This window comes from Nostoc sp. LEGE 12447 (assembly GCF_015206985.1).
In the GTDB taxonomy this organism is placed as follows: domain Bacteria; phylum Cyanobacteriota; class Cyanobacteriia; order Cyanobacteriales; family Nostocaceae; genus Nostoc.
In genome coordinates this window covers 173,015-230,685 of sequence record NZ_JADEXT010000002.1, presented here as the reverse complement: position 1 = coordinate 230,685, position 57,671 = coordinate 173,015, and the positions used below count along the sequence as shown (strand labels likewise).

Here is a 57,671-nt window from a genome sequence, read left to right as displayed (position 1 = left end):
AGTTCAAATCGCTATTTCTCTAGAAAATGCTCGTCTTTATCAAGGTTTAGAGAATAGCCAAGAACAGCTTAACCTGGCATTGAAATCTGGCAAAATTGGCGTTTGGAGTTGGGATATTACCAATGATTTGTTTGACTGGGATGAGCAGATTTATCAACTATTTGGGTTAACACCTGAAACTTTTGTTGCAACCTCTGAAGCCATTTTAGCTCGTCTGCATCCAGATGATAGCCCATTGCTGGCTCAATCGTTGAGTCGAGCGATTAACGAAGGCGTAGAGCATGATTTAGAATATCGAATTATTTGGGATGACAGCAGTATCCGCTACCTAGCCTGCCGGGGAAAAGCCTTTTTCAACGAAGTAGGTAAAGCCACACACATGAGTGGTGTTGTGCTTGATATCACAGATCGCAAACAAGCTGAAGCCGAATGTATCCAACTGATTCAAGAGCAAACCGCGCGACAGGAAGCAGAAGCCGATCAGCAACGAGCAGCATTTTTGGCTCAAGTCAGTGCAACCCTCGCTTCTTCTCTCGATTACGAAAGCACACTAGCAAGTGTGGCAAACTTAGTTGTGCCTTACTTCGCCGATTGGTGCAGCGTTGATTTGTTACAAGACAACCAATCAATTAATCGGGTAGCAGTTGCTCACCGAGATCCAGAGAAAGTTAAACTCGGTTGGCAACTTCATCAGCATTATCCGAGAAAGTTAAATGAACCAGTAGGCGTGCCTAAAGTACTGCGTACAGGAATTCCTGAAATGGTAACTGAAATCTCAGATGCACTATTAGCAAAAAGCATCCAAGATGCAGAACATCTAAGGATTATACGTGAAATTGGTTTAAAGTCCTGTATAATGTTGCCCTTGATGGCACGTGAAAGAATTTTTGGTGCAATTTCCTTTTTTACAGCAGAATCAGAACGTCGTTACAGCACGGCTGATTTGTCACTAGCTGAAGATATTGCCCATCGAGCAGCGATCGCCATTGATAATGCCCGCCTTTACCAAGATGCACAGCAAGCACAAAAAACCGCAGAGCAAGCCCTAGAGCGCATTGCCCGTCTCCAATCCATCACAGCTGCCCTTTCAGAATCGCTGACACCAGCCCAAGTCTCGGAAGTTATTGTAGAGCAAAGTATGGCTGCCTTAAGAGCCAGTTCAGCCCTCGTTGTCTTACTGAATGAAAACAAGACTGAACTAGAAATTGTGCGTGCGGTTGGCTATAACCAAGATTTGGTAGACGCTTGGCGGCATTTTCCTATTGATTCACCTTCTCCTTTAGCCGAAGCTGTGCGGACTGGACAACCTATTTGGGCGGAATCGAAGCAAGGTAGAATAGCTCGTTACCCTCATTTAGCTGAAGCTTACGCCCAATATGACATTGATGCCTGGATTTCTATTCCATTGATGGTAGAGGGTTCGGCAGTTGGAGGAATCACTTTAGGATTTATTCAACTTCAAGAACTTAGTGGAGAAGATCAAGCCTTTCTCTTGGCTGTTGCTCAACAATGCGCCCAAGCGATCGCTCGCGCCCACCTTTACGAAGCCGAACGAACGGCTCGAAACGCTGCGGAATCAGCAAACCGCATCAAAGATGAATTTTTAGCCGTGCTATCCCATGAACTGAGAACCCCGCTTAACCCCATTCTGGGTTGGACAAAGTTGATGCGGAGTCGCAAACTTGACCAAGCAACAAGCGATCGCGCCCTCGAAACCATTGAGCGCAACGCCAAGTTACAAACCCAATTGATTGAAGATTTGCTTGATGTTTCCCGCATCCTTCAGGGTAAACTTAACCTCAACTTCGGCCCCATTAATTTGGTATCAGTCATTGAAGCTGCGATCGAAACAGTACGTTTATCAGCACAGGCTAAATCCATTGAGATTCAGACAATTATTGAATCTGGTGTCGGGCCAGTTTTAGGTGATGGCAATCGATTACAACAAGTCATTTGGAATATTCTTTCCAATGCCATTAAGTTTACTCCTAGTGGAGGACAGGTAAAAATTAAATTAGCGCAGGTTGGCTCACAGGTACAAATCTGCGTAACTGACACAGGGAAAGGGATTGCACCTGAGTTCTTACCTTATGTCTTTGATTATTTCCGTCAAGCAGATGGGGCCACAACCCGGAAATTTGGCGGTTTAGGTTTAGGATTAGCGATCGTCCGGCATCTTGTAGAACTTCATGGGGGAACTGTGCAAGTAGAAAGCCTGGGTGAAGAAAAAGGAGCAACTTTCACCGTCCGACTTCCATGTTTACAGGATGAAAGTAAAGGAATCAAAGATAAAATAAATACCTCCTCACTACTGCCAGATCAGTCCTTACCTTTATCTGGCTTAAAGATTCTTGTGGTCGATGATGATGCAGATATGCGAGAATTTTTACCTTTCATGCTGGAGCAATATGGTGCAACGGTGACAGCTGTAGCTTCAGGCATTGCAGCTTTAACTGCACTGAGTCAATCTCAGCCAAATTTGATTATTAGCGATATTGGGATGCCAGAAATGGATGGTTACATGCTGATACGACAGATCAGGAGTCTGGAACCAGAGCAAGGTGGGACAATTCCCGCGATCGCTTTAACTGCCTATGCTGGAGAGATGGATTCTCAGCAAGCGATCGCTGTCGGATTTCAACAGCATATTTCCAAACCTGTAGATCCAGAAGAATTGGTAAAGGCGATCGGATCGTTAATTAAAAGTTTGTAGTCAGCGGCTCTAGTACAGTACGGCGTAAATAAACCACCTATTCTAAATCAATGAAACTCTTACGCTGTATTCATTTTGACTTTTGACTTCCGCCTTGCGGTACTAGCCCGACTTTGTTTGCGTAGCATCTCGGAGAGAGGTCTGGATCTGCTCACTAAAAGATACGGATAGCATTGTTTCATCGGTTAAATCAGAGGGGTCTGACCCTCTATTTATCATCTGTATCCGTCAGTGGGAAAGGGTTTTGGTCAAATATGGCTGTTAGTAATCAATTTCCACCCTTATTCACAGGATGACGCTAGCTAAACAAGCGATTAAACTATGGATAATATCAAGGCATTGTTGTTTTTAGCACAACTTACATAAATTTCATCTCATTCTTAAATCTAAAATCTCATCCTGCTATATAAAATACCAGTTATGTCAGTGTATCAAGGAAGTTATGGGGAAACCACCGATTTGATTATTGGTGTTCACAACCAAGAAAACCTCGAATTACAAACAAATTCTGCTCCTGTGGGCGCTCTTGCCACAAGGAAAGGAAATTTTTCTACGTTTCTTGCTCCCCTGACTCAAGATACTTTTAAGCAGGTCGTTCAGGATGTCGAGCAAAAATTACAGATTGTTCATCAAACCCTATCAATGCTGGATTCTCAGGGGTTTGAAACTCTTCTGCAAGAAATGTTGCATTCGATTACCTTAAAAACCGGGGAATTACTGGGGGCAGACCGGACAACGATATTTTTATTGGATGAAGAAAAACAAGAACTTTGGTCGATTTTAGCTGAGGGGGAAGGCGATCGCTCTTTAGAAATTCGTATCCCCGCCGATAAAGGAATTGCTGGAGAAGTTGCTACTTTCAAACAAGTTATCAATATTCCTTTTGATTTTTATAACGATCCGCGATCGCATTTTGCCCAAGAACAAGAAAAAAGAACTGGCTATCGCACCTACACCATGCTGGCTTTACCACTGTTAAATGAACATGGACAGTTAGTTGCGGTAGTACAATTACTGAATAAATTAAAATCAGGCAATAATCACGCCGCTCCCCTTGCAGAGCGCGTTGATACCAAAGGTTTTCTCTCTTGTGACGAACAATTATTTCAAGAATTTGCCCCTTCGATTCGCCTAATTTTAGAATCGTCGCGCTCTTTTTATGTCGCCACCCAAAAACAAAGAGCAGTGGCGGCGCTAATGAAGGCCATCAAGTCTCTCTCTCAAAGCAGCCTCGACTTAGAAGACACCCTGAAGCGGGTGATGGATGAAGCCAAGGAACTGATGAATGCCGATCGCAGTACACTATGGTTAATAGACCACGAACGTCATCAATTGTGGACGAAAATCACTCAGGATGATGGTTCAACTAAAGAATTGCGAGTCCCTGTAGGCAAAGGCTTTGCTGGTATAGTAGCGGCTTCTGGCAAGAAACTGAATATTGCCTTTGATTTATACTACGATCCTGATTCTGATACAGCCAAACAACTCGATCAGCAAAATGGCTATCGCACTTGTAGCTTACTTTGTATGCCAGTATTTAACGCCGATCAACAACTGATTGGCGTTACCCAACTCGTAAATAAAAAGAAAACTGGTGATTTTCCCGCTTATAATCCAGCTGATTGGCCCAAAGCTCCCGACTGCTTCCAAGCTAGCTTTGACCGCAACGATGAAGAATTCATGGAAGCTTTTAATATTCAAGCCGGAGTTGCGCTGCAAAATGCCCAGTTGTTTGCCACAGTTAAGCAACAAGAACAAATGCAACGAGATATTCTGCGTAGTCTTTCTAATGGAGTGGTTTCCACTGATAAAACTGGCTTAATTATCGCCGCTAATGAAAGCGCCCAACGGTTGCTAGGACTGGGAGTAGATGAACGTTTAGAAGGTAAATTAGTTAATGATGTCATTGGTATCAAAGAAGGTGACTTTAGCAAGTGGTACCAAGATGCTTTACATGCGGTTGACTTAAAAGGTCGCCAGCAGTATTACCCCGATCGCACACTCTTAACTACTGGTACAGAGCAGCACAGTATTAATTTATCCATTAACACAATTGCCGATGCCAGCGACAACGAGCAAGTCCGGGGGGCGCTGGTGGTGATGGAAGATATCAGTGATGAAAAGCGGCTCAAAAGTACCATGTACCGCTACATGACCCAGGAATTAGCGGAAGAACTGCTGAAATTAGATGATGCTAAACTAGGAGGCGATCGCAAAGAAGTTTCGATTTTATTTTCTGATATTCGCGGCTACACCACTTTAACGGAAAACTTGGAAGCAGAAGAAGTGGTAAGTATGCTCAATGAATATTTTGAATCAATGGTGGAGGCAGTCTTTAAACATAAAGGCACGCTTGACAAATACATCGGCGATGCGATTATGGCTGTGTTTGGTTCTCCTCTCGCATTAGAAGAACACGCTTGGATGGCAGTGCAAACATCCTTAGAAATGCGCGTTCGCCTGCACGAATTTAATCAACGTCGCTATGTAGATGATAAGCCCAGAATTAAAATCGGCATTGGTATCAACTCAGATACTGTGATTAGTGGGAATATTGGCTCTAGTAAACGGATGGAATTTACCGCCATTGGTGATGGCGTTAATCTTGGCTCTCGATTAGAAAGTGTTAGTAAACAGTATGGTTGCGACATTATTATTAGCCATAACACTTTTAAACCATGCCAAGATCATATTTGGGCTAGGGAACTAGATTACATTCGTGTCAAAGGCAGAAATGAGCCAGTAGCCATCTATGAATTACTCGGTTTGCGTTCCAACCCGATTGAAAGCGAAAAATTGCAAGTCATTGAGCATTATCATAAAGGACGCGAGTATTATCTCAAACGCGATTTTAACCGTGCTAGGGCTGAATTTGCCCTAGTTTTAGCAGCAGACAACCAAGATAAAGCTGCTATGTTACATCTTTTACGTTGTCAGCATTGGTTACAATCACCGCCAACAGAGTCAGATTGGGATGAAGGGGTCTGGACATTTCAAGAGAAATAAGTGACTTCGTTCAATTGAACCACTAATTATCATCTTTCTTAAGTTTCCAGTTTTTGGCTGAAAACTCAAGAAAAATTGAGTATTTATTAAAAAAAAATCTATTTAAATTATTTTTTAAAATATCTTAATATTTCTCAATTAAGTTTAAAAAATCTTGGGGTTGGATTAAGAATCAATTAAGATAAGTCGCTTTGTAAAGGTTAATTGATATTTCTTGTCAAATTGCTGGTGAAGTTAGAAACTAAGAAATACAACACACGCAATTATTTTATGACTGCTATTTCTAGCCTTGAATTCAAACGACCAATTTGGCAAACCGCTATAATATTGACTTTGGGCTTTTGGCTCAGTGCTAGTTTAGTTTTAGACTGGGTAATTATGCCTAGCCTTTATCTTTCTGGCATGATGAGTCAAGCTGGTTTTACAACAGCAGGCTATACGATTTTTTGGAACTTCAATCGGATGGAATTATTGTCTGCTGCTGTAGTACTGACAGGAGCATTAGCTTTGGGTAAAACCCAATATCACTGGCGCATTGGCAGTATTATTTTATCTGGACTGCTGCTAACTATAGCTGTGCTTGACACTTATTTCTTAACTCCGCAAATGTGCGCCATAGGAGTTCAGCTAAACCTATTTGAAGCAGCAGCAGCGATTCCATCAACCATGAATTTATTACACGGTAGTTATTGGGTACTGGAAGTAGTTAAGTTGGTGGCTGGTGGCACACTTTTAAGCTGGTACTGGCGCGAGCAAGTTTAAGTAGATGGAGAATTATAACGGTGAGAATATTTACTTATAAATCTCACACCAAAGACGCAAAGGAATTCTTTGCGTCTTTTTGCTACATATACTTTCTGGGTTAATGAATGCAATATTTACGACGGCTACACCTACGCAGGCAATTCTATATCTATATTAGTGACTTTTAAAGCTTGAGATTCTTCGGTTAAATTGCTATTATAAAATGATTCAATTATCTATTAAGTGTAATTAAATAAGCAAGCACAATTATCTTTGACTGTACATTTCTAGCTCTCCCGGATATTAGAGCAAAAAAATACTAAAAGATAATATTAATTAGTTTTCATGGTTACTTTACTGATTTATCATGAAGTTTAGATATTTCTTCTAACTTTTTTTGAAAATTATAGTAATCTAAATTTTAGTGAGTACGTTACTTGTTATCTACCATCTAGCTAGGAAATAGCTATTTTGCAGGTATGTACTACTAATTAAGAATTTCGCTGTAAGTTCTTGAATTTGTCACTTCAATTTGTGCCGGGTGAATATTTTGCCCCCAACATCATTAGAACCCGTTTCCAGTACTTATGAAGAGATTCCCTTCTGCTGGTTTGCTCGCCTGTGCATCTCACTACACACCATTATGGCGACAATTGCCAGCTAACTCATCCTTGGTCGGAGGTTTCCCATTCTTGTTGTGCAATTGGTAGTTTTGCCCAGTCCCAACACTAAGAGTTGCTCTACAAGCTCAAGACCTAAGTAAGACATTGGGCTTTTTGAATGCTTAGTTTTTAATAATACTCTTTCTCTTGATGAAGTTTCCCTCAAGAATAAACTTCTAGCAAAAGTACCAGACAACTTTAGTTATGGCGACCAAAATATTGCTCTTCATTGCTGAATTAATCCATAAAAGCCTTGATAGAAAGGCTTTTTCATCTACAGCACTGGAGATTTTGATTGCTCCAGACTTAACTATGAGGGGCAAAAAAGACTTTTCTAAGAGAACTAAAGTATCTGCAATTTTAGGCTACTAGATACGGATAACAATGATACTTTTGTGACTGATGGGCGAGAGCCAATAGTCTATCTGTTGCACTTGAGTTACTGTTAGATTGGCTAGATTAGCAAAAGATACACAAAACCAATCTAGTTTTTGAAATACTATATCCTGGCAACCAGTCGGGCCATTTTGCTATTGGGCAATAATATGGATTGGTTTAGTTGTAATTCGTGCTTTTTAGCTTAACAGAGATTGGTTAATTAAGAGTTGGGGGGTGTGGAATCTCTGTACTAACTCAAATGTGACCGCTATATTTATCTGATAGTGCTTCCAACAAAGTCGCAGTGAATTCCGAAAAGGTAATTCACTAATTTCGCCTGCAATGTTAATTTTATTCCAGAGCTATCCCAATGAAGACACTTCCGATTAATAGATACAGATTTTTTCAAAAGCTCCAGCCTTTATCTTTGTTGAAAAAAATCACTGGTAAGTCTGTTACTGGTTGTTTGCAGGTGTTTAGCAGATCAGGCTCTTGGTCAATATATGTAGATGAAGGTAAACTAATTTATGCCTGCTACTCAGAGAAAATGTTTGAGCCACTTTACAGAAATTTGCAACGTTTGAGTCAGCAAATTTCGACTCTCCCTCGTGAAATTCACGAACAGTTACGGGCGATATTTGAAACTGGGATTGAAAATCAGGCAATACCGAACCCAGATTATTTGGCTATTTGTTGGTTAGTTAATCAGAAATATATCAGTCCCTTTCAAGCGGCGATGCTGATAGAGCAGTTGGCGCTAGAAGTTCTGGAGTCATTTTTGAACTTAGAAGAGGGGAGTTATGAATTTATTCCTGAAAGCTTTCTAGATGACATGCCAAAGTTTTGCCATCTTAATCTCCGCTTACTGGTTGAACGATGTCAAACGCCCCAAAGCGTTGGCGTAGCCTCTCATAGAGAAGCTGCTGATTGTCAGACTTCGCCAACTTCTCAATCACACCCCTCAGAATTGTTCAAAATCAATGAGCTAAAATCTAAGAACAAAAGTAGATCAAACTCTTTTAGAACAAACGGCTATAGACCACCAGTCTACTCTATTAATACTAATGAACATAGGGGTCAGGGAACTACCGAACCTCCTGTAGACAAAAAAATTTATACCATCTTTTGTATTGATGACAGCCCTACGGTATTGAATACTATTCAAAGTTATTTAGATGAGCAAACCTTTTGTGTTGTGGGAGTTACCGATTCTTTAAAAGCTTTAATGCAGATTGTTCACACAAAACCCGACATCATTTTGTTGGATATTTTGATGCCTAATTTAGACGGATATGAACTCTGCTCTTTGCTGCGTAAACACTCACATTTTAAAAATACACCTGTAATTCTGGTGTCAGAAAAAGTAGGATTTATAGATAGAGCTAAAGCTAAGATGGTCAAAGCATCAGGCTATTTAACTAAACCTTTTACACAAGGAGATTTACTAAAAGTAATCTTTAAACATATTATTTAATTTTCTAATATAATAAATAACTCCACTTAATCAATATATTTTTTTGAGATTTAAGGTTAAGTATTATTTGGATGGCTAGTATTCAAATTGTAGAAGATTGTCTGATTTAATTTAAATTAATAATTATTTCAACTATAAGAGTTACCACTCTATTAAGATAATGAGTACTAAACAAGCTATATAAATTAGTTTTCATGAGTGGAAAATCACTCAATACGAATATTTTCTGGTAGGATTGACGACTTTAGTAGGTCTGAGTAATTGGTATCTGCCTTAGTATTTCTAAAAGTGATCGCTCCAAAACTTCGCTGACAACTTTATTACCTTGCAAATTGAGGTGAATGTGATCGTGATACAAATCTTGCGGGTTGTTCGTTGAATTGAATATCGGTAAAAAGTCTACATAGTTAATTTGCTGGGCTTTAGTAAAATCGCTCAAGCGTTGGCGGGCTTTAATTTCGTAATCGCGGGGGCCTGGTTCAGCAATTTCTCGCAGTAAGGGAGTCATAACTAGTAAAAATTGGCTGTTGCTTTGGCGAGTCAGGGCTTGAATTTTGCCGATCGCTTCCAAATTAATCCCGACGCGATCGCCTGCTTCATTTTGCACCGCTTTCATTTCAGGAATTGGCTTCTGCTTGACGATATAACGTTGCCACACTTCCGCTAATGCTAGGGGAGGTTTACTATCGGGATAGTTGCGATCGCGTCCTACCGGTAAAGAAGTGGGAGGAGTAGCAAACAAATCATCGGTATTAATTAATAACACTACTGCTTGCGCGTTGAAATTGCTAAATTTCTCTAAATAAGCTAACTCGTTCCTTGGCCCCCAAGAGTTAGCTGAAGCATTCAGTACTTCCACTTTCTGATAATTACGATGAGTGGATGATGCTAAAGAACGCATCATGATCGCCGATATTGTATTAGTCTGATCTGTCCACCAACCACCATTCGCAATAGAATCCCCTAACAGTAAAACTCGCAGCGTAGAAGGTGCGGGTGTTTTATTTATCGCACTACCTCGCATAGAATACTCATTAATTTCAATGCGATTACCAAAACGACGGGTACGCTGGTTAGGAGCCAATAAATAGCCAATCTGCTCATCACCAATGTAAATTAGGGGATTACCAAAGCCAAAGAGCGATCGCAGTCCGATCTCGACTATCATAAATAATCCCAGAACTACCGCCAAAATTACGATCAGCGCCACTTTCACCTACCCACACCCTTTAATACTGTGTTGCTTCTCAACGATACTAACTGACGCATTCGGCATTGGAAAGAGGTATAGGGGCAAGGTGTAGAAGGAAAAACTTTCTTTGTTCCCCTGATTTAATCCACTCTTCTAGCACCTGAATTAAGGTGATTAATATGTATTGGAATCTGTTTATAAGCTTTAAAAACAGCAATTACATGGCTATTAACTGTTTACCTAATATGTCTACTTTTGTGTAAGAGTATAGCAGTGTTTTCTAGTGATATAATTTTATATTACCAGTATTACTATGACTACAATTTTTATCATTTTATCAATTAATTAATTTTGCAAATTTTTTTTCGGGGGTAAGGTAGGATGATCAAAATAGCCACACGTAAATATTTAGGCAAACAAAATGTCTATGACATTGGAGTTGAGCGTGACCATAATTTTGCACTCAAAAATGGCTTTATAGCTTCTAATTGTTTCAATAAATCCCATTCGACCGCCTATGCTTATGTAACTTATCAAACAGCATATTTAAAAGCTAATTATCCATTGGAATATATGGCAGCCCTGTTAACGGCTAACAGTGGCGATACCGATAAGGTACAGAGATATATTACTAACTGTACAAACATGGGTATTTCCATAGATCCGCCAGATATTAATCGTTCTGGTGTTGATTTTACGCCGACATTGGGGAAGATTCTGTTTGGCTTTTCGGCGGTGCGTAATGTGGGACAGAATGCGATCGCCTGTATTTTAGAGGCAAGAAATGAGACAGGAGAGTTTAAATCTCTCGCTGATTTTTGCGATCGCGTGGATTTACGTGCTGTTAACCGTCGGACTCTAGAATCGCTGATTTACTGTGGAGCCTTTGACAAAATTGAATCCAACCGCCAACAGTTAATTAATGACTCAGAATTAGTGTATGATTGGGCACAATCTCGCGCCAAAGACAGAGCCAGTGGACAAGGAAATCTCTTTGACTTATTAGGCGATGGATTTTCTTCTACTCAGAATAAAAGAGCAAATAATGCCTTTGAAACTGCTCCTAAATCTAAACCTGTGACAGATTTGCCCCCACAGAAAAAGTTGCAGATGGAGAAAGAATTATTAGGTTTTTATGTATCAGACCATCCACTGAAATCTTTACGGCAAATAGCACCACTTTTAACTCCAATTAACCTTTCGCAATTGGGAGAGCAAAGGGAAGACACAAGGCTTTGTGCAGTTGTGATGTTAAATAACGTCAAAAAAGTGGTGACAAAGAAAGGCGATCAGATGGCCATTTTGCAAATAGAAGACCTAACCACACAATCAGAAGCTGTAGTTTTTCCTAAAACTTATGAACGCATTAGTTCCTTACTTCAAGTTGATACAAGATTGATTATTTGGGGGAAAGTAGACCGACGCGACGAGCAAACTCAATTTATTGTTGAAGATGCAGAGCCAGTGGAAACAGTACAAATGGTAATGGTAGAGTTAAATCCCCAGCAAGCAGGTGATATGGAAAAACTACATCTCTTGAAAACAATTTTGCAAGAGCATTCAGTAGACAAAGAAAAGGCAAAAATGCCAGTTATTGGAATTATCCAAACTGAAAAGTCTCGGAAACTTGTTCGCTTGGGTTGGCAGTTTTCCGTACAAGATTCAAGAATAACCGTCCAAGCTTTGCAAAATGCTAGTTTTCCTGCTCATATCAAATCGCTCACTGGTAGCTAATACCAGAAGTGAAAAATCTACTAATACTCAAAAGCATCTGAAAAATTAGTTTTATGAACTGTCAACAGTAAATTACCTTAAGTATTCAGGGTTAAAAGCGTTTTTTTAGTTACTTATGCGGATGATAATTTCCTTGAGGGAGTGGTATCTTTTTATGCTAATACCCTTAAGGCTGCGACCGGGGGAAGGAGTTAAAACTTGATGAGCGTAAATGAGCTACATAAATTTGTTTCATACTGTAAAAGGATTCAACCCCAAACTCACGAGGACATTCAAAAGTTTTTTGAAGGAGTGATCTTATTTCCTTATGATAAGGAACTTCTACTGCAAGCTTATTTATTTTTGAATATTAAAGAGTTGTTTCCCTCGTGCGCTGAATTGCTGTTATTTGAAAAATCTCCAATTTCAGATTATACAGATTTAGGAAAGTGTGATTTTGTCTACCTAACTTTTAAAGGTAGCCTGTATTTAATTGAAACTAAGTTTATTGATACGGAAGCAACAGGAGCTACAGAAAGAAAAAGAAGAAATAAACACAGAAATAAGGTATTTGAGCAAGTTATTACTTTAAAAGGCCGATTTAGTGAATATTGGAATATGAGGATAGAACAATTAGAGTGTGGGGTTTTCACAACAGATCCAGAAGTTGCTTGGCGAGGAAATGGTGTGAACGTCACATCTAAATCAATATCTATAGATCAGCTCGAAAAATGGCGAAGAAGTTATCACACTAGTGAAAGATTTTTATCTCATCAAGATGCGCCAAAATTTGAGGGAAAGGTTAATTTGAAAAGTTAAGCCTTGACTGAAGAGGCAAGATGTAAAGCAAGAATCCCATAGGATTTTAGCCATGGAAATTTCAAATCGCCTAAGCTAAGTAGTCAGATAGAATTAATTCCCCAATGTCATTGCAAAGAGAAGCGAAGGCTCACAATGACTATAAATATTTCTGTCCGACTACTTATCGATTAAATTTGCCAGATAGTTAAGAGCAATTTCACCTTTGTCAAATCATCAGCAACCATAGCCCGGAAAACGTGTCAGATTACTTGAATAAGTACCAAAAGTCTGACAGGAAGATACTAATGAGAATTTGGGCTGCTACTGCTGTGCTAGCTTCCTCTTGGCTAATATCTGGGGTTATATGTTCTGAGCCAATCAACGCTACTTCTGTTGTGGTAGAAAATGCCATAGCATCCCCTGCGCCAACAAATACAAAACAGATTACTGTTAGCAAAGCTGAGTTTGGGCTGAAGAGAGTTGACTCCAAAGGTAACGTTACCATTTTCCAGACAACAAGAGTGCCACTTCAGCAGGGAAACGCCTACGGGTGGCGGATTAAACTCAAAGACTACCAAGGTGAAGTAAAATGGCGCGAAGTATTGCGTTTACCAAAACCTCCAGAAACTTGGGGTACAGATAGCGGTGAAGACTTCTCAATGTCACCAGACGGGATGACATCTGTGACACGGCGCACACAGTCGGCTCCAGAGGGTGTAATTGAGAATTTTTGGACAATTACTCCTGGCGATCCGGTTGGTAAGCATAGGATAGAAGTCTATATTGATGACCGTTTGATAAGTACTTTCGAGTTTGAAACTATCCCAGTTAAGTAAATGTAAGCTTTTCCACATTTAACTTGCATAAGTGGGGCGCTCATGTTGACCATCCCACAGAGTTTGATTTAATTCGATTATGTGAATTAAGTGTTTTTCAGCTAAAAAGAAGAGGCTTGCTCTGAGAGGATGTTTTAAAAATCCTCTTATCGGTATCAAAAGTTCTAGATCCCTCTAAATCCCCCTTAAAAAGCAATACAGTTCAGTTAAGCATTTCTTTCTTCTCTTTGCGTCCTACCCTGCGGGAAGCCACTTCTCTACGAGACGCTCCGCGAACGTGTCTATGCGTCCTTGGCGGTAGCCTGCGGCAAGCCGCTCCGCGTCTACGTTAAAAAAATTGACTTTGACAAAGAGCTTTAGCCTTAACTGAACCGTATTGCCTTAAAAAGAGGGACTTTGATTCCCGTTCTACCCTAACTCTAGGGCTGAAGCGCTGACTACAAACCTTTAAACCAATAATTGATATTTCTCTTGAGCTAGGTTGTAAAGAGGTCGCCAAACTAAACGATTGGTCAACACTACTAACAGAGACATGATCGCTGTCGAAGCTAATAATAGTGAGAAATTGCCTGTCGCGGTAGCGTGAGAAATCGTTGCCCCTAACCCAGAAGTACTAATTACTCGCCCTTGAAATGTAACGTACTCACTGACGATACTGGCATTCCAAGCGCCACCAACGGCGCTAATAATTCCTGTAATTAGGTAGGGGAAGATTGCAGGTAAAATTAAGGTTCGCCAACGTTGCAAACGTGAGAGTTTATACACCGAAGCTGCTTCGATCAGGTCTGAGGGAATCGACTGTGCCCCAGCAATGACATTAAACAGGATATACCACATTGTCCCTAGCATCATCAGAGCGATCGCACCAATCTGCAAACCGCCAGCGATGCGGGTTAAACCTAGCAGCAGCACCGGAAATAAGGCTGTTGCTGGCACAGAAGCGGCGATTTGTACCAATGGTTGCAATACTTGAGCCAACCGTCGATTGCGACCAATTGCTACTCCCACGGGTACAGTCCACAACAATGATAATATCAAAGCAATTATTACCCGCAACGCCGTTAACATAGCGCCTTTCATCACCTGTTGCCAATCATCCCAGCCTAGAGTCCGTAATAGTAGCACGGCTTCCCAAGTACCCCATAGGACAATTAAGCTGAAGCCACTAACAAATATCCAATTTAAAAAACTCGGCAAGTTGAGGTTGCCTTTGGCATTTATAGGTACTGAACGCACGGGAAACGACCGAATTAAACTGTCGTCTAAGGCTGTTTGTAATGGCTGAAAAACGCGATCGCTAATTGCGCGTAAAGTAGGCGATCGCCTGAAAGTATCCAATATCCACGATTGGGGTGCATTTTCAGTTTCAATCATCTCTAACTTAAATCTCTCTGCCCAAGCAATCAGTGGCCGCCACACAAAAAAATCAGTTGCCACAATGATCGCAATCAGTAACCCCAAGCCCCAAAATATCGCTTTAAAGTCTCCTTTGTTGGCTGCTGTGCCTAAAAAAGAGCCTAATCCTGGTAAACGAAAATCTTTATTCCCTAAAGTAAATGACTCAATGGCAATTAAAAAAAACCAACCTCCAGCCACCGACATTACACTATTCCATACCAAACCAATCACACCAGATGGTAACTCTAGTGTCCAAAAGCGTTGCCAAGGATTAAGCCGATAAACCCTTGATGCTTCTAGTAATTCTCGCGGAATACTTTGAAGAGATTGGTAAAAACTAAAAGTCATATTCCAGGTCATGCCAGTAAAAATTAGCAAAATGGCTGCTAGTTCTACACCAATTCTCTGACCCGGAAACAGGGAAATCAAAGCTAGTACCACACCTGGTAAAAAAGACAATACTGGAATCGATTGCAGAATATCCAACATCGGAATTAAAATCCGTTCTGCCATTCGAGAGCGATAAGCAGTATAAGCATACAAGAGGGTAAAAATTAGGGATAAAAAGTAAGCCAGTCCCATACGAATCAAGGTTTGGGCTGTATATCCTGGCAAAGCATTGATGTTTGTAGAAATTGTGAGTTCAGGTTCAAAAGTACCGGTAAATTTAGAAGCAGTTCTAATAATTGCCACAATGAAAGATAAAATTACCAGAATCAGCAATCCATCTTGCCAAGTCCAATTGCTACGTCCTAGAGTTTTATTAGCAGGAGTAAGAGGTCGAGTCATATAACTAGAGGGTAGGGGCAGATCAGAGGAGAATAACAAATGACAAATGACAAATGACTAATGACAAATGACAAATGACTAATGACTAATGACTAACAACAACTTGCTCTAAAAATATTTGTCCTGATGGCTCATCGTAGCCGTAGATTTCGGCATAACGACCCCAGTCAACGACGGTTTTTAATTGTCGTTCGGCTTCTTCTGGGCTAAAGTGACTTTCTAAGATATCTAAAACCAGTTCTTCTGGAATGCGTTGATTATTTTTCGCTTCGAGAAGACGGTAAATTTGCTGTACCAAGCGAATATTAGCTAAGAGTTGCGATCGCATGATTTGTTTGCGTTCATCAATATCACCATTGATAAATTCCTGACCGACTGGCTTCAAGCTTATATCACCTTCTGCAAGTTCTACAAAATCCATTAATTTTGCAGCTTCTACAATGGGTAAAATATCATCTACTTCTAATTGCAATTCTTGGGCCAGGCGATATAAGTCTTTTTCTTGACGATCTTCTAAAAGTTCCAAAAGACCAGCAATGGAACCAGTTCGCACAGATGGTAAAGACTGATATTTTGCTGGTGGGCTTGCAGGTTCTACAGAGGTAGTCGTTGGTAGCTCAATTTTTTCTAATTCGGGGTTGGTGATAATTGTATAAACCCGATCTACCAAGGCTTGAAAACTTGGATGTTTGCGATCGCGGTAATGGGGTAAAGTCACAGGTAAGTCAGCCCGAATTCTTCCCGGATTGCGTCCGAGAACAATAATTCGATCCGCCATAATTACCGCTTCTTCAATCCCGTGGGTGACAATGAGAATAGCTTGGGTGGGTATGCGACGTTCTAACCATAAATCTAATAATTCAAACCGCAAGTTTTCTGCCGTTAGCACATCTAATGCCGAAAATGGCTCATCCATACATAATAGTTCTGGTTCTACGGCCAAAGCCCTAGCAAATCCAACTCGCTGACGCATTCCCCCAGAAAGTTCTTTAGGATAGGCATTTTCAAACCCATCCAAACCAATAATATCAATCATTCGTAGCGCCTTTTGCCGTCGAGAATCTGGCGCTTCTCCTTTTGCTTTTAAACCTAGTTCCACATTCTCTAGTACAGTTAACCAAGGATAAAGGGCAAAACTTTGAAAAACAATTGCTACCCCAGGATTTAAACCAATTAAGGGACGGTTATGATATACGACTTCACCTTGACTAGGAGGAATTAACCCAGCAACTATCCGCATTAAAGTAGATTTCCCTGAACCGGAAGGCCCTAGCAGTGCAACGATCTCCCCTGGACGTAACTCAAGATTGATATTTTCTAGGATGACAATCTGTTGACCGTTGGGCTGCTGATAAGATTTGCTGACATTTTTTAGGACGATCAGCTGTTCGGTTGCTGTTTTAAATACCATAACTCTTTCTGTAAGAAAATAATTAAATATAATCTCATGTTGAGGTTATTTTACAGTTAAAGCAGACTAAAAATATTTGATTCTGACATTTGAACTGTACTCTAGCCTAACGAATCGTTTGCATAGTCATGAAATTAGCTACAAGATGGCTAAATGACCCGCTAATCCTAACAGGAGTCAGAAATCATAATTTCGAAAGTATTTAATATGATTGCTATATTGATTTTATGAAATTTTATCTTGATTGTTTGATGATTTTGGCTCAGAATTTATTACGATAAATCTATTAATTGCAGCAATATAATAATTGCATACCCAAATATTAAAAGGAAGAAATTACTATAACTGGTTCTATAAAACTCATATTTGATTTCTGAAAACATTCAGTACAACTGAAAGAAGCTTCTTGCTTATTGCCTCTTACCTCCTACGCAAATAATTATGGCTACGCTCCCGTGAGGGATACAGAAATAAAAGCGGATTGCCATATTAGATATGTGCATTTGAGTAAATTGGATGAATTGCAGATATTAAATAAACAACCTCTATTATGGCGGTTACAATAGAAGCACCTTATATATTAGAGATATAAATCTGATGCTTGTTGGGTGGCGATCGTGAATATAGAAGAATTAAAAAGGCGTTTTGCCGCAGGGGAAAGATATTTTCCAGCCGTCAACTTGAGTAGGAACAGGCTGATTGGAGTCTATTTGCCTGGAATAAATCTATGGGGATCTGACTTGAGTGGAGCTAACCTAGCTAAAGCTAAACTCTGGGGAGCAGATTTGAGTAGAGCTAACTTAGCTAAAGCGAATTTGACTAGAGCTAATTTGAGCGGTGTCAAACTGAATGAAGCCAATCTCCGGGGAGCCAAACTTAACTATGCCAAGTTATATGGAGCGAATCTGACTGGCGCTTACTACGATGAAAGCACTCGGTTTTCTAGAGGTTTTGACCCCATTAGTAGAAATATGCGGAAGGTGTGAGTTCCACCAACCTCTCCCTGCTTTGAACTTTCGTTCAAGTCTGTCCCTCTCTGAGTTGGCTACGGTGTACATACAAGTCTTTAAAAGCTTTTGATCTCCCCCACTCCCTTAAAAAAAAGGGGGCAAGAATCTCTCAAAGTCCTCCAATTTATCGGAGGATTTAGGAGGATCTACAACATTTTGGTTTTGTAGAGAGATGTGTGTACACCGTAGCTCCGAGCCGGAGAGGGACAGTTTTGTAAAGCAATTAGCATCTGAATGCTTAAAAACCGCAGAGACGCTGAGAACGCAGAGGGAAAGGAAAGAGGAATAATTCCGATACAAAAGGATTTGATATTACTAGATGAGCAGTGGAAATGATGTTATTTCAAATAAGTGATGTTGATATATGTTGATGTGAGCCATCTGACATAGATGAGATCAACATTTGTTCAAAGACTTTGGAAAGAGCAGTTTGAAAACGCTGACGATGCTTGAGTTTGAAAAAAGGTCGAACTATTTCTGCGTAGGTGTAGCCCGCACTTCGGCTGCGCTCACTGGCCCCCGTAGGCATCGCACCGTTACCGTCTCTATTATCAATGACTCGAATTGCTCGTAGAGTTCCCAGTTGTATTTCTTTTTTTACCATCAACTCAGAAATTCCGATCGCACCAACACCATCTTCGATCGCTGCTTTTGTCATCTCTCCACTGTTGAATACTAAAATTACATCCAGTTCACTGAGATTGATTTCCCAATTTTGTAAGGCTTCCTCAAACCTTTGCTGGGTTCCAGAACCTGGTTCGCGCATCACCCAAGGGGTTTTAGTCAATTGGCTTAAGTCAATTTCTCCCCACTCAAACCAAGGGTGTTTTTGGCCTACTACTATTTGTAAGCGATCGCTGCCCACTATTTCATACTCTAGAGTATTCTGGAGTGCTGGCTTCACATCTCCTTCTACCAAACCTAAATCAAACTGTCCTGTGGCTGTTCCTAGACAAATCTCTTCTGTATTGGCAAGGCTACAGTTAATCTGAATCCCGGGATACCGGCTCTTAAACTCACTAATCTTACTTGGTAGCCAGTAGTTACCAATTGTCAGACTTGATCCTAATTTCAATTCACCCCGTTGCAGATTGTTCAATTCTCGCAATCCCCGTTCAGTCAAGGAAACTTGATCGAGAATTTTCTGCGCTTCCACTTGCAGTAATTTACCCGCCTCAGCAATCTCGATATGGCGACCAATCCGATGGAACAGTTTCACACCATATTCTTGCTCTAAGTTGTGGATTGCTGCACTGACGGCAGGTTGTGTAATATAAAGCTCCTCTGCTGCGCGAGTAAAGTGTAAGTGCTGTGCCACAGCCAGAAAGATTTTTAGCTGCTCAAGCGTCATTCCTGCCATTTATGGTATCCCTACAACTTGGTGTCAAAAATTTAATCACTTTCATTTATCATTTTGACAAACAAAAGCATTTGATTCTATCGTTTAGTTTCACTAAAGTATAAATCAAAGCTTTTTACTTAGTCATTTGCCATTAGTCATTTGTCGTTTGTAAATGGCCAATGATTAATGCCCAATTGCCAAGCATCAAAATAAGGACTTCCAAAAATGAGCGGTTTAGTAACTGCAATTACCACAGGGATCACGGCATTCACTGCCACCAACATCGATGATATTGTGATTCTGACGTTGCTTTTTTCACAAATAAATAAAACGTTCCGCAGTCGTCACATCCTTGCTGGTCAGTATCTCGGCTTTGCTGCATTAATAGTTGCTAGCCTTCCTGGGTTTTTCGGTGGACTAATTATACCGCAGGACTGGATTAGACTACTTGGTTTAATGCCAATAATCATTGGTGTGAGTGGTTTACTAAAACGCGAAGAGGATTCACCAGAGGAAGGTGCAGAAGAAACCGAGCCATCTTGTCCCTCTATAGTTAGGAGCTTTTTCTCTCCCCAAACTTGCAACGTCGCTGCGATCGCCTTTGCCAATGGTAGTGATAATATCAGCGTCTACGTGCCTCTGTTTGCCAATTCGGAATTAGATAGTCTGCTAATTATACTCAGTGTATTCTTTTCGCTAGTGGGCGTATGGTGTTATACCGCTTATAAGTTGACCTACTTGCCTGCGATCGCAAATTTTTTAACTGAAAATGGCAACACTTTTGTACCTTGTATCTTGATTGGTTTGGGCGTGTTTATTGTCACAGAAAACGTAACCTGGACTCTTTTATCTGTAGTTTCTAGTTATATATTCTCATTAATCTTAGGTTTCAATACTCAATCTTCGAGTGAAGAACAAGAAAAGTTAAGTATCTAGAAAGATGTGCATCATGAATTTTCTTACCAAAATGAAATTAAAACTACAAAATATCTTCCCCATCAACAGGAATCAAAACATGAAAGTCTGGAAATCTCTGCTAATTGTCTTAATGATTTTCGCCAATCTAGCCTTCGCTCAACCTTCTTTTGCTGATAGACCAAAGTTTAGCAAAAACCCTGATTATATCGAAGTCACTAAAGCTCTTAACGAACTGTCTCAAACAAAAGATGCCCAAACTCAAGTTGAAGGTCTGACACCAGAAGAAATTCAAAAGAGAACCGAGGAATTAACATTGCAAAAATATGCTTTAGAGACGGGAATTAACTGGGGTAAATGCGAAAACCAAACAGGTAATACCATAGCAGTATACGGTAAAAGACCAAATGATGAAGACAATGAAGATGCCATATACGACAATGGTTTGTATTTTCTAGCTAATGGTCAGTCCACTAAAGATAACTGGGATTGTGATGGCATCTATCTACCGAATGATATCAAGGTAGCAAACTTTACTTCTAGTCCGAATGGGCAAGGTGAAGAATTGACAGGGCCTGCGGCTTTGAAGATCCTTGATGGAACTCAGTTGGTGATTAAGAGTAATCCAGATACTGGTGCGATTGAATTAAATGTTCCGACTGTGAAAGTTCTTAACAGCAATAAAGCTAACTGGTTTATCCCAGATATATCGCAGGCTATCATAGATACACGAGTTCCTAATGCACCTATTAAGAAGTCTTGAAATCTAACTGTATAGTCTACTTTTGAATGATTGTTCTCAACTTCAACAGAGTAACAGCCAAAATTAGAGAAAAAACCTGACTTACACTGGTGAAAAATCTCTCTAATTATTGGCTGTTTTTTATGACATCTTATTACTTATAACTGCTCTGTACCATCAATTACAAATTCTGAATTATTCAGTCAGGCTTGTTTTATTTCTATATCTGCATTAAAATATATTTTGAAAAAATATGTACAATCACAATAGGCATATTTCAGTAGCGCAACTATTGTGCTGGGTGCAAGTCATCTGGAAAGAGATTTCCTACTACCTCCGCATTTTTTTGAGAAGAGCCGCTTTGGGGATAAGGGTGTTATTGATGCAGTTAAAATTGAAATCTACAGAAGAAGATAAAGATCAAAAAAAGCCAGGACGACTCAATCCTTCTCGAATCCGAGATCACTTGGCAAATGAGCGTACCTACCTGGCTTGGATGCGGACAGGGATTGCTCTTTTAGGTTTTGGGGTGGTAATTGTGCGTTTGCGTGCCTTCCAAGTGCCTTTGATGCCGCGTCCTGGCAACGGCTGGAAGTTAGGTTTAGTCTTTTCGTTGGTGGGTTTGATTACGGTGTGGCTCTCAACTAGTCACTATTTCGCTGTCCGTCGTGATATCGAAGAAGATACTTATGAACCGACAGACAGATGGGTGTTGCTTTTCAGTCTCGCTGTGATGATTCTCGGAACTGGGGTAATCTATTTTGTTTTTACAACTTCTTTAGATCCATCAAGTCCACTTATCCCGGAATGATGACTAAGTAGATAGGCAGAATTAACGCCTAGCTACTTATTTTCAAAACCGCACTTTGTACATTTGGAATAATTCCCCTGGTTTTTGTGTGACTATTTTAGCGCCAGCAGCCTTAATAGCTTTTTCCCACTCAGCTACAGGCTCTAAAAACACCTCAGCCCCCAAATAAGTTTCTAAAACTGCCCAATCTTCTGCTAAAGGCTGTTCTGGGTTGAGGATGTCGAATACAAAATGTCCGCCTGGTTTTAAGACTCGCTTAACTTCTGCTACTACTGCATTCCAATATTCCAGTGGAAAATAACAGCTAAATCCTGTGGCGATCGCTAGGTCAAACTGCTCTGGTGAATAGTTTAACTGATGGGCTGCTCCCAACTCAACACCTTTGAACAGCTTAGAATTCAACTGCGGTCCACGAGAGTTAAGGGTATCGCGTGCCACATTACTAATTTCTTGCCCATGAAAAAATGCTTGCCAATCCCGCCAAGGATAGATTAAAAAGCTGATACCACAGCCAATATCTAAACAGTGCTGGTTTTTTTGAGGTTGAGCAATTTCCCAAAAAGGGGAAGCAATTCTCCCTGAAAAACTACCTCCAATCCACTCACGGAATATCGGCATCGCCTGGACTTCGGTTGGAAGTTCAAAGGTTTCACGTTGATACTCTCGGTTAAAACGATAGGCTATTTGGCCTAATCTTTCGTCCCAGTTGCTTGATTTGGCTGAAGTAAAGAGATTTTGGAACTGCGAATCAGACTTTTTGGACATTAGATTTTTGCTACTCTTTCTAAGAATTGTAGTCAAATTCGCTTTGCGATCGCCTCCGGTGGGCGGGTACGCCATCGCATACCCATCCAATCTCCTGCTGGGGTTTGTCCTAAGTCATTGGTCATTAGTACCAATGAGTAATGACCAATGACCAATGACCAATGACCAATGACCAATGACCAATGACCAATGACTAATGACTAATGACTAATGACTAACGAATGCTATTCAACTTTTTCATACCAGATACCTACTTTCTCAAAAGCACCATAAGCAAGCTTGAGAAAATTCACTACTCTCTGTTTTCCAATTACTCCAAATTCTTTATACTCTCTAGCCTCTGCAAAAGTCAGGCGATTTTGGTCAATTATGTTTCTTTCTCTGTATGCTAACTTGGGAAAATCTATAACTTTTATCTGATATTTATTTACTGTGTTCTGAAAGTTGGAGTCTAACTCTAGATGCTCCCAATCATCACACAGCCCCAAATTCCTCACCAGAATATGAGGGATTTTTTCGCCGTAAGTATTCACTGACTGAGTAAACAGGTTGATGCTGTCGTATCCTCCTGTTGATACAAACCATTTACAAAACATCACTCCTTGCGAACTTCCTAGTTCAAGTAATTGATTAGATTCAATCCACCCTTGTACTGCTCTATGCGATTGTGCAGCTAAATTCACAATTACTGGCCTCTCTATGGCCCACTCAAATATTCTATCTGCCTTGTTTGCCTGTCGTTCGTTCTCACTAAACACAGCATACTTACATATTTCCTTATATACCCCTGCCACATCTGGATTCGATCTATCTGTCTCCACTGGTACAAACGGAATTCTCTTATCTAGACAATACTGAATCATTGTCCTAGCAAAGAGAGATTTTCCTACCCCGCCTTTTTCACCATCCACAAAATGAATCGTCGGCATTACAGCCACCTCTAATAACTTATTAAAGCCTGATACATCTTTCCCAAAATAAGAACTTTTTGGCCGTTGCCGCCTAGTTGTTTTGGTGGTTTTATGAGAAAGTATAACCGTGATTTGGATATATTCCAACAGTCTCATTTTACACAGGTAAAGTCTGTCTACGCGGACTAAAACAAAACAAGGGGCTTAAGCCTCTTGTTGTAAGTTGATTGAGAACTAAAAACGTAAAATTTACCTTTTCAGACATTCTTTACAACAAGAATTAGGAATTTTTAGAAGAAATTGCCTTGGGATGTTGTTTAAAATAAGCCTGGAGTTACTTGCAGATCAACACTATGGCAGAAATTCAGTTGGCGATCGCGGGAGAAGATGCGATGCCTATGGCGGGCTACGCCTACGCAGCAACAGAGGCGCTTTTGGCAATTCCTGGTATATCTGGTAACTATGCAGTGAGTTCAGATACACCGGAAAGAGAAGGAGTAACAGCAACAGTTGCTACAATCGTTGGTATTGTTGGGGGTGCGATCGCCATTACTGAACAAATCCGCAAGTGGTATCAAGAGTATAAAGCTAAACAGTCTGGTAAAAGAATTGAAAAGGTGTTGATTGTCGGGCGCAATGGTAGGCGACTCCTTTTAGAGGATGCAACCATAGAAGATATTCGCCAAATTTTAGAATCGTAGAGACACGATGAATCGCGTCTGTTGTTACGGAATTGGGGGTGGTAGACTCAATACTGCACGCTTTGTGCATTTTTAACTCGGAATTGGGTTTTGGGAAAAGGTTAAAGGGTAAAGGTTAAAGGTTTTTTCTTTCCCCTTTCCCCTTCCCCTTTTCCCCAAAATCCGACAAGTATTGGGTGGTAGACTTGGGGTAAATACTGAAGTCTCAAGATTGAGAACGTGCAAACCCTCCACCTCGACCTCAAGCCAGTTGATGAGAATTACGTAGAGCTACGTTACTTTATTGATAATCCAAACAAGTATGAAAGGCGATCGCTTCCTCTATCAGAAATCGCCGACTTGATTAAGTTGGCGGAACGAGATTATTATGTTTCGTTTTTCCCAGAAGATTATACGATAACTGGACGGCGGTTGTATAACTGGTTGGATGGGAGCGATCGCTGGCTGCAACCCTTGTTAGATAAGCATCGGGGTGAGGGGATTGTGTTAGCGATCGCTACATCTGAAAAACTCGCTCATCTGCCTTGGGAAGTGCTGCACGATAGCAATGGTTTTTTAGTGCAGCGTGTTCCGGCTATTGTCCCGGTGCGGTGGGTGTCGGATAGCACGGTAAAAAAATTGACTATTGCAGGTGAACCAGAAAATCGGGCGCTGCAAGTTTTGTTTATGGCGACTTCACCGTTGAATGTCGAGCCTGTGCTGGATTTTGAGGGAGAGGAAGCACGGATTTTAGAAACGACAAAGCGGCAACCTTTAGCGCTGACGGTGGAAGAAAGCGGCTGTTTGTCGGAGTTGGGTTATTTAGTCGATGGTTACGACGGGGATTATTTTGATGTTTTACACCTGACGGGTCATGCTACTTTACAAGATGGGCAACCCCGCTTTATTACAGAAACGGCAACAGGTGAAGCTTTCTATGCCAGTGCTGGAGATATTGCCCAAGAATTACAATTTCGATTGCCTAAACTAATTTTCCTCTCTGGTTGTCGCACTGGACAAGCTGGTAATGGCGGTTCTGTGCCGTCAATGGCTGAAGAATTGCTGAAATCTGGTGCAAAAGCGGTTTTGGGTTGGGGTCAAAAGGTTTTAGATCCAGATGCGACAGCCGCAGCATCTGCACTTTATCAGGAATTGTCGGCGGGGAAGCAAATCACCGAAGCTCTTGCTTGTACCTATCAAACATTAATTAAGAACAAAGCGCGGGATTGGCATTTATTGCGGCTGTATGCAGCAGGCAATTTACCAAGTTCATTAGTTACAACTTTGCGGACTCGTGGACGGAAACCAGCACCACCGCTTTCTGTTTCTACCCAGTTTTTAGATGCTGCTGGTAAGGTGAAAGTCCCGACGCGAGAGAGTTTTGTTGGTCGTCGTCGTCAATTGCAAAATTGTTTGCGGGTGCTGAGTCAATCAACCCATGAGGTAGGGGTGTTGATTCATGGCATGGGCGGTTTGGGTAAAAGTAGTTTAGCAGCTAGGCTTTGTGACAGACTGCCCAATTTTGAGCGTGTTGTCTGGGTTGGGCGAATCGATGAAGCTAGTTTGGTGAGTCGCTTAACAGAAAAGTTGGATGACAACGAACAACGCAAACGCTTACAAAATTACGATGAAGATTTAAAATATCGGCTGAAGCGAGTTTTTAAGGATTTGCATGAGGAAGCAAAGCCGTTTTTGTTGGTGTTGGATGACTTTGAAGTGAATTTAGAACCCCGCAATGAGAGTTATGTCTTGCAATCAGAAGCAGCAGAGGTAATGAAAGCTTTAGTTTGGGCAATTAGAGAAAATTTCACTTCCCACCGCATTATTATTACCTCCCGTTACGATTTTGAATTTACCCAGTTGCAGCATTTCCATAAACAGCCGTTGGAGGGGATGCGAGGCGCAGATTTGCGAAAAAAGTGTAATCTCCTCACAGCCTTTGGTGCAGAATCTCAGGTGGATGAAGCGTTAAAATCACAAGCGCATAAGTTAGCGGATGGTAATCCCCGCTTGCTGGAATGGTTGGATAAGATTCTGCAAAATACAACAGTTGATGTAGCGGTAATTTTGAATCGCTTAGCAGCAGATCCGGTGGAATTACGAGAGCAAGTTTTGGCAGAGGCGCTGCTGCAACAGATGGATACAACTATGCGGGAGATGTTGTCGCGGGGTTTAGTGTTTGAGTTACCAGTACCCAAGGAAGCTTTCGTCACAGCTTGTGACACTATCCCCAATTTGGAACATTATATTAGTCGGGCGGTGGCGTTGGGACTGTTGGAAGTAAGCCATGATGAGACTTTACGAGTGCCGCGCATTTTGCCTGTGCAGTTAGTGGAAGATGGGGAAGCTTTTTATAAGCAAGCGGCTGAGGTGTTGTCTCGCCTTTGGGGGGAAGGGACGAAAACAGTAATCGAGGAACAATGGTTAGAAATTCATCGGCTGGCGTTGCAAGGGAAGGTAGACAAGATTGCTGTAGAAATTGCAGGGAAGTTGGCAAGAGGTTGGAAAAGTAAAAGCCGATTTCGGGAAGCTGTTCAACTGTGCAAATCAACTCTAGAACTTGCTGAAGATTACTTAGTTTTACATGAGTTAGCTCGCTCTGAACAAGAATTAGGTGATGTAAATCAAGCCCAAGAGCATTATCAACAAGCTTTAGATATCTGTCCAGCAGAAGACGAAGGAGAAAAAAGTGCAATTATTCACAACTTGATAAGTCTGAAAGCCAATAAGGGAGAAATCGAAGAAGCGATCGCCTTTTATGAGCAGTCCCTTGCTCTTAGTCAACAAATCGGCGATGTCCAAGCATGGACGTTGAACAACTTGGGAATGCTCAAAGCCAATAAAGGAGAAATAGAACAAGCGATTGCCTTTTATCAACAATCCCTAGCTCTTACACAACAAATCGGCGATGTCCAAGGTCAGGCAACGACGTTAAACAACTTAGGGGGACTCAAAGCCAATACGGGAGAAATAGAACAAGCGATCGCCTTTTATCAAAAATCCCTAGCTCTTGCAGAACAGATCGGAGATATTCAAGGGCAGGCAACGACGTTAAACAACTTGGGAGCGCTCAAAGTCAATAAAGGAGAAATCGAAGAAGCGATTGCCTTTTATCAAAAATCCCTTGTCATCACAGAACAAATCGGCGATGTCAAAACCACGTCAAGGACATTGAACAACTTGGGACATCTCAAAGCCAATACGGGAGAGATAGAACAAGCGATCGTCTTTTATCAACAATCCCTTGCTCTTACAGAACAAATCGGCAATGTCCAAGGGCAGGCGCAGACATTGAACAACTTGGGGGGACTCAAAGCCAATAGAGGAGAAATAGAACAAGCGATCGCCTTTTATCAACAATCCCTTGCTCTTACAGAACAAATCGACGATGTCCAACTCAAGGCACGGACATTGAACAACTTGGGATTACTCAAAGCCAATAGAGGAGAAATAGAACAAGCAATCGCCTTTTATCAACAATCCCTTGCTTTTACAGAACAAATCGACGATATCCAAGGTCAGGTGCGGATATTGAACAACTTGGGATTACTCAAAGCCAATAGAGGAGAAATAGAACAAGCAATCGCCTTTTATCAACAATCCCTTGCTCTCAATGAACAAATCGGCGATGTCCAAGGTCAGGCAGCGACGTTGAACAACTTGGGGGGAATCAAAGCCAATACAGGAGAAATAGAACAAGCGATCATCTTTTATCAACAATCCCTTGCTCTTACAGAACAAATCGGCGATATCCGACTCAAGGCACGGACGCTGAACAACTTGGGATTACTCAAAGCCAATAGAGGAGAAATAGAACAAGCAATCATCCTTTTTGAACAATCCCTTGTTCTTACAGAACAAATCGGCGATGTCCAAACTACTGCGGCGACGTTGAGCAACTTGGGGGGAATCAAAGCCGATAGAGAAGAAATAGAACAAGCGATCACCCTTTTTAAACAATCCCTTGTTCTTACAGAACAAATCGGCGATGTCCAAGGTCAGGCAACGATGTTGAACAACTTGGGACTGCTCAAAGCCAATAAAGGAGAAATAGAACAAGCGATCGACTTTTATGAAAAATCCCTTGCTCTTAATCAACAAATCGGCAATGTCCAAGGTCAGGCACAGACGTTGAACAACTTGGGACTGCTCAAAGCCAATAAAGGAGAAATAGAACAAGCGATCGACTTTTATGAAAAATCCCTTGCTCTCAATAAACAAATTGGCGATGTCCAAACCACGGCAACAACGTTGAGCAACTTGGGGGGAATCAAAGCCGATAGAGGAGAAATAGACGAAGCGATCGCTCTTTTTGAACAATCCCTTGCTCTCGATGAACAAATCGGCAATGTCTACGGTCAGGCATTGTCATTATCAAATTTGGGTCGTATGGCAGAGAAACAAGACAATTACAATCAAGCACTAAATTATTTGCAGCCAGCCTTGGAGATATTACAGCATATCAAATCTCCTTATGCTGAGGGAGTTAGGCAAATGGTAGAGAGAGTGCAGGATTTAATTCGTAATTCGTAATTCGTAGTTCGTAATTAACAAAGTCAGAATTGAATTTGGCTTTGCAGGTTGGCAGCGATCGCCTATTTTGCGTTAAGTTGATTTATCCACGAGTCTTTGAACTCCATTAATGAGTCTTTGATACTCATTAAAGAGGCTCTGAACTCCATTAATGAGTCTTTGATACTCATTAAAGAGGCTCTGAACTCCATTAATGAGTCTTTGATACTCATTAAAGAGGCTCTGAACTCCATTAATGAGTCTTTGATACTCATTAAAGAGCCTTTGAGCTTCATTAATGAGTCTTTGAGCTTCATTAAAGAGGTTCTGAACTCCATTAATGAGTCTTTGATACTCGTTCACCAGTTTTTTAGACTTGTGGCTTGGTTGTCGGAGATTGCGATCGCCATAATTCACCCCAAAGCACATTATATTCTCTGTTAAAGGCTCATCTAAATGAGCTTTTAACAGAGAAAAGAGATATTAGCCTAAATCGAAAAGCAAGATTTCGCCGCCGATGTTGGTGCTAATTTCTAGCTGTTCTTCGCCGTTGATTTGTACGCCATCACCGGCTCTGAGTTCTTCGCCATTTAGGTTAACTATGCCTCGCGCTATTTGTAACCAGGCATAGCGATCGCTTTTGACTTGATAATTGACAACATCACCTGACTCTAATACAGATGTATATAGCTCAACATCTTGGTGAATTGTCACAGCACCATCGCGCCCATCTTTAGAGGCAATTAAGCGGAGTTTACCGCGCTTTTCTTCGAGAGGAAAAGCTTTTTGTTCATATCTTGGCGTTATTCCTTCTCGATCGGGAAGAATCCAGATTTGCAGTAAGTGCAGTGGTTCAGTTGGTGAAGGATTAAATTCGCTGTGGCTGATTCCAGTTCCAGCGCTCATAATTTGGGCATCACCGGGGCGAATTACCGAACCAGTACCCAAGCTGTCTTTATGCTCTACAGCACCTTCTAAGACATAAGTGAGGATTTCCATATCACGATGGCTGTGGGTAGGGAATCCCGCACCAGGGGCGATGCGATCGTCATTAATCACGCGCAGAGAGCGAAATCCCATACGGTTGGGATCGTAAAAACTACCGAAAGAAAATGTGTGATAGCTATCGAGCCAGCCCATTTTCGCGTGACCACGGGCATTGCGATCGTGAATTAAGTGGGTAATTGTATTTTGAGACATAAATTTACCTCTTTGTTAATGAGTATTTAGTTAGGAACGACTCAATTTTGAATTTTAGATTTTAGACTTTCCTGCGGAACGCTACGCGTTAGCGAAGCTTTCGCTTTAGCGATACGCTCACTGAACGATTTTAGATTGCAGGAAAAATCTAAAGTTGGGATTTGAAATCAAAATGGAATTAGCATACTTTTTCACTCACCTAATAACTTCTTAAAGTTTAAGTATTAATTTTAATGGCTCGCTTGTTGAAGATATTGGTGAATTTCCTGACTTCGTTTTGAACTATTTCAATAGTAAGGTATATACATATAAATGAAAAGTACGCACTTAAAAGTGACGTACTTACCAAAAAGATACTATTAGATTTAAGAAAGACTACTTTTCTCAGAAGTGCTTATTTTACAGCAGCAGGAATCTTTTGAGTTTTAGTAGTACCAGCGTTACCATTCTCTTCTTTGATTTCTGCTATTTGTAGATGAGCTTCTAAGAACCAGAGTCGTTTGTCAATGGTACGAGAAATTTCGGTGTAAAGATCGGCGGTATCGAGGTCGTTTAATTCATCAGTCTTTGCGATCGCTTCTCTAATATGTTTCGCATAGAGTGCAAAGCGATCTGCTAAGGCTGTCACATGATCTTTACCATCCAAAATATCTAAGGGATATTCTGGCAAAATTGAATTACTAGCTGCGGCGCGGGCTGTTCCGAAAGCGTATCCGCCTAAAGCTGTGACGCGTTCAGCTACTAAATCGATGTATCCTTCCAATTCCTCAGCAAGTTCATCAAATAATAGATGTAGCTGATAGAAGTCAGTTCCTTTAACATTCCAATGCGCTTGCTTTGCTTGGGTTTTTAAATCCGAAGTAGCTGCTAAGGTTTGGTTGAGAAGTACCACGATTTGAACTCTCGCTTTGGCGGGAATGTCAATGCGGGTAGGGTACAAACGTGATGTAATGCTGTTGTCGCTCATGGGTCTACGTTGTTAATGCCTTTTAAATCTAACTTTACAGATATTGGCTGGTTGTGCGAAACTCTCTGACGATGGATTGTATTAATGCCTGAATGTGTTACTGTTTAAGGCTTTATACCATTTGAAATTTTAGATTTTGGATTGAGACTTTTTTCTGTGAAAAGTGAAGTTAAAAATGATATTTAGATGTGATGGTTTTCTATGGTATTAAATGTACCACCGAAAAGGCGATCGCGAATTACATCATTCTGCAAAAAGTCATGGGGAAAACCCAGTTCAATTTTGCTAACTTCATCTAAGCGTTGCAGATGTTCGGGCGAAAGGCTGACATCTAAAGAAGCTAAGTTATCTTGAAACTGTGTTAATTTACGTGCCCCAATTATGGGAATAATCACACCACTTTGAGCTAGTAACCAAGCTAATGCTACCTGTGAGGGTGTGTGGCCAATTTCTGATGCAACTTCACTAACAACTTGAGCGATCGCTAAATTCCGTTCTGAAATACTTCCTAAGCCTGGATTTGTTAATCGTCCTTGTTCATCGCCTGCTTGAGGAGGCTGATTATACTTACCTGTTAGCACACCGCCACCCAAGGGCGACCAAGGCGTTACCGCCAAATCAAAAGCTTTAGCCATCGGTAGCAAATCACATTCTGGTGTTCGCTGAATTAAACTATACTCAATTTGCAGCGCGACAAACTGCGTCCATCCTTGAAACTGAGCAATAGTATTTGCTTGAGAAACGATCCAAGCTGGTGCGTCAGAAATGCCAATGTAAAGTACTTTACCTTGACGAACTACATCATCAAGCGATCGCAAAACTTCTTCAATTGGTGTTGTGAAATCCCAAGCGTGCAACCAAAATAAATCAATGTAATCGGTATTCAACCGTTTCAGACTACCTTCCAAAGACTGAATTAAATTCTTGCGATGGTTTCCACTGGCGTTAGGGTCGCCTTTTTTGTCATTCATCCGCAAGGGAAAGGAATATTTTGTCGCAACTACAAAGCGTTCTCGTTCTTTTGCGATTAACTCACCGACAATTTTTTCACTGCTACCATCGGTATAACCGTTGGCGGTGTCAATGAAATTTCCCCCTGCTTCTGTATATGTGTCAAAGATTTTACGACTTTCGTCAACAGATGCACCCCAACCCCAATCTTCACCAAAGGTCATGGTTCCCAAGGAGAGTTCAGAGACTCTTAATCCGCTTTTGCCTAAGAGTTTGTATCTCATGAATATTTTCTCTTTAACGAAAAAACAACGCGAATACCATTCCAAAGGCATCATAACAAAGGTTGTCATTTGTCCTTTGTCATTGGTCATTAGTAAGGGCTTTAAGCCTCTTTACGTTTCGTAATATACTTGGGTTTTTTCGCGCTAACTTAACTTTAGCGAAGCAAAAGCGATCGCTTACATTGTGAATGCATTAGCCCGCTTTGTGAATGCATTAGCCCGCTTTGTGAATGCATTAGCCCGCTTTGTGAATGCATTAGCCCGCTTTGTAAATGCACTAGTCCGCTTTGTGAATGCGATCGCTTGCATTGTGAATGTACTAGCCCGCTTTGTGAATGCGATCGCTTGCATTGTGAATGCATTAGCCTGCTTTGTTAATGCGCTATTAGAGGTTGTTTGAAAAGTTTTAGGCGAATAGGGCGAATAGAATGATGCCTCCGGCACGCCAAGGGCGAACGCTACTACACAAACTAAGTCCATCTCCGTGGACTAAGAGAAAATCAATGGTTTTAACCCACGGAGGTGGGTTTTGACTGTGTAGCCGTGACTTCCAATCGCCTGGTGAGTAATAAATTAGACTTTTTAAACAACCTCTTACTGAGGCAAGAGCGATCGCTACAGCTTTCTACGCTAAAATAATTATTTTTATGAACTACTATGTAATCTACGACGGAAATTGTAATCTCTGCGTTACTTTAGTGCAATTGCTAGAAACCTTAGACAAGGGAAAGTTATTTCGCTATGCTCCGATGCAAGATGAGCAGACACTTTTACAGTGGGGAATTACAGCCCAAGATTGTGAACAGGGGATGATTTTAATTGATGGCAATGAACCTCAGAGACGTTGGCAAGGTAGTAACGCAGCTGAAGAAATTGGGCGATTATTGCCAGTAGGAAGTGTATTTGTAGACGCTTATCGAGCCTTACCGGGGATGAAATGGGCAGGCGATCGCTTTTACGAACAAATTCGCGATAACCGCTACACCATATTTGGTAAGCGTTCTAATACTTATGAGTCGTCTTATTGTGTAGATGGTAGCTGCAAACCAATTTAAACCGCGACAAGCAAAAGACGCGATGGATCGCGTCTTTGCAATCTAAAATTTTTATCAAGAAACCTTAACCGAACAGTATTGCGCTGCCTCTTTCACAACTAAATTTATCATTAGACAGAATTTGTCCTGTAAAAAATCCGCCTCCAGGTGCTAGCAAAAAGTCTGGTAGACGAACCATTATGCTATCTGGCGTGTTTGTAAACATTGTGCAATCAATGTTGCGATCACCTCCGGTGGGCGGGTACGCCATCGCACGACAATTCGGCACAACATACTGACGGGAGGGATACTGCGTGAGAATTGGTGCTAACTACTTGGGTAATGGAGAATGTGAATTTACAGTTTGGTCGCCGCTATTAGATAGCGTCACTGTAAAAACTTTGACACCACAGGAGCAGGTTATTCCCCTCAAGCCTCAGTCTGAGGGATATTGGCACGCGAAAGTAAATGATGTGTATCCAGGCACGCTTTATCGGTATGTTTTGAATGGCCAAGACGCTTTTGCCGATCCCGCGTCGCAGTATCAACCTGAAGGAGTGCATGGCCCGTCTCAAATTGTCGATCATCAGTTTGAGTGGACTGATGAAGGGTGGACTGGTATCCCTGTGGAGTCGATGATTTTTTACGAACTCCATGTTGGTACTTTCACACCTGAAGGAACTTTCACCGCCATCATTTCTCGTCTACCGGAACTTAGGGAACTGGGAATTAATGCGATAGAAATCATGCCCATTTCCCAGTTTCCGGGAGACACCCATATAGAAGCGTCTCTGGCATACCGCAACTGGGGCTATGATGGCGTTTACCCTTATGCAGTTCAAAATTCTTATGGTAGCCCAGCCGAACTAAAGCAACTCGTAAATGCTTGCCACCAACACAATATCGCTGTGGTGTTGGATGTGGTGTATAACCACTTTGGGCCAGAAGGCAACTATATGAGTCAGTTCGCGCCCTACTTTACTAAAACCTATAAAACACCTTGGGGTGAAGCGCTGAATTTCGATGATGCCCATAGTCAAGGTGTGCGAAATTATTTTATCGAAAATGCGCTTTACTGGTTGCGCGAGTTCCACATTGACGCATTGCGGCTTGATGCCATTCAAGCAATTTATGACTTGGGGGCGAAGCATTTTCTTTGGGAACTGGCGGAAGCAGTTCATCATTTTTCACAACAAGGGCAAAAGTGGAAACGCCATTTAATTGCCGAAAGTGACTTGAATAATCCGCAAATCATTCGTCCAGCAGAATTGGGTGGATATGGACTCGATGCTCAGTGGAGTGATGATTTTCACCATTCACTGCACGCACTCTTGACAGGCGATCGCCAAGGATATTATCAAGATTTTGGGCAAACAGCTCAGTTGGCAAAAGCTTATGAAGATACTTTTGTCTACGATTGGAAGTACGCACCACACCGCAAGCGATTTCATGGCATATCTTGCCGCGATCGCAATTTATCACAATTTTCTGTCTGCATCCAGAACCACGATCAAATCGGCAATCAAATGAAAGGAGAACGCCTCAGCCAGAGGATCTCTTTTGAAGGATTGAAGTTAGCTGCTGGCGCTGTGCTGCTGTCGCCTAATTTACCCCTGTTATTTATGGGTGAGGAGTATGGAGAAACTGCACCCTTCATTTATTTTGTCAGTCACTCCGATCCCGATTTAATTCAAGCAGTTCGAGCCGGACGCAAAGAAGAATTTGAAGCATTTCACTATGCAGACGATCCCCCAGATCCCGAATCGGCAGAAACTTTCCTAAAGTCTAAACTCAATTGGCAATTACGTCATGAAGGTAAGCACAAAGTTCTGTGGGATTGGTATCGTCAGTTAATTAATTTACGCAAGACGCATCCAGCACTTTTAAATCAAGACCGCAATTTCATCGAAGCGACTAGCGATGAAGACAAGCAGTTAGTTATTGTGCGTCGTTGGTGTGAATCAAGTGAACTAATATTTGTGATGAATTTTAATTCGTCTCCAGTCACAATAACTCTGCCGTTTAAGCATAATGCTAATAAATTGTTAGACTCTGCTGATACCTCATGGTCTGGGCCTGGTTCTGAAACAGATGAACATCTGTCTATGGGAAAAGAAGTGAAATTGCAACCTACTAGTTTAGTACTGTATGAAAAAGGATGAGGGGGAGAGTTAGAACTTCAAGTTTCAGCCTCATAACCTCAACGTTCGAGCAAAAAGGTTCAACGTTCAAGTAAAAAGGTTCAACGTTCAAGTAAAAAGACTCAACGTCCGAGTAAAAAGACTCAACGTCCGAGTAAAAAGGTTCAACGTCCGAGTAAAAAGACTCAACGTCCGAGTAAAAAGACTCAACGTCCGAGTAAAAAGGCTCAACATTCGAGCTAAAAGGTTCAAATTCCCCCACCTGTCAATAGGTTTCAGATAAGATCCCCCCGCCTGCGGCGACCCCCTTAAAAAGGGGGTAAAGATCAGGAAAAGCTCCCCTTTTTAAGGGGGGTTGGGGGGATCTTCCAAAGACAAACACGTTAACCGAACCGTATCGCCCCATCTCTTATCACAACAAACTCATGCGAATTCCTACCGCAACTTATCGAATTCAGTTTACACCCCAGTTTGGCTTTGACAATGCTAAAGCGATCGCGGCTTATCTAGCAGATTTGGGTATTTCTGATTTATATGCTTCCCCCATTTTCAAGGCACGATCTGGGAGTACCCACGGTTACGATATAGTAGATGCCACTCAACTTAACCCAGAACTGGGAACTAATGAATCTTTTGATGAATTAGTTAGCGAAGTCCAATCCCTTGGTATGGGTTGGTTACAAGATATAGTGCCCAACCACATGGCCTATAGCAGCGAAAACGATTATTTGATGGACATACTGGAACACGGCCCAGATTCCAGCTATACTGACTACTTCGATCTTTCTTGGAATGCTCCCTTTGGCGATCGCCAAGAGCGAATTCTTGCTCCTTTGCTGGGAGATTTCTACGGTGCATCCCTAGAAAACGGACACATTCAACTACAATACGAACAAAACGGTTTAACCGTAAATTATTACAGCTTAAAACTGCCGCTACGATTAGAGTCTTATACAAAATTTATTACCCATAATCTGGGCAAACTCACACGCACACTCGGACGCAATCACCCCGATTTTATTAAACTATTGGGTATTTTGTATATTCTCAAAAGTGTGCCTTCAGAAGTTGCTGGAAAACAGCGACAAGACCAAATTGCATTTATTAAAGGATTAGTTTGGGAACTTTACACCACAAATGATGCTATCCGCGAGTTCATTGACGAAAATATCCAAACTTTCAACGGAGAACCAGGTAATTCAGAGAGCTTTAACTTGTTAGATGAATTACTCAACGATCAATTTTACCGTCTCGCTTTCTGGAAAGTTGGGGCGGAAGAAATGAACTATCGCCGTTTCTTTACTGTCAACGAACTGATTTCCGTTAAAGTTGAAGAAGTGCGGGTTTTTAATAATACCCATAGCCTCATTCAAAAGCTGGTTGAGGAGGGCAAATTTACAGGCTTACGCATCGATCATATTGATGGACTCTATAACCCAATCCAGTATCTACAAAGGCTCCGAGAAAAGACGGGAGATGTTTATATTACGGTCGAGAAGATTTTAGAAATAACCGAAGACCTGCCGGAAAACTGGGAAATTGAAGGTACATCGGGATATGACTTTCTTAACTATGTAAATGGTGTATTTTGTCAAACTGAAAATGAATCATCCTTCGATAAAATTTATCAAAACTTTATTGGTTCCAGAGTAGATTATTCATCGGTAGTGAAGGATAAAAAGCACCTGATACTAGAAAAGAATTTAGCGGGTGATATTGACAATTTGGCTCTTTTGTTAAAGAACATTTCCAGCAAATACCGCTATGGCAATGACTTTACCCTGAATGGCTTGAAAAGAGCGATCGCAGAAGTTTTAACTCTGTTCCCGATTTACCGTACATATATTACACCAGATGGGATTGGGGAGAGCGATCGCGCTACTATTCAAGAAGTAATTCGCCAAGCCAAAGAACAAACGCCCTTGTTGCAGCATGAACTGACCTTTATTGAAAAGTTAATGGTGCTAGATTTTGATAATTCTCTAACTCAAACAGAACGCGAACAGTGGATATATTTTGTCTTGCGGATGCAGCAATATAGCGGCCCGCTAATGGCCAAAGGTGTAGAAGACACCACATTATATGTTTACAATCGGTTGCTATCGTTAAATGAAGTCGGGGGAAATCCCGGTCACTTTGGTATCGATTTAGCCAAATTTCATGCCTTTAATAAACAGCACCAAGCAACCTGGCCTCACACAATGAACACCACAGCTACCCACGACACCAAACGCGGCGAAGATGTGAGGGCTAGATTGAATGTATTGTCAGAAATCCCTAATGAATGGGATCAGCAGGTAAATACCTGGAGTGCTATTAATCGAGGAAGTCGCAGTCATCGCCACGGGTTTGCTATGCCCGATCGCAACGATGAGTATTTTCTCTATCAAACCCTAGTAGGGGCGTTTCCCTTTGCAGAACAGGAACACGCATCCTTCGTGGAACGGGTGAAGGATTATATAATTAAGGCAATTCGAGAAGCGAAAGTGCATACAGCATGGTTGCGACCTGATAGCGAGTATGAAGAAGCCTGTACTTCCTTCATTGAAAAGGTACTAGACCCTTCTATCTCCAAAGAATTTCTAGAAGCCTTTCGTCCCTTTCAGCAGCGAATTGCAGAGTATGGTATCTTCAATTCCCTTTCTCAAACTCTGCTGAAGATTACCGCACCCGGCGTACCCGATTTATACCAAGGAACAGAACTTTGGGAACTCAGCCTAGTTGATCCAGACAATCGCCGTCCCGTAGATTTTGAACAGCGACGTACCTACTTAAACGACATCCGCGAACAAGCCAAAACAGATATTCTCGGACTAATTCAGGAGTTGCTAAACGATAAAACAGACGGCAAAATCAAACTGTTTTTAACGGCTCAATTACTCAAAGCCAGAACAAACTATGTCTCATTATTCCAGGATGGCGACTATCTGCCCTTAGAAGTTCAGGGAACTTACGCCAATCACATTATCGCCTTTGCACGACGAGAAGGGAATCAAACAGCGATCGCGATCGCGCCTCGCTTTTTAACCAACCTTATCCAGGCTGGAGACAACCCCCTGGGTGAGTCAGTTTGGCAAGATACCCACCTACAATTACCCTCTGGAACTCCCCTCACCTGGACAAACGTTTTAACTGAACAAGCTTTACAGGCTACAGAAACCTTATCTATCGGATCTGCCCTTGCCCATTTTCCAGTTGCCCTCTTAATTAGCACTGCCGAGTAAAAACAAAAATCTTGTCCCACGCAGAGAGAACCCTGTAAAACCTCAGCGTTCCTCTGCGCTTCCCTTTGCGTTCCTTTGCGTTAAAAAAATTCTAAATATGACAACTCCCCCACAACTTACCACCACGCAGATTGATCGCGTGCGAACTCATATCAAAAAAACCTGGAAAACCTTAACGCGATCGCACGAACACTTATTACAATCCGCCAAAGATACCAAACTAGACCACAAAACCGATACTCCTTGGCTCGTCTACATTTCCCCCTTAGAAGATTGTCCCGACATTCAGACAGTGTTAGAGCGATCGCTATCTTCCAAAGATATGCAAAGAATTGAAATTCGCACTTTGCCCTCAGAAGTCGAAGCGATTAAACAGCATGGCTTACTATATCTACCAGGGCCTTATGTCGTACCAGGTGGTCGATTTAACGAAATGTATGGCTGGGACAGCTACTTTATATTACTGGGACTTTTGCACGATCAAGAATGGGAGCTAGCGCAAAGCCAGGTAGATCAATTGTTGTACCAGGTGAAGCATTACGGCACGATCCTCAATGCCAACCGAACTTATATGCTGTCGCGATCGCAACCCCCCGTCCTCAGCATGATGGTTTTGGCATTATTTCAGCACACCCAGGATGAAGAGTGGTTGAGGACAACCGTACCGCTTTTAGAACAATTTTATTATTACTGGGTAGTACCGCCCCATTTGAATCCCGGAACCGGCTTATCCAGATTTTATGCCTTTGGCGAAGGCCCCGCGCCAGAAGTTGTATTTTCCGAGCGAGATGACGAGGGAAAAAGCCACTACGATCGCGTCAAGGAATATTACCAAACCTTTGACGTTGAAGATTACGACGTTAATCTTTACTATGATCGGGAAAATGACAAACTGACCCACCTATTTTACAAGGGCGATCGCACCATGCGCGAGTCCGGTTTTGATATCACCAACCGATTTGGCCCCTTCAGTGCTGATATCCTCCACTACGCTCCTGTGTGCCTCAACAGTTTGCTGTATCAGGTAGAACAAGATATGGCGAACATTAACGCTATTTTGGGGAACGAACAACTGGAACAACAATGGCGCGATCGCGGCGAATATCGGCGCGATCGGATCGATCAATTTCTCTGGAATGAAGAACGAGGACTCTATTGCGACTATCACTTCCAGAGTGGAAAACGCCGTTGCTACGAATTTGCAACCACATTCTATCCCCTATGGCTGGGAATTTCTTCTCAAGCCCAAGCCCAGCGTGTCGTGGAAAACCTCTCTTTGTTTGAAGCCCCAGGCGGAATTCTTACCAGTACTCATATCACCGGAAACCAGTGGGATGCACCTTTTGGTTGGGCACCATTGACATTAATTGCTGTTCAGGGACTTCACCGTTACGGGTTTCATACAGAAGGCGATCGCATTGCTAACAAATTCCTGGCTATGGTAATTAAAGAATTCGAGCGTCACAATACCTTAGTTGAGAAATATGATGTTGAACGCTGTTCTGCCAACGTTTCCGATGAAATCTCCTTTGGATATAGTTCTAACGAAGTTGGCTTCGGCTGGACAAATGGAGTTATTCTGGAACTCTTAGCAGCCCGTGGGAAAAAAGTTTAAATAAAAAGGCGTGAGTTTTTTCCTCACGCCTTTATTTTATTTATTACACTTGACTCTATATGGCTTATGTATACTTGAGTGACAATTTGTACCCTAATAGAGGATGAGTATCAAAAACAGTTGTTTCAAAACAACGATCAACTTATTTCCTCAATCTTTCCCAACTTGCAACTAACGGCACAAAAAATCTTTACGGCTGTGCAACCTGTTTCCAAGTCAATACTACTCGGTTAAGCATTTTGAACTCAGAATTTGGTTTGGGGAAAAGGTTAAAGGGTAAGGGTTAAAGGTTTTTTCTTTCCCTTTTCCCCTTCCCCTTTTCCCCTTAACCGACAAGTATTGGTTTCCAAGTAGTTTATTTCAATCGCAACGCAAATATACCAATCTTATTTGATTGGCTCTCCACCAAAAGAATCAGCTCCCCGACTTCTTGAATAAGTCGGGGAGCTTTGTGTTTATAAATATTTTCCAAATGCTATATCAGCACCTATTAATTATCATCTTTACGCTTATCGTAAGGCTCACCTGTAAAAGGTTGTACCCCAGTAGCAGGATAAGCATCATCATTAGGGCCAAAGATCCGCATTGCAGCTTCAGAAATATACCGAGTTATATTACCAAGGATTTTGGAAATAGCCATAATATTGGACTCCTTATTTTGAGTCGCTTTAATTGTGCTACCTATACTCTAATACCAATATTCTTCGCTGGCTCTACTTCTCAATATATTGAGAATATATGCAATGTTTATTCAGATAACTTCGCAATACTTTAATTAGTCAAAAAGTTAAACGTTTCTCTTTGATTCTAATTGAAATTTATCTATTTCTCCAAATCCTGTCTAGAAAAGAGGCTGGCAAACAAACTTGCCTTGGCAGGATATTATTTTCTTTCGTTAGCCGATTGTAAAATTAACATTATTGCTAGCTTTTACTATTAAAAAATATTAAATATTCTATAAAGCTAGTATAAATTTACCTATAAATCTACTGTTATATAGCAATCTCATGAAATATCCTGAACGGTAGTTGACATTATTTATGGTAAATATTACCATAAATAAAAGAAGCAGCTTGTAAGGAATCTCTTGCATGACAACTTTGCCAGATTTGGACTATGTATATAAACAGCAAAGCCAGCAGAACCAGGAACTAAACCTCTCGGCTGATGACTACAGCTTGCTGACCGATCTTTACCAATTGACGATGGCAGCTTGTTACACAGGCGAAGGTATCGAACAACGACGGGCAAGTTTTGAATTGTCTGTCAGACGATTGCCAGAGGGTTTTGGTTATTTAATTGCAATGGGGCTGACGCAAGCATTGGAATATTTAGCCAAAATCCGCTTTAGTGCCTCGCAAATTGCGGCATTAAAGGCAACGGGAATTTTTGCTCATGCAGGCGATCGCTTTTGGTCACTTTTAGCTGAGGGAAAGTTCACGGGTGATGTTTGGGCAGTACCAGAAGGGACGGTTGTATTTGCCAATCAACCACTGTTGCGGGTGGAAGCACCCCTTTGGCAAGCGCAATTAGTAGAAACTTACCTTTTAAATACGATTAATTACCAGACTTTGATTGCCACAAAAGCAGCACGCTTGCGGGATGTAGCGGGGGAATCAGCAACACTTTTAGAATTTGGCACAAGACGAGCATTTAGCCCCCAAGGGTCTTTGTGGGCGGCGCGGGCGGCTTTGGCGGGTGGTTTAGATTCCACCTCAAATGTGTTAGCAGCGCTACAACTGGGACAACAGCCAAGTGGTACGATGGCGCACGCCCTGGTGATGGCGCTGTCAGCAATAGAAGGCACTGAAGAACAAGCTTTTAGTGCATTTCATCGATATTTTCCAGGTGCGCCGTTGCTGATTGATACTTACGATACCGTTGCTGCTGCCCAGCGCTTGGCTGAAAAAGTAAATTCCGGGGAAATGCAATTAACAGGAGTGAGATTGGACTCAGGAGATTTAGTTACCTTATCAAAGCAGGTGCGATCGCTCCTTCCTGGTGTACCAATTTTTGCCAGTGGCGACTTGGATGAGTGGGAAATTGCCAGATTAAAAGCTGCTGGGGCTGAAATTGATGGTTACGGATTGGGAACCAGATTAGTTACAGGTTCGCCTGTAAATGGAGTCTATAAACTTGTAGACATTGATGGTATCCCAGTGATGAAGCAGTCAAGTGGTAAAGTTACTTATCCAGGGCGCAAGCAGATTTTTCGTTCATTTACGGGAGGTAAGTTAAAAGCAGACAGGTTGGGACTCTTAGGTGAAATTCCTTTGGATGAAGAACCTTTGTTGCAATTGGTAGTGCAGGAAGGTCAACGGGTGCAACCGTTAGAGTCTTTGGCAACAATTCGTCAACGTACCACAGCCTCAGTTGCCAGTTTGCCACAACAAACACGGCTTTTGGATCATCCTGTGGGTGTAGAAGTGGAGATTTCTGAGGGGTTACGGGTGTTGACTGAAGAGACTAAGAAACGAACCGCCAAGGACGCAAAGTAAGATGATGAGAGTTGCTTTGTTTGGTACTAGTGCCGATCCACCAACTGCGGGACATCAAAAAATTCTGAGTTGGTTGTCTGAGCGTTATGATTGGGTAGCGGTTTGGGCGGCGGATAATCCGTTTAAGTCTCATCAAACACCCTTAGAACATCGGGCGGCAATGTTGCGACTGTTAATTGCGGATATAGACGCGCCAAGGCACAATATTGCTTTGGAACAAGAATTAAGTAGCTTCAGAACACTGGAAACAGTAGAAAAAGCCAAGCTTACTTGGGGTGAAGACGCTGAATTGACGTTGATTATTGGTTCAGATTTACTGAGTCAGCTACCACGTTGGTATCGCATTGAAGATTTGTTACAGCAAGTGCAACTACTTATTGTACCGCGACCCGGATATGCCATAGATGAGTCTAGTTCAGAGGTAGTACAAAAGCTGGGAGGGAAAATTGCGATCGCTAGTCTGACCGGTCTAGATGTTTCCTCAACAGCGTACCGCGAACATGGAGATTCTCAAGCCCTCACAGCCCCTGTAGTTGCCTATATTAATCGAGAGCATTTGTACGAATGCCAGGACGTTCACCAAAAAAGATACCAACTCCGTTAAACCAACAACCTTTGGCCGATTTCAAGGTTGGTGTTGATAATGTAATTTTTTCTGTAGATACTGTACAAAATCGGCTGTTAGTTCTACTAGTAATGCGACAGCAAGAACCATTTTTAAATCATTGGAGTCTTCCCGGTACTTTAGTGCGTCCCGGAGAGTCTTTAGAAGATGCCGCCTATCGCATTATGGCGGAGAAAATTAAGGTCAACAATCTCTATTTAGAACAACTCTATACATTTGGCGGGCCAAATCGCGATCCACGGGAAGCAACTGATAGTTATGGTGTGCGTTATCTATCAGTTAGTTACTTTGCCCTAGTGCGATTTGAAGAAGCCGAATTGATTGCCGATCGCATGACTGGTATAGCTTGGTATCCGGTAAAACAAGTGCCACAGTTAGCTTTTGACCATAATGAAATTCTGGCTTATGGACACAGGCGATTGCGAAATAAATTAGAGTATAGCCCAGTGGCTTTTGAAGTCTTACCAGAAATGTTCACTTTGAATGATTTATATCAGTTATACGCCACAGTTTTAGGTGATAACTTTTCCGATTATTCTAATTTTCGGGCGCGTCTACTCAAGTTAGGTTTTTTATGCGATACCGGAATTAAGGTATCACGAGGTGCTGGTCGTCCGGCTAGTTTGTATAAGTTTGACGCGGAAGCTTTTGCTCCCTTGAAAGATAAACCTTTGGTGTTTATTTAACCAATCACTTTACAGAGTCCAAATTCCTGCAATACCTTTCGGTTAAGATCCCCCCGCCTGCGGCGACCCCCTTAAAAAGGGAGTAGAAGAGGATTATAAGCCCCTCTTTTTAAGGAGGTTCGGAGGATATTCAAAATATTAAAACGTTAACCGAACCGTATTGCAAAGTCAAAAGTCATAACTGACTCTTGACAAATGACATAGGCGCTTCGCCTTCCCGCAGGGTATGACCAATGACTAATGACAAATAATATGAAAATTGCGATCGCTCAAATTAATCCTACTATTGGTGATTTGCTTTTAAATGCTCAAAAAATCCTAGAGGCGGCACAACGCGCAGCATCTAGCGGTGCGCGTTTGTTGTTGACACCAGAACTTTCTTTATGTGGCTATCCACCACGAGATTTATTACTAAATCCTAGTTTTGTGGAAGCGATGGGCATCACTTTACAAAACTTGGCTCAAGATTTGCCACCAAATTTAGCTGTGTTAGTAGGAACGGTTGAACCGAACCCCAATGCATATATTAGTGGTGGTAAAACCTTATTTAACAGCATGGCTTTGTTAGAGAATGGCCAGGTTAAGCAAGTTTTTCACAAGCGGCTTTTGCCTACTTACGATGTATTTGATGAACGTCGCTATTTTGAACCAGGTTTACAAGCTAATTATTTTACTTTAGATAATATCGATATTGGCGTAACTATTTGCGAAGACTTATGGAACGATGAGGAATTTTGGGGCAAACGAAGTTACGCAGTAAATCCAATTGCTGACTTAGCAATTTTGGGTGTAGATTTGATTGTCAATTTGTCTGCTTCGCCCTACACAGTCGGCAAGCAACAGTTTCGAGAAACAATGCTCAGTCATAGTGCAGTGCGTTTTCAGCAACCGATTATTTATGCTAACCAGGTTGGCGGAAATGACGATCTAATTTTTGATGGGTGTAGTTTTGCCTTGAATCGTCAAGGTGAAATTATGTCTCGCGCCCGTGGCTTTGATACCGATTTAATGGTAGTTGAATTTGATGAGGTACAAAGCGATTTACTATTGGGTTCTGTAGCACCTGTCTATGAATCAGAAGATGAAGAAATTTGGCAAGCTTTGGTTTTAGGAGTGCGAGATTATGCTCGGAAGTGTCGCTTTTCTAAAGTAGTCTTGGGTTTAAGTGGCGGAATTGACTCCGCAATAGTAGCTGCGATCGCAACTGCGGCACTTGGTAAAGAAAATGTCCTCGGTGTTCTCATGCCTTCCCCTTACAGTTCGGAGCATTCCATCAGTGATGCTTTGGCATTAGCCGAAAATTTGGGGATTAAGACTAATCTTTTACCAATTGGCGAGTTAATGCAAGGCTTCGATCAAACTTTAGGCGATTTGTTTGCGGGTACTGAGTTCGGACTGGCTGAGGAAAATATCCAGTCCCGGATTCGCGGTAATTTATTAATGGCGATCGCTAATAAATTTGGCTATCTACTTTTATCTACTGGTAACAAGTCAGAAATGGCTGTGGGTTACTGTACTCTCTACGGTGATATGAATGGCGGGTTAGCGGTAATTGCAGATGTTCCTAAAACCCGTGTGTATTCACTTTGCCATTGGTTAAATCGCAATAATGAAATCATCCCGCAAAACGTCTTGACTAAAGCACCCAGCGCTGAACTCAAACCAGGCCAAGTGGATCAAGACTCTCTACCGCCTTACGAAATTTTGGACGATATTTTGCAACGCCTGGTTCACAACCACCAATCAGCAGTGCAGATTGTTGCAGCCGGTCACGATCCGGTGATTGTAGACAGAGTAATTCAAATGGTGGCGAGGGCTGAATTTAAACGGCGACAAGCACCCCCGGGTTTAAAAATAACCGATCGCGCCTTTGGAACTGGTTGGCGAATGCCCATTGCTAGTAACTGGGTTGGTGTCAAAAAGGCTTACCAGGCTAAAACTACAGCTACACCTAACCTTAGTTTGTTGTGATGGACAAGATACTCATCCACAAATCAAGTAATTAGTTATCAAACCTCTCCCTGCCTTGAAATTTTATTAAAGTCTGTCCTTCTCCGATGCGGAGAGGGACAGACTTTGCGTAGTAAAATCTTTTTTACGCCAACGCCACAAGCTTTGTAACCACCTACTTTATAGTAGTTGTAAAAATATAAAAAGTATTTAGTCGTTATCTTCAACTGGATATGAGCGTAGCAGATTTATTTCCAACCTTGCATAAGCTATCTCGTGCAGATAAACTCAAGGTTATGCAGTTTTTAGTTCAAGAACTAGCAACTGAAGAAGAAACATTGTCGTTACAGGCAGGAGTCACTTATCATGTGTGGTCTCCCTATAATTCTCATGAAGCTGCTAATAAACTAGCCGCACTACTAGAAGAAGACAGACAGGTAAACGATGCTTAATTCACAAAGATTTTCCTTCGTTGAAAGTCTTGATGTGTTCGGGGATATCGATGCAGTGCCAATATTACCTATGACGTTAAGCTACAAAAATTCTGTCGTTAACGTTTCAGGTTTATTGGATACTGGAGCTAGTATTAATGTTTTACCTTACAGTGTAGGTATTCAGTTAGGGGTAGTTTGGGAAGAACTAACAACCTCAGTGCAACTGGCTGGAAACCTTGCACCAGTCGAAGCAAAAGGGTTAGTTGAATCTGCTTAAATAGCCAGTTTTGAACCAGTGCGATTGGTATTTGCTTGGAGTCTCACGGATAATGTGCCGTTACTTTTAGGACGCATGAATTTTTTCTTAGAATTTGATGTCTGTTTTTATCGTTCGCAGATGGCGTTTGAACTGTCTTCTAAGTCGTAGATCCGATCGCTCCACCTCAAAGCTTCATCATTCCACCTCTGAACTCGAAAGTTGCACCTTTGAACACAAGTTGTCGAGTTAAAAGGGCGATCGCTTAACCTTTAACCCTCGAAGTTGCACCTTTTATCCTCGAAGTTGCGCCTTTTATCCTCAAAGTTGCGCCTTTTATCCTCAAAGTTGCACCTTTTACCCTGGAAGTTGCACCTTTTACCCTGGAAGTTGCGCCTTTAACCCTCAAAGTTGCACCTTTAATCCTCATCATTCTGCTTCTGAACTTAAAGGTTGTATCTCAGAACAAAAATTATCGAGTCAAAAGGGCGTAGGTCTAGCCAGTCGGAGACATTGCTCAATCTCTAAACCCAACCAATAGGTTATTTTTACTCATCTAAACGGTGTGCGATCGCATTCAGCAATGACTCAAAGTCTGATTTGCTGTGAATATCAGGGGTGAGCGTGTTCATATCTTTTAGTAGGTTAGTCAGTTCTGCGATCGTGTTGCGAATCTCGGTGTATTGATCAATTTCTTCACGAAATCCCTGTAAATTAGCTGCATTAACGCCTTTCATCCCTTCATCTAATTCTTTAATTTCGTCTTCCCAATGCTTAATATATTTAAGTCTTGCAACAGGTTTATAAATTTGGGCATCGGCTAGCACAATCGGGAAAATTCGATTATAAAACTCTCCATTTTTAGCGATTTGCACTAGCTCAAACATGCAATTGGGAGATTTTAAATACTTGTCACTAATAACTGCGATCGCACATTTGCCGCGTCCAATCCGTTCCATAAAGGCTTTAATTAGTCCTTTGTAGCCCAAATCGCGTTTGTCGCGGATAATTGTGATTCCTTTTGCCTGAAAAGTCTCATCCAGTTGATTGACAAATTGCTCACTTTCTCCACCCCAAGCATAAGATATGAAAATTTCCTTCTCGAATTCCATTGCAGATTGACTATTCATGATGGGTTTTTCTTCTTGATTGCTATCTTGTAACCGATGTGTCAATGATTCATCTCGCTTTCGTTCCAGTTCGTTTTGCAACTGTGCAACCTGGGGGTTGACTTCCTTATCTGGTCTATCAGATTGGAACATGACATCATCAATTAGCCTGCGGACATTTACCATTTGACGGCTTTTCCTACATTGAATCAGGTAAGCACCATCATCTAGGAACTCACGCAGTTCGTCCAGAGGATAACTATAAAGAGTTTGGCTACCTTCACATTTTTCGCAGTTACAAGGAACTAGGGTTTGATATTGTAAACGTTCATAAGAGTTGTGGATTTTTTCGAGTTCATGGGTGATGACAGCCATCAATTCTTTTTTACGGTTTCCGGCTACACGAATTTTAATTTCCCGTTGATTGTAGTTTTCAATGATTTCAGCACGAGTTTGGTCTTTGTTGAGAACAACACCATTTTTCCAAACAAGTTTTTGCTGTTCAATCCAAGGGTGCGTTTCGACAATAAAGCGGGTAAGTATGCCTTTAGGCATGAATGTATAGGTGTAGCGCAGAATTAGGTTATTGCGATCGTCCCAGGTATAATCAGCTTTTTCAATGGAAAGCAATTGCGGCGCAATATAAATGTCATCACGACCTGGGATTTTGTAGCAAAGCTTGAACCGCATCATTAATTGCAGGAGTTCCTCTCGCATATCTGCATATTCGCCGTCTTGCCAAATATCTTTGAGGTTTTCTTTGGTAAAACAACCTAGCTTTTGCTTGACAGTTTGGTTATCCAAAACTTTGTAGACGGCAGTTGTCCCCCATTCTGTTTTGAGGATGACGTAATGTTTGAGTGTCGAATCGTCCTGAAAGTGCAGGCAAACGCCGAGGTCGTGGAGATAGCTGCTCAAGCGCAGCATGTCTTTCTTGTCAGTTAAATTATTGACTCGACAAAGGGTAAAGTATTCTTCAACGCTGATGTAATTTCGGGAATTGTTCTCTAGGGCGTTTCTGACTCTTACCCAGAGTTTTGGTAAAGGTGTACCAACATGGTCAAGATTACTGATGTAAAGCTGAATAGCTTTTTTAATTTCCGCTAAACCGCGATTAGTATCTAAATTGGTTGGCAGAATTTCCTTGAGATTGTCAAATTCTCCTCGTAACTGCCCCCCATCAACTTCGCACTGACGGTCTTGTCTTTCGTTTTTGATGATAAAAACTGGGCTTTTGTCGCTCAAGAGTTCAACAACCTTCAACCACCAGTAAAAACCAGTGTTTTCTTTGCGAGTGTCGGCAACTAAAACATAGAGAGAACGTTTGCTAAGGAAAAACTGATGGGTTTGATGGTAGATTTCCTGACCACCAAAATCCCAGATGTTGACGCGAAAATCTTTGCCATTTGGCTGTGTAAAGTGCCACCGGATCACCTCAATGCCTTCGGTTGATTTCTCTTTTGGCTGGAGTTTATAGTTTTCGTCTTTGATTTTTTTGGCTAAAGAGGTTTTACCTACTTCTCCTTCGCCAACAATCAAGAATTTTGCTTCATAAAAGGGTTCAGTTTCAGCTGGATCTTGCACCCGAAAATAGAAATCGAGAATTTCATTCACATCACCCGGATCTTCATATAAATTCTTTGGCCCCAAAATTTCTGGTGGAATCGGGACTGGATTTCTACGAAGATCCAACTTTTTCAGGTTTGCTAATTGCCTGATTTCCAGTGGCAGACTGCTCAGTTGATTGTCGCTGAGGTAGAGAAATTGCAGGTTGGTGAGTTGGACAATTTCCGGTGGCAGACTGCTCAGTTGATTACTGCCAAGGTCGAGGGATTGCAGGTTGGTGAGTTGGTCAATTTCTGGTGGCAGACTGCTCAGTTGATTATCGATGAGGTGGAGGGATTGCAGGTTGGTGAGTTGGACAATTTCCGGTGGCAGACTGCTCAGTTGATTACTGCGGAGGTAGAGAGATCGCAGGTTGGTGAGTTGGACAATTTCCGGTGGCAGACTGCTCAGTTGATTACTGCGGAGGTGGAGGGTTTGCATGTTGGTGAGTTGGAAAATTTCCGGTGGCAGACTGCTCAGTTGATTACTGCGGAGGTAAAGAGATCGCAGGTTGGTGAGTTGGCCAATTTCCGGTGGCAGACTGCTCAGTTGATTGTTGTAGAGGTCGAGTGATCGCAGCTTGGTGAGTTGGACTATTTCCCTTGGCAGTATTGTTAAGCCTTTGTTAGAAAGGTCTAATTCTGTCACCTTGTCTCTGACAGCTTGTTCAATAATTTGTAGCAGTTCTTCGTTAGTCATTTTGGGTTTTACAGAGGCGATGCCTGACAACGAGTTGCTGCTTAGACGCGCAGCAGAGAAATTGAGCTAATTAATAATGTAGCTTGTATGAAGTATTGCATTGAAGCAATGTGCGATTTAGCAGCCAGAGAATATTTTTCACATCTTCCAGTACAACTTTATACTCATCATTTTTATGTATATCTTCTAAAAATTACGGGAAATATTTTATATATATTCCCAATAAATAGTTTTTTCTTGAGTATCATCTCTGTGAATTTTTGCGTACCCAATCATAAATTAATAGTAAAAATTGTGACATTCTGTTTCAGGCTAGAGTATAGTTTCGGACAACATCAATTTTTAAAATGATGTTTATACTTAGAAGTAAGTAAATGAAAGCAGGTGCATAATGAAACTACAAGATTTCTTGGGAAAAGATGAGAAATGGTCATTTGATGCGATCGCAGAAGATGCAGACTTGGCTCGTCAGATTCAGATACTATTAATCGGCTTAGTTTTGCTGGAACCTCCAGCCGATGGCAAATTTGGCCCTGTTTCTGTGATAGCTCTCAAAAAATTTCAAGAATTAACAAAGACTGAAGAGAGTGGCTTTATAGGAGCAGTCACAGCCAAGAAACTGATTGAAACCAAAATAGACGATCTTCCCAAACCCCCTTTAAAACTAGGCAATGACATCGCTAGTAAGATTGTGAAATATATGACAGCCAAAGGTTATCAGGTATTTACCAATCCCAAAGAATACAACATTGTTTATATAGAGGGTATGAATGGAGACTGGACTCTCAACAGTGATACACCCAATCAATTTAACGATCGCCGGATTGTGATTGAAGTAGTAAATGGTATTCCCAAAATCGTAGATCACTGGGAAGCAACTACAGAACCAGGAAAGTATTACACTTATAACCCGATGAATCCCAAAGGAGCGGCTAGGATTCAATTTGGACAATATAAAGCTTGGGCTGTTGGCACTCACGGCACAGCAGAACCTCACGAAGCATTAGTGCAAGTTGGAGATATCACTGTTTGTAGAGATTTCAACCAAGATTTTAAACGGACTGGCGATAAACTTGATACAGGTGATAATTTTTATGTGAATCAACACTACGGCTTTGATTTTCCCCAGAATGATATTCGTCTTGCGAGCGCGGGTTGTTTAGTGGGACGGACTCGTGAGGGACATAGAGAGTTTATGGCGATTGTTAAACAAGACCGCCGTTATGTCGCTAATCGCAAATATACTTTTTACACTACTGTGATTCCTGGCGATGATTTACTGAAAACGTTTCCAGGATGAGGCAGGATAGCACAGATGTGATGTGCTAACCCAATTTGTCTAACTTTGTTCTTGTGGTTGCCCTATCTGTGCTGTCAGCTTCTCTTTATCTTGTCTGCGTTTTTTGGCGTAAAGTTGAATAGTGACTGCCATCAAAATAATCATGGCAAAAATAGCCCAGGCAGCGATATCTGTAGGGAGATTATTCTTAAATACAGCCAGCAGAACGATCGCTACTAACATAACTGTAGGTGCTTCATTTAAAGCGCGTAATTGCTGACCACTCCAGCCACATTCGCCTACTGCTAACTTCTTCATCAGCCGAGCGCAGTAATGATGATAACCAATTAAAATAGCCACAAACAGCAGTTTTATATGTAACCAGCCCTCTTTTAAAACGTCCGGTTCAGTGGTTAATAAACCGATGGCCATTGCGATCGTCACGTACATTCCTGGATTCGTGATGATATAGTAGAGACGCTTTTCCATAATTTGATATTGATTTTTCAATATCGTTTGCGCTGGCTCAGGTTCAAGGTTCGCTTCAACGTGATAGATAAAAAGGCGTACTAGGTAGAACAAACCGGCAAACCAAACTACAAATCCGACAATGTGAAATGCTTTAAACCAAGAATAAGCCATGAATACTCATCTCCTTTACTTGTGGTTGTGAGCCATTTTTAGTGGTAGTAAAAAGTTCACAAATGCAGTCTGGAATAAAATTATAAGTCTGGCAAAGATCCAGAATTTATTTCTTTTCCACAGATAAATCATCAGTGTTTATCTGTGGTTTCATTTTTATAATATCGATTTTTGCCAAAGGTATATTGTCAATGAGCATCTTTACGACGCACAAAGGGTAAAAGGTCTTCCAAAATCACCTCGTGGTAATGTTCTTGAGGATAATGTCCAACGTTATTAAGTTTTATTAATTCGGTATTTGGTGCTAAATCTGTAAATTTTTGGGCAACGTCTACAGATAACCAAGGGTCAATCATTCCCCATTGAATCAGAATTGGCTGTTGCCATTCTTTAAAACCAGATTCAATTTCGGTCATTGCTGAATCAAGCTGTAAATTGCGAATACTTGATAACAGACTCCGCCCAGATGAAGAACTTTGCAAAAATGGTTTTCGATAAATATCTAATTCCTTATCTCCTATGCGATAACGACTACCACCTTCTAGGGTTCGGTCAACTAATAGTGGGTCTTGAGTCATTACTTCACCTACCAAAGGTAAACCCATTTGTTTAATTTTCCAGGGTAATTTGGCAGCAGTTGATATTGGTGTATTTAAAATAGCTAAGTTGGCAATTTGTTCTGGATGACGCAAAGCATATTGCAATCCTACAGAACCTAAAAAACCTTGGACAACTAAAGAGAAATGTTCAAGTTCTAGGGCTTTGACAAATCCTTCTAAAGCTGTGATAAAAGCATCGGGAGTATAAGCAAAATCTCGTTTTTCTGGTTTTGCAGAAAAGCCGTAACCAATCCAATCTGGTGCGATCGCTCTTGTACCTTGATTCGCTAGAGCCGGTATAATATTACGCCAACTATAACTTTGTGAAACTAAGCCGTGTAACAACAACACAGGCGCTAAGTCAGTTCTGCCGATTGGTAAAGATTCTCGATAAAACCATTCCAGTGAATCTACATTGATTTTATGTTCTGTTATTGACACGTTATTTTCCTATATTGGGGATTGGGGACTGGGTACTTGGCATTGGGTACTGGGTATTGATAAGAAGAATTTAGTCCTTAGTCCCAGTCCCTAGTCCCCAGTCCCTAGTCCCCATTCCCTGAGAAATAATCATCTCACGAATTGCATAAGCTGTGGCGGGTGCTAGCAAAACGCCGTTGCGATAGTGTCCGGTAGCTAGGAGGATATTACTAAACCCTGATAACTTACCAATAACTGGGGCTGGACGACCTTCAGGACGGGGACGTAAACCTGACCAAGTGCGGATAATTTTTGCTGTGGATAATTCTGGGCAAAATGCGATCACTTGTTTTCTAACAGATTCCAACAGTTCTTGGTTTGGCGGTATCTCATCGCCATTGCTGGGAAACTCGACTGTCGCGCCTACCCAATAATCTCCGCCGCCTACAGGAACAATATGCACATCATTACCCGTTATCGCTGGCTGGAAGTCGGGATTGCCTAATGGATGCCCTACACGCATTTGCAACGCTTGCCCAAGTACGGGGCGGATATCAATTGTCTGATTTAATTTTGCCGTTAGCGGGGTTGAACCTAGCCCCGCAGCAATTACAAACCAATCTGCGGTTATTTTTCCTTCTGTGGTCTCAAGTTGATAGCAAAATTCAGATGTTGAGGTTGAGGCATCCAAAACAGTCACGCCAAATTTGAAAGTTACACCGTTTTGCTGGGCGGCCTCAACTAAAGCTAATGTGAGAGCAGTTGGATCGAGTTGACGATCTTGGGGAGAATAGACAGCGCCAGTAATTTTTTCACAATCCACTTGAGGACAGATATTCTGGAGTTTAGCCGTATCCCATATTTCTAAATGCCAGCCTTGAGAGTGGCGAATTTCTACAAGTTTTTCCCATGCTGCTAAATTCTCCTCTGCCAAACCAAGACTGAGAATTCCCTGGCGATTAAAAGGGATTTTGCGACCTGTTAAAGCTTCTAGTTCGGGAATCAAAGTTTCATAGCGTTGGATGCTGGTTTGTCGCATCTGCCAAGCTTTGCCCTTGATTTTTTGGCTGATTGCGCCCATCAAAACGCCCAGTGCAGCGCCCGTGGAAGCTTGTGCTGGTGGTTGGCAATCGCAAACTGTAATTTTCAGCCCTTTTACTAGACTCAGTTCGTAGGCGATCGCAGCCCCAACTACACCACAACCAATAATTACTACATTCATTACTTGTGCTTTAAATGAGAAGTTAGGAGTTAGAAGTTAAAAATTTAAAATTCCTAACTCCTGTACAGACACAAATTTTTCGCGTCTCTAACTCCTAACTCTTGTACAGACACGATTAATCGCGTCTCTAACTTTTAACCTTCTTCTTTTTTAGGAAGCAGGTCGAGGAATTTGTCAATGTCCGTGAAAGCAGCTTGGGATTGATTCAAGGCAACTAGAGGATTGCTAGCACTAGTAGCTTTATCAAGCTTAACTAGGTCGTTAAACAAATCTCGCGTTATCTGACGGGCTGTGGGTTGGTCTTTGGGCAGAAGGTTGGAAGTGACATAAGTCAGGTGCAGCCTTGCTTCTGTTATGGGCCCATGTATAAAGTTACGCACATTGATCCAATCACCTTTTTGGATTAAGGTTTTCAACTCATCTGAGCGATCGCGCACAGCCTGAATTTCAGGAACATAAGCCTGAATTCTTTCAAGTTGAGTCGCTGTGTAAGTTGGAGGTGTTACTGAAGCACCAGGGCCGCCACAACTCATGAGGAATGTGGCCAATAATACTAAAACAAATGAAAAAATCGAGCGTTGACGCGCCATGACAATGAACTTAATTGCTTTTTGTTTACCGATTCACAGTGTCATTTTAGATCGTCGCTAGTGCAATTTATCGTTCTTGTCTGCCAAGGATTTTGCAGACAATCCGAATATTTTTTATAAAGGGCAGAGTTTCATCTGCTTTTGAGGACTTTTTAAGTACAATTACTTAAGAGGTGTTAGACAGTCCCAACGAGAAGCTATTTTTCACATTTGTTAGTAACAACGATTGTTAGGGAAGTCTGATTTAGAGTTGCTAAATCTCAAAGGTCTTGATAAGCTGAAACACCGATAATATAAGCCTTCTGGCGGTTTTTCTATCTTCACATCCCCGAAGATGCCGACGCAATTATAGGAGTGTTTTTTAGTGAATGCAGCTGAACAGGCAACGAACCTTGAACTCGCTAGCAACATTGCTACGGTGGTTAACTTGTTCAAATTTGAGTTTCCTGATGCCAAATCTGATCTCAAACCCTGGAAAAATGACCCGGAAACTAGGGAGTTAGTCGATCCAGATTCTATAGATATTGGCTTTCACTTTCCTGGTATCAGCAAATCTTGGCGAAGTCGGAGTATTTTAATTCAAATCCGATTTTATCAAGATCCCATCAATAATTCCCGGCGTGCGATCGGCGTGGAGGTAGCTGGATTCGATCATCGCGGTGAAGCATGGCGACTTTCTACGGTAGAAAACTGGAATGTTGTCGGCGCATCTTCGCCTTCTGGTGAAATCGAGGATAAGCTAAAACAAATTTGCCGACAGATTTTAGAAGTTTTTAATAAGCCAAGTGAATGAAGGTGGCAGGAGCAAACCTCTCACATATTCGCGCAGCATCTTGTAAAGAGCATCTTGCAATTTTTAATTAATAATTTTTAATTTTTAATTGGAGCGAAGCGACTTGACCACCGTAATATTTGTACATGGTACAGGCATTAGAGAACGAGAATACAACGAAACCTTTCAGATAATTGAGCAAAAGATTCACGCCCAACGTCCTGATATCAAAGTTTCTCCCTGCCTTTGGGGTGTATTTGGTGCAAAGTTCAATAATAATCGGGCATCAGTACCCTTGGAGAATGCGACACTGGCTTTATCTCCAGGAGAAGAAGACGCAGAGATTGTATTGTGGGGGCAATTATACCGCGATCCTCTGTATGAATTACGGCTGTTGTCTTTGAAACCTGTTGAGGCAGGAAATCTATTTGGGGAAGAACCAGGGGATATTTTACAATCTCGTGTAGCCAGTCTCACTCCGGGATCTCAACTGGAAGCGAAGTTGCAAGAGGCGGGAATTGCAGAGGTATTTGAGCCAGCACGAGAGGCGGTTATCCACAGTGAACCGTATCATCAGGCGTTGCTCACAGTTTCCGAATCTGATTTGAGTGAATATTATGCACCAGTAGCTAGAGCAGTTGTGGCTCAAGCAATGTTTATTAGCGAACAGCAAGAAAAATTTCCCCCCATACTCACCGATGCCCAATTGCGGGATGAAGTTGTGGAATTGCTGACTCTGGCTTTGGGAGAAGTGGAGTTAGGATTAGTTGGCTGGTTATTAAGGCCATTTGTTGAACTAGCACAGTACGGCGGAACAAATTATGTCAGAGGAAACCGCCTTGAGTTAACTGATAAAATTTCGCCTATGCCTGGTGATATTTTGTTGTATCAAACACGGGGTGAAAAAATTAGGGCGTTTATCCAGCAACAAATTATCCAAGCAGAACCGCCAGTGGTTTTAATCGCCCATAGTTTGGGAGGTATCGCTTGTGTAGATTTGCTAGTGCAGCAGCAGTTGTCTCAGGTGGAATTATTGGTAACAGTTGGTTCCCAAGCACCATTTTTATATGAGATTAATGCCCTCTACAGCTTAGAATATGGGCAGTTATTGCCAGAGCATTTCCCGCAATGGTTGAATATCTACGATTTACGGGATTTTCTCAGTTACGTGGGTAATAGAATTTTTCCTGAGCGAGTGCAGGATGTGCGAGTGGATAGCAGACAACCGTTTCCCCGTTCCCACGGTGCTTATTGGACAAATGCTAAAACCTGGGAGGCAATTATTTCGAGGTTGCCATAATGGTTTACTTTTTACGGTATTTAGAAAACTCCTCTCCCAACCTCTCTTCTACAACGAGAGAGGCTTTAAATTTTCCCCTTTTCCAATTAGGGAAAGGAGTTAGAGACTGTTTTCAAACTCGAAGATCCCCCCTAACCCCCCTTAATAAGGGGGGAAAAGAAACTCTAAAAGCCCCCCTTAAAAAGGGGGGTTGGGGGGATCTCCAAAGACTCAGGTGCTTCAAGAAAGGTTTGAAAACATGCCCTAGTGGGTTAGGTCATTTTCCCCATCACGTGAGAGGCTAGGTCATCATGCAGTTGATGGCGAAACCTGAGCGGACATTTGGGTTAATTGTGGGTATCGAAAAGTACCACGAACCTGCTTGGAATGTGCCAGGTGGAGGACCAGCCGATGACGCGCTGAAATTTGCTCATTGGCTGCATCGGCGCGGTGTACCCAAAGAGAATATCCGGTTATGTTTATCAGCGCTGGAAGAAAATCATCAGTTAATTGGGGAATGTGGGTTAACTGTAGAGTTAGCAACAGAGCAAAATATCTCCGACATTGTGACTAACTTTTTATCCCCAAAGTCGGGGGATTTACTCTACATTTTTTGGGCTGGACATGGTTTGATTACCTCAGAACGAGAGCGTCGGTTGCTTTGTGCTGATGCAAATAAACAGAATTGGCAGAATTTAGATTTAAATTCTTTATTAGTTTTGCTGGGTTCCGATAATTTTCAGATTCGTAATCATATTTGTATTATTGATGCATGTGCCAATTAT

At 41.6% G+C, this 57,671-nt stretch carries 43 protein-coding genes and 1 pseudogene (2 of these 44 running past the window's edge); 29 read left to right on the top strand and 15 right to left on the bottom strand.

The features are described from left to right. The 5 genes from IQ274_RS03445 to IQ274_RS03425 form a co-directional block, all read left to right on the top strand. On the top strand, window positions 1–2,713 hold the 3' portion of the coding sequence (locus IQ274_RS03445; RefSeq protein ID WP_193867368.1) for an AAA family ATPase. 4,373 nt of this gene lie to the left of the window's left edge; only the last 2,713 of its 7,086 coding nucleotides appear in the window; its start codon lies off the left edge, out of view; it ends in the stop codon at window positions 2,711–2,713. Between the two features lie 420 nt (window positions 2,714–3,133). After that, window positions 3,134–5,719 (top strand): GAF domain-containing protein, encoded by a 2,586-nt coding sequence (locus IQ274_RS03440; RefSeq protein ID WP_193867367.1) that lies wholly within the window; start codon window positions 3,134–3,136, stop codon window positions 5,717–5,719. A gap of 270 nt (window positions 5,720–5,989) precedes the next feature. Beyond that, complete coding sequence (locus IQ274_RS03435) at window positions 5,990–6,481, top strand: hypothetical protein (protein ID WP_193867366.1); 492 nt, start codon at window positions 5,990–5,992, stop codon at window positions 6,479–6,481. An 848-nt stretch (window positions 6,482–7,329) separates the two neighbouring features. Then, a complete protein-coding gene (locus IQ274_RS03430; RefSeq protein ID WP_163928709.1) occupies window positions 7,330–7,497 on the top strand; it encodes a hypothetical protein in 168 nt (55 codons plus the stop codon). A 376-nt stretch (window positions 7,498–7,873) separates the two neighbouring features. Then, complete coding sequence (locus IQ274_RS03425) at window positions 7,874–8,977, top strand: response regulator (protein WP_193867365.1); 1,104 nt, start codon at window positions 7,874–7,876, stop codon at window positions 8,975–8,977. Between the two features lie 244 nt (window positions 8,978–9,221). Here IQ274_RS03425 and IQ274_RS03420 read toward each other — a convergent pair whose 3' ends face one another. Next, window positions 9,222–10,193, bottom strand: coding sequence for an SGNH/GDSL hydrolase family protein (locus IQ274_RS03420; protein ID WP_193867364.1), 972 nt, complete (start codon window positions 10,191–10,193; stop codon window positions 9,222–9,224). Window positions 10,194–10,550: 357 nt separating this feature from the next. Between IQ274_RS03420 and IQ274_RS03415 the strand changes: the two genes are divergently transcribed. The 3 genes from IQ274_RS03415 to IQ274_RS03405 all read left to right on the top strand — a co-directional run bounded on the left by IQ274_RS03415 (window position 10,551) and on the right by IQ274_RS03405 (window position 13,519). After that, the gene (locus IQ274_RS03415) at window positions 10,551–11,903 is read left to right on the top strand and encodes an OB-fold nucleic acid binding domain-containing protein (RefSeq protein ID WP_163929269.1); all 1,353 of its coding nucleotides are present in this window, start codon (window positions 10,551–10,553) and stop codon (window positions 11,901–11,903) included. A gap of 201 nt (window positions 11,904–12,104) precedes the next feature. Next, entirely contained in the window at window positions 12,105–12,701 is a 597-nt protein-coding gene (locus IQ274_RS03410) for a hypothetical protein (protein ID WP_163929270.1), read from the top strand. 287 nt (window positions 12,702–12,988) lie between these two features. Further along, window positions 12,989–13,519, top strand: a complete 531-nt coding sequence (locus tag IQ274_RS03405) for a hypothetical protein (RefSeq protein WP_193867363.1) — start codon at window positions 12,989–12,991, stop codon at window positions 13,517–13,519. A 447-nt stretch (window positions 13,520–13,966) separates the two neighbouring features. Here IQ274_RS03405 and IQ274_RS03400 read toward each other — a convergent pair whose 3' ends face one another. Continuing rightward, window positions 13,967–15,706 (bottom strand): ABC transporter permease, encoded by a 1,740-nt coding sequence (locus IQ274_RS03400; RefSeq protein WP_163929272.1) that lies wholly within the window; start codon window positions 15,704–15,706, stop codon window positions 13,967–13,969. 85 nt (window positions 15,707–15,791) lie between these two features. Next, window positions 15,792–17,117, bottom strand: a complete 1,326-nt coding sequence (locus tag IQ274_RS03395) for an AAA-associated domain-containing protein (RefSeq protein WP_163929273.1) — start codon at window positions 17,115–17,117, stop codon at window positions 15,792–15,794. 617 nt (window positions 17,118–17,734) lie between these two features. On the opposite strand from IQ274_RS03395, the gene IQ274_RS03390 reads away from it, so the two are divergent. After that, window positions 17,735–18,103 carry a pentapeptide repeat-containing protein gene (locus IQ274_RS03390; RefSeq protein WP_114085344.1) on the top strand — a complete coding sequence of 123 codons (369 nt, stop codon included), beginning with the start codon at window positions 17,735–17,737 and terminating at the stop codon, window positions 18,101–18,103. A 367-nt stretch (window positions 18,104–18,470) separates the two neighbouring features. Here the strand turns inward: IQ274_RS03390 and IQ274_RS03385 are convergent, their stop codons facing one another. After that, complete coding sequence (locus IQ274_RS03385) at window positions 18,471–19,487, bottom strand: LysR substrate-binding domain-containing protein (protein ID WP_163929274.1); 1,017 nt, start codon at window positions 19,485–19,487, stop codon at window positions 18,471–18,473. Between the two features lie 207 nt (window positions 19,488–19,694). On the opposite strand from IQ274_RS03385, the gene IQ274_RS03380 reads away from it, so the two are divergent. From IQ274_RS03380 to IQ274_RS03370, 3 genes are all read left to right on the top strand, one after another. Then, window positions 19,695–20,405 (top strand): cadmium resistance transporter, encoded by a 711-nt coding sequence (locus tag IQ274_RS03380; protein ID WP_163929275.1) that lies wholly within the window; start codon window positions 19,695–19,697, stop codon window positions 20,403–20,405. Between the two features lie 79 nt (window positions 20,406–20,484). Then, window positions 20,485–21,147 (top strand): hypothetical protein, encoded by a 663-nt coding sequence (locus IQ274_RS03375; RefSeq protein ID WP_163929276.1) that lies wholly within the window; start codon window positions 20,485–20,487, stop codon window positions 21,145–21,147. A 232-nt stretch (window positions 21,148–21,379) separates the two neighbouring features. After that, window positions 21,380–21,937, top strand: coding sequence for a DUF202 domain-containing protein (locus IQ274_RS03370; RefSeq protein WP_322745175.1), 558 nt, complete (start codon window positions 21,380–21,382; stop codon window positions 21,935–21,937). A gap of 42 nt (window positions 21,938–21,979) precedes the next feature. Here IQ274_RS03370 and IQ274_RS03365 read toward each other — a convergent pair whose 3' ends face one another. Continuing rightward, the gene (locus IQ274_RS03365; RefSeq protein ID WP_193867362.1) at window positions 21,980–22,702 is read right to left on the bottom strand and encodes a class I SAM-dependent methyltransferase; all 723 of its coding nucleotides are present in this window, start codon (window positions 22,700–22,702) and stop codon (window positions 21,980–21,982) included. A gap of 224 nt (window positions 22,703–22,926) precedes the next feature. Then, window positions 22,927–23,760 carry a mobilization protein gene (locus IQ274_RS03360; protein WP_228058012.1) on the bottom strand — a complete coding sequence of 278 codons (834 nt, stop codon included), beginning with the start codon at window positions 23,758–23,760 and terminating at the stop codon, window positions 22,927–22,929. Window positions 23,761–23,966: 206 nt separating this feature from the next. Here IQ274_RS03360 and IQ274_RS03355 point away from each other — a divergent pair, with 206 nt between their 5' ends. Continuing rightward, entirely contained in the window at window positions 23,967–24,314 is a 348-nt protein-coding gene (locus tag IQ274_RS03355) for a hypothetical protein (protein WP_193867361.1), read from the top strand. Between the two features lie 219 nt (window positions 24,315–24,533). Beyond that, window positions 24,534–28,826, top strand: coding sequence for a tetratricopeptide repeat protein (locus IQ274_RS03350; RefSeq protein ID WP_193867360.1), 4,293 nt, complete (start codon window positions 24,534–24,536; stop codon window positions 28,824–28,826). A 462-nt stretch (window positions 28,827–29,288) separates the two neighbouring features. On the opposite strand, the gene IQ274_RS03345 is transcribed toward IQ274_RS03350, so the two are convergent. The 3 genes from IQ274_RS03345 to IQ274_RS03335 all read right to left on the bottom strand — a co-directional run bounded on the left by IQ274_RS03345 (window position 29,289) and on the right by IQ274_RS03335 (window position 32,207). Next, the gene (locus IQ274_RS03345) at window positions 29,289–30,005 is read right to left on the bottom strand and encodes a pirin family protein (protein ID WP_179063607.1); all 717 of its coding nucleotides are present in this window, start codon (window positions 30,003–30,005) and stop codon (window positions 29,289–29,291) included. Between the two features lie 394 nt (window positions 30,006–30,399). Then, entirely contained in the window at window positions 30,400–30,972 is a 573-nt protein-coding gene (gene dps, locus IQ274_RS03340; protein WP_193867359.1) for a DNA starvation/stationary phase protection protein Dps, read from the bottom strand. A 182-nt stretch (window positions 30,973–31,154) separates the two neighbouring features. Then, window positions 31,155–32,207, bottom strand: coding sequence for an aldo/keto reductase (locus IQ274_RS03335; RefSeq protein WP_194141565.1), 1,053 nt, complete (start codon window positions 32,205–32,207; stop codon window positions 31,155–31,157). A gap of 184 nt (window positions 32,208–32,391) precedes the next feature. Between IQ274_RS03335 and IQ274_RS03330 the strand changes: the two genes are divergently transcribed. From IQ274_RS03330 to IQ274_RS03310, 5 genes are all read left to right on the top strand, one after another. Further along, the gene (locus IQ274_RS03330; RefSeq protein ID WP_193867358.1) at window positions 32,392–32,607 is read left to right on the top strand and encodes a hypothetical protein; all 216 of its coding nucleotides are present in this window, start codon (window positions 32,392–32,394) and stop codon (window positions 32,605–32,607) included. A 247-nt stretch (window positions 32,608–32,854) separates the two neighbouring features. After that, window positions 32,855–33,262 carry a thiol-disulfide oxidoreductase DCC family protein gene (locus tag IQ274_RS03325; RefSeq protein WP_012411948.1) on the top strand — a complete coding sequence of 136 codons (408 nt, stop codon included), beginning with the start codon at window positions 32,855–32,857 and terminating at the stop codon, window positions 33,260–33,262. A gap of 293 nt (window positions 33,263–33,555) precedes the next feature. Next, complete coding sequence (gene treZ / locus IQ274_RS03320) at window positions 33,556–35,403, top strand: malto-oligosyltrehalose trehalohydrolase (RefSeq protein ID WP_193867357.1); 1,848 nt, start codon at window positions 33,556–33,558, stop codon at window positions 35,401–35,403. 404 nt (window positions 35,404–35,807) lie between these two features. After that, complete coding sequence (treY, locus tag IQ274_RS03315; protein ID WP_193867356.1) at window positions 35,808–38,606, top strand: malto-oligosyltrehalose synthase; 2,799 nt, start codon at window positions 35,808–35,810, stop codon at window positions 38,604–38,606. Window positions 38,607–38,703: 97 nt separating this feature from the next. Further along, window positions 38,704–40,221 (top strand): trehalase family glycosidase, encoded by a 1,518-nt coding sequence (locus IQ274_RS03310; RefSeq protein ID WP_193867355.1) that lies wholly within the window; start codon window positions 38,704–38,706, stop codon window positions 40,219–40,221. A gap of 490 nt (window positions 40,222–40,711) precedes the next feature. On the opposite strand, the gene IQ274_RS03305 is transcribed toward IQ274_RS03310, so the two are convergent. Beyond that, window positions 40,712–40,861, bottom strand: coding sequence for a hypothetical protein (locus IQ274_RS03305; RefSeq protein WP_193867354.1), 150 nt, complete (start codon window positions 40,859–40,861; stop codon window positions 40,712–40,714). 451 nt (window positions 40,862–41,312) lie between these two features. Here IQ274_RS03305 and IQ274_RS03300 point away from each other — a divergent pair, with 451 nt between their 5' ends. The 6 genes and pseudogenes from IQ274_RS03300 (at window position 41,313) to IQ274_RS03275 (ending at window position 46,841) form a co-directional block, all read left to right on the top strand. Further along, complete coding sequence (locus IQ274_RS03300) at window positions 41,313–42,719, top strand: nicotinate phosphoribosyltransferase (RefSeq protein ID WP_193867353.1); 1,407 nt, start codon at window positions 41,313–41,315, stop codon at window positions 42,717–42,719. A 4-nt stretch (window positions 42,720–42,723) separates the two neighbouring features. Beyond that, window positions 42,724–43,323, top strand: coding sequence for a nicotinate-nucleotide adenylyltransferase (locus tag IQ274_RS03295; RefSeq protein ID WP_194141564.1), 600 nt, complete (start codon window positions 42,724–42,726; stop codon window positions 43,321–43,323). After that, the gene (locus tag IQ274_RS03290) at window positions 43,284–44,030 is read left to right on the top strand and encodes an NUDIX hydrolase (protein WP_163929288.1); all 747 of its coding nucleotides are present in this window, start codon (window positions 43,284–43,286) and stop codon (window positions 44,028–44,030) included. The genes IQ274_RS03295 and IQ274_RS03290 overlap by 40 nt, the downstream gene beginning before the upstream one ends. 252 nt (window positions 44,031–44,282) lie before the next feature. Continuing rightward, window positions 44,283–46,001 carry an NAD+ synthase gene (locus IQ274_RS03285; protein WP_194141563.1) on the top strand — a complete coding sequence of 573 codons (1,719 nt, stop codon included), beginning with the start codon at window positions 44,283–44,285 and terminating at the stop codon, window positions 45,999–46,001. Between the two features lie 212 nt (window positions 46,002–46,213). Beyond that, entirely contained in the window at window positions 46,214–46,432 is a 219-nt protein-coding gene (locus IQ274_RS03280; RefSeq protein WP_193867352.1) for a hypothetical protein, read from the top strand. Continuing rightward, window positions 46,425–46,841, top strand: a pseudogene (locus tag IQ274_RS03275) (retroviral-like aspartic protease). Before IQ274_RS03280 ends, IQ274_RS03275 begins: the two are co-directional and overlap by 8 nt. 377 nt (window positions 46,842–47,218) lie before the next feature. Here IQ274_RS03275 and IQ274_RS03270 read toward each other — a convergent pair. After that, entirely contained in the window at window positions 47,219–50,083 is a 2,865-nt protein-coding gene (locus IQ274_RS03270; RefSeq protein ID WP_193867351.1) for a COR domain-containing protein, read from the bottom strand. A gap of 391 nt (window positions 50,084–50,474) precedes the next feature. Here IQ274_RS03270 and IQ274_RS03265 point away from each other — a divergent pair, with 391 nt between their 5' ends. Beyond that, window positions 50,475–51,383 (top strand): peptidoglycan-binding domain-containing protein, encoded by a 909-nt coding sequence (locus IQ274_RS03265; protein ID WP_193867350.1) that lies wholly within the window; start codon window positions 50,475–50,477, stop codon window positions 51,381–51,383. Between the two features lie 39 nt (window positions 51,384–51,422). On the opposite strand, the gene hemJ is transcribed toward IQ274_RS03265, so the two are convergent. The 4 genes from hemJ to psbQ form a co-directional block, all read right to left on the bottom strand. Further along, window positions 51,423–52,004, bottom strand: a complete 582-nt coding sequence (gene hemJ / locus IQ274_RS03260; RefSeq protein WP_174708275.1) for a protoporphyrinogen oxidase HemJ — start codon at window positions 52,002–52,004, stop codon at window positions 51,423–51,425. A 188-nt stretch (window positions 52,005–52,192) separates the two neighbouring features. Beyond that, window positions 52,193–53,044, bottom strand: a complete 852-nt coding sequence (locus IQ274_RS03255) for an alpha/beta fold hydrolase (RefSeq protein WP_163929294.1) — start codon at window positions 53,042–53,044, stop codon at window positions 52,193–52,195. A gap of 70 nt (window positions 53,045–53,114) precedes the next feature. Then, window positions 53,115–54,245, bottom strand: a complete 1,131-nt coding sequence (locus tag IQ274_RS03250; RefSeq protein ID WP_193867349.1) for an NAD(P)/FAD-dependent oxidoreductase — start codon at window positions 54,243–54,245, stop codon at window positions 53,115–53,117. A 134-nt stretch (window positions 54,246–54,379) separates the two neighbouring features. Continuing rightward, window positions 54,380–54,835 carry a photosystem II protein PsbQ gene (gene psbQ, locus IQ274_RS03245; RefSeq protein WP_193867348.1) on the bottom strand — a complete coding sequence of 152 codons (456 nt, stop codon included), beginning with the start codon at window positions 54,833–54,835 and terminating at the stop codon, window positions 54,380–54,382. Between the two features lie 364 nt (window positions 54,836–55,199). On the opposite strand from psbQ, the gene IQ274_RS03240 reads away from it, so the two are divergent. The 3 genes from IQ274_RS03240 to IQ274_RS03230 all read left to right on the top strand — a co-directional run. Then, complete coding sequence (locus IQ274_RS03240; RefSeq protein WP_179072792.1) at window positions 55,200–55,628, top strand: hypothetical protein; 429 nt, start codon at window positions 55,200–55,202, stop codon at window positions 55,626–55,628. Between the two features lie 103 nt (window positions 55,629–55,731). Beyond that, window positions 55,732–56,907: a hypothetical protein gene (locus tag IQ274_RS03235; RefSeq protein WP_193867347.1), complete on the top strand. Its 1,176-nt coding sequence runs from the start codon at window positions 55,732–55,734 to the stop codon at window positions 56,905–56,907. 299 nt (window positions 56,908–57,206) lie between these two features. Next, window positions 57,207–57,671, top strand: the start of a protein-coding gene (locus IQ274_RS03230) for an ATP-binding protein (RefSeq protein WP_228058011.1). Its footprint extends 975 nt past the window's final position; only the first 465 of its 1,440 coding nucleotides appear in the window; its start codon is at window positions 57,207–57,209; the stop codon falls past the right edge of the window.

What these genes read in the sequence shown, in the direction of transcription:
- IQ274_RS03310 (WP_193867355.1), top strand. Translation starts at nt 38,704, where the DNA reads ATGACAACTCCCCCACAACTTACCACCACGCAGATTGATCGCGTGCGA.
- IQ274_RS03415 (WP_163929269.1), top strand. Translation starts at nt 10,551, where the DNA reads ATGATCAAAATAGCCACACGTAAATATTTAGGCAAACAAAATGTCTAT.
- IQ274_RS03440 (WP_193867367.1), top strand. Translation starts at nt 3,134, where the DNA reads ATGTCAGTGTATCAAGGAAGTTATGGGGAAACCACCGATTTGATTATT.
- IQ274_RS03375 (WP_163929276.1), top strand. Translation starts at nt 20,485, where the DNA reads ATGAAAGTCTGGAAATCTCTGCTAATTGTCTTAATGATTTTCGCCAAT.
- IQ274_RS03285 (WP_194141563.1), top strand. Translation starts at nt 44,283, where the DNA reads ATGAAAATTGCGATCGCTCAAATTAATCCTACTATTGGTGATTTGCTT.
- IQ274_RS03250 (WP_193867349.1), bottom strand. Translation starts at nt 54,245, where the DNA reads ATGAATGTAGTAATTATTGGTTGTGGTGTAGTTGGGGCTGCGATCGCC.
- IQ274_RS03410 (WP_163929270.1), top strand. Translation starts at nt 12,105, where the DNA reads ATGAGCGTAAATGAGCTACATAAATTTGTTTCATACTGTAAAAGGATT.
- IQ274_RS03290 (WP_163929288.1), top strand. Translation starts at nt 43,284, where the DNA reads ATGCCAGGACGTTCACCAAAAAAGATACCAACTCCGTTAAACCAACAA.
- IQ274_RS03400 (WP_163929272.1), bottom strand. Translation starts at nt 15,706, where the DNA reads ATGACTCGACCTCTTACTCCTGCTAATAAAACTCTAGGACGTAGCAAT.
- IQ274_RS03300 (WP_193867353.1), top strand. Translation starts at nt 41,313, where the DNA reads ATGACAACTTTGCCAGATTTGGACTATGTATATAAACAGCAAAGCCAG.
- IQ274_RS03355 (WP_193867361.1), top strand. Translation starts at nt 23,967, where the DNA reads ATGGCAGAAATTCAGTTGGCGATCGCGGGAGAAGATGCGATGCCTATG.
- IQ274_RS03435 (WP_193867366.1), top strand. Translation starts at nt 5,990, where the DNA reads ATGACTGCTATTTCTAGCCTTGAATTCAAACGACCAATTTGGCAAACC.
- IQ274_RS03345 (WP_179063607.1), bottom strand. Translation starts at nt 30,005, where the DNA reads ATGTCTCAAAATACAATTACCCACTTAATTCACGATCGCAATGCCCGT.
- IQ274_RS03395 (WP_163929273.1), bottom strand. Translation starts at nt 17,117, where the DNA reads ATGGTATTTAAAACAGCAACCGAACAGCTGATCGTCCTAAAAAATGTC.
- IQ274_RS03385 (WP_163929274.1), bottom strand. Translation starts at nt 19,487, where the DNA reads ATGGCAGGAATGACGCTTGAGCAGCTAAAAATCTTTCTGGCTGTGGCA.
- dps (WP_193867359.1), bottom strand. Translation starts at nt 30,972, where the DNA reads ATGAGCGACAACAGCATTACATCACGTTTGTACCCTACCCGCATTGAC.
- IQ274_RS03305 (WP_193867354.1), bottom strand. Translation starts at nt 40,861, where the DNA reads ATGGCTATTTCCAAAATCCTTGGTAATATAACTCGGTATATTTCTGAA.
- IQ274_RS03265 (WP_193867350.1), top strand. Translation starts at nt 50,475, where the DNA reads ATGAAACTACAAGATTTCTTGGGAAAAGATGAGAAATGGTCATTTGAT.
- treY (WP_193867356.1), top strand. Translation starts at nt 35,808, where the DNA reads ATGCGAATTCCTACCGCAACTTATCGAATTCAGTTTACACCCCAGTTT.
- IQ274_RS03325 (WP_012411948.1), top strand. Translation starts at nt 32,855, where the DNA reads ATGAACTACTATGTAATCTACGACGGAAATTGTAATCTCTGCGTTACT.
- IQ274_RS03430 (WP_163928709.1), top strand. Translation starts at nt 7,330, where the DNA reads ATGGCGACCAAAATATTGCTCTTCATTGCTGAATTAATCCATAAAAGC.
- IQ274_RS03270 (WP_193867351.1), bottom strand. Translation starts at nt 50,083, where the DNA reads ATGACTAACGAAGAACTGCTACAAATTATTGAACAAGCTGTCAGAGAC.
- IQ274_RS03370 (WP_322745175.1), top strand. Translation starts at nt 21,380, where the DNA reads ATGTACAATCACAATAGGCATATTTCAGTAGCGCAACTATTGTGCTGG.
- hemJ (WP_174708275.1), bottom strand. Translation starts at nt 52,004, where the DNA reads ATGGCTTATTCTTGGTTTAAAGCATTTCACATTGTCGGATTTGTAGTT.
- psbQ (WP_193867348.1), bottom strand. Translation starts at nt 54,835, where the DNA reads ATGGCGCGTCAACGCTCGATTTTTTCATTTGTTTTAGTATTATTGGCC.
- IQ274_RS03295 (WP_194141564.1), top strand. Translation starts at nt 42,724, where the DNA reads ATGAGAGTTGCTTTGTTTGGTACTAGTGCCGATCCACCAACTGCGGGA.
- IQ274_RS03335 (WP_194141565.1), bottom strand. Translation starts at nt 32,207, where the DNA reads ATGAGATACAAACTCTTAGGCAAAAGCGGATTAAGAGTCTCTGAACTC.
- IQ274_RS03280 (WP_193867352.1), top strand. Translation starts at nt 46,214, where the DNA reads ATGAGCGTAGCAGATTTATTTCCAACCTTGCATAAGCTATCTCGTGCA.
- IQ274_RS03380 (WP_163929275.1), top strand. Translation starts at nt 19,695, where the DNA reads ATGAGCGGTTTAGTAACTGCAATTACCACAGGGATCACGGCATTCACT.
- IQ274_RS03405 (WP_193867363.1), top strand. Translation starts at nt 12,989, where the DNA reads ATGAGAATTTGGGCTGCTACTGCTGTGCTAGCTTCCTCTTGGCTAATA.
- IQ274_RS03425 (WP_193867365.1), top strand. Translation starts at nt 7,874, where the DNA reads ATGAAGACACTTCCGATTAATAGATACAGATTTTTTCAAAAGCTCCAG.
- IQ274_RS03365 (WP_193867362.1), bottom strand. Translation starts at nt 22,702, where the DNA reads ATGTCCAAAAAGTCTGATTCGCAGTTCCAAAATCTCTTTACTTCAGCC.